Consider the following 50,173-nt stretch of genomic DNA (forward strand, 5'->3'; position numbering starts at 1 on the left):
TTGGCAAATGCTTCAAATTTACTTTTTATAAGCATCCCGATTCCCACGGGGATGATCACTATTACCAATAACTGTTTTACCATGGTTATGGCATCAACAGTGACGGCCATGCTTTTGTTGGAGAATTCTTCCAAGGCAAATTGCACAATTAAGGGAATGGTTAAAATGGACAAAATACTCGACACGGCAGTCAGGGAAACTGATAAGGCCAAATCTCCCTTGGCCAAATAAGACAGCATGTTGGATGTTGGTCCTCCTGGACAGGCTGCCAATAGCATAATGCCTATGGCTGTTGTTGGGGACAAGCTTAGGGAAATAGCAATAAAATAACCAATTAAAGGCAGTAACAACATCTGACAGAGGAGACCTATGATCATGGCCTTGGGATAGCTTACCACTCTCTTAAAATCGGATACGGTCAAGGATAGGCCCATTCCGAACATTATAATGATCAAGGAAACGGCAAGGATTATTCCAGAGGTAGAATTCATGATCAATAGGTTTTATTGAAAATCATTATCATTTATGCAAAATTGGGTTACACACAAATAAAACTTTTTAAAAGTTATTTTCCCTATTAAATTTTATTTGATTTACATTATATTTTAGCAAAAAAGTGATTATATGATTACATTTTTCTTAAAAGTGTTAGAATATTTGAAATTTGAAGCACCTTTTTAGCTTGTTGTCCTAAAAAGACAGGAAAGGATACACTGTTAGTTCCACCTTTGCATTAATATAGTGTAGTTATAGTGCCATAAATATTAATCCTGTAATGGTCTTGCTTTTATGTCATGGACTGGGGTAGAGGTAAAAGTCATGTGGCTAAGCCTTAATGCCTAGGTGTAGTTGGAGGTGTTCATATGGGTTATTTCTCTTTTACCCATTTATTGAGTTTTGCTTTCTAGACCTTACATATGCCACGGGTATATCCAAGTTAATTTATTATTAACCTATTAGTCCTATAGATTTTATTTTGTAGTTTTGCGCTTGGTTATTAGGGCCCCAAGAAAGGCTTGAAGTAGAATTTTAAACAACTATCAAAATGCATAAATTAACAAGTAACATTTGGAGCTTTTCTGGAATTTTAAGGAGACTCTTTCTAATATTTTTTTTACTGATATTCGGCTCAGAAACGCAGGCGCAGGTAGGCCATGTGCTCCAAGGGGTTGGAAGTGTTAATACCTCCATGGGTGGTGCTGCCACAGCTCAACCGTTGGATATTAGTGGTGCTTTATTGTGGAATCCCGCCTCACTCTCATCTTTTGACGGACAGATACTGTCAGTTAATGGAGGTTTGTTTTTTTCGGACCCTTCCATTTCATCTACCGTTCCAACAGAAAATGGGCCTTTCAGCGGTTCTACGGGCGATGACCGCGGTGTCTCTGTATTGCCTTCCCTAGCCTATGTATGGGGAAAGGCCGAAAGCAAACATACCTATGGAATCTCTGCTTTTGGTGTTTCCGGTTTTGGTGTTACTTTCCCAGAAAGTCAGAACAACCCTATAACCATGCCACAGAGCTCAGGCGGGTTTGGCCGTATAGAATCGGATTATGCTTTACTTCAGGTGAGTTTTGCCTATACTTATCAGCTAACAGACAAGATTTCTTTGGGGATACAACCCAATTTTAATTATGCTACTTTGGAAATTGGCCCAAACCCACTGGCTGCACCTAGTCAGTCCCTAGGTTATCCCAATAGTGATAAAGCCAACGCCATTGGCATAGGGGCACAGCTGGGCCTTTTTTACGATTCTGGAAGTGGATTGAAGTTGGGTGCTTCTTATAAATCCAAACAAGTTTTCAATGACTTTAGTTTTAGCAATACCTATTTGGACGGAACCGAGGCTCCTGGAGTAGATTTTAATATGGACTATCCGGCAATTTATTCCTTAGGACTGGGCTATTCTAAAGGGGATTTTGATTATGCCCTGGATTACAGGTTTATAGACTATGAAAATACGGATGGCTTTAGAAAGTCGGGTTGGCAATTGGCAGAAAGTGGGGATTTCGCAGGATTTCCTACAGGGGCTGTACAAGGGTTCGGATGGCAGAGTATCTCTGTCATCTCTACGGGTCTTCAATATAAGGGTATCCAAAGATTGCCATTGCGTATAGGGTATACCTATAGTGAAAACCCTATTCAGGAAGAATTTGTTTTCATGTCCTCACCCGCCACCGCGGTCATTAAAAATGCATTTCAGTTTGGCCTCAGCTACCAGATATCTGAGCGTTTGAGCCTAGACCTTGCTTATCACCATGGAACTAGTAGTGGCTCAACAACTGGCCCTTTGTTAAATCCAACGCCTGATAGCGCTGGAGGTCCATGGAACGCGGACACCAACCCTACCGGGGCTATCCCAGGAAGCGAAGTGGGATATGACATGACCACTGATCTTGTAATAGTAGGGTTTAATTATTCCTTTGGCCAGTAGAGATCGCATTCTTGGGAATTATTGCGAATTCTTGGTTGTCCACTATTGTGTGTAACGATAGTGGACTTGAACAGCCAGAGTATCTTTGAATGTTCGGGTTATGAGTATATAATTAGTGCTCGATTCAATTCATGGAATTGAATCGACTCATGATTTCTTTCCAATTGGTAAAAATAATTCCTTCCTCCTTGAAAAAATTGATTAATTCGGGGTCTGCAAAAATCTCCGTTTCCCAAACCCTTTGTTGCCATGATCCGGTAATACTTCTTAGGTTATCGGTATCAACGGAGGGGTGGAAAATGATTTCTGTAAGACCTGGTTTCAAGGATTTTATCAATTCTTTAAAGCTTTCCAGTTTTTCTTCATAAGTAGCTGCCTTTGGTGCACTCGTAAAATAATCCAGTTTGGGCAATGTGTATTCTGCAGACATTTTAACGACCGAATCATCCATTGGATAGCCTTTGGCCCTAAATTCGGCCAAAACAGACGGTACCGATATATCAATGATGTTTGCCGGGATACCGTATTCTTGAGCCACCTTAATGTAAGCTTTTACATAACTGGGATGGCCGAATAAGGTACCCATGTGGGTGTCTATGTGGTCTGGTCTATAACCCCATGCTATGGATTGCTCAATTTGGGCCCGTATTTCTTTTTCAACCTCCTCGGCAGTGGCGTGTTGTACTACTTCTGGTACACTCCGCCATAGTTTATCTTCTGGGTCCAATAATCCAGGGACTTCGGCGTCCGGGGTAATAGGGCCCCAACGATGCTTTTTCCATTCACTGGTCAGGGTAAGATGAAGGCCAATATCCATTGCTGGGTTTTCCTTTGCCCAATTGATAAATTCTTCGGCATTTGGACAAGGTATCATAACGGCAGCGGATTGTATTTGCCCCTTGCTTAATTGTTCCTTGGCGGCTATGTTTGCTTCTGGACACATCCCAATATCATCTGCGTGCAGCATGATTACCTTTTTTCCGGCCGGCCATCCCAATTTTTCGGCCCAAGTGTTGGCCACAGCCAATGTCTTTTGTTCCGTGGTTTCTGAATTAATGGCTGCATCTGCATTTTTTTTCTTTTCCCCACAATTAATTAACAAGAGAGCCATACATAGGCTCATGAATAGGGAGATTGGATATGACTTTTTCATTTTATTATTTTTTTTGATGTATGCGTTCATAAATATTTTTTAAACCAATTGAGCCCGTCCCCAAAAATTATATCCAACGGGGCATCCCTATGCTTGGCATCATACCATATAATTTCCTTGGGTTCATTGGCGGCATTAAAAAGTAAGGTACTCATTAATGGGGGTACTATTTCGTCATTTTTTGCATTTAGCATTAGGAAGGGACGGGGAGTAATTTCTTTCACAAAGTTTAAAGGCTCAATGATGCTGACAAAATCTTTCGCCTTTTTGGAAAGGGCCTCTTTTTCGTACAATAAATTCAATTGTCCACCGGCCAAAGCTACTATGGGAACTTTTATACGTTTGTCCACACCACAAAAAATGGTACCGGTAATTCCACCTAAACTTATGCCGTAATATCCAATTCTTTGGGCATCCAATCCTTCACGGGTTTCAATAAAATCTACAGCCCTTCTTAAATCGAATACGGTCTGACTGATAATGTCCCTACTCCAGTTTTTATAAGTCCCGGTCAGATTAAAATCATAAACGTCATTTTTTCGTTCCCCGTGCTGACTGAAATCGATCCTTAGCACCGTATAACCGTTTTTAAGGAAAAGATCGTTGCCATAGGCCACATAATCCACACTTTTGTTGTCTCCCAGGCCGTGCATTAAAATTATTACGGGTAGGGGAGAGGTGCCAATTTTGGGTACACTTAACAGACCGGTCACGTTTTTATCGTGCACACTATTATAGGAAACATGATAAAGGGTGTAATTTGTTGTATCCTTTAAAAGCGTAATGGTATCCTTCAGGGGTATCGCCCTATCATAATCGTAGTACTCACTCACGGGGAAATTTTCGCTGGTATCACTGGCGTAAATGATGGTAAAAGCCAGTAACAAAAGAATGGCGAAAATCCCTGAAAACCAATATATCCGTTTTTTGCTAAAGGATTTCATCGTCGTCCGCTACATACATTCTAGTGCTCTTGGTGTATTTTCCTCCATTGGGATCGGCATATTCCAGATCGATATAAAAAGCCTTGAAACCACCTTTAGGGAACTTTACCTGCTGTAGAATATGGTCATGGTCTTTGGAATCTATTTTTTCTGAGGTCCATTCCTCGTCCCTAAAGTCCCTATCTGAAGAATCTGCAGACCATATGTAGGCATTTTCAAGTTCATCTGAGGTAGTTTTGACCGTTAGGGTAGCCGATTTTTTGTCGGTTGTTAGCTCGTAGGCCAAGGTAGCCTGAGGAGTCTTGTTTAGCGATTTCCCCCAAAAGGCACTTAGAGCCCTCACGGCCTGTTCACCGCCACCTAGGTCATGACCGGCATTGGGTACGTAATGAATGTAGTTTTCACCAGGAATATCATTAATATAATTCTTTATAGCATCTACGGGCCAGTATTCATCGTTAGTGCCGATAAATATTAATTTTGGCATTGTTAAATTGGCTCTGTAAGAATAGGGGTCTACCATTTGCGTTAGGGCCTCACCGTCCTCTGATCTTACTGTTTGTGGGATTTCCAAATTAATGTAATCATTGATCTGTACGCTGTATTCGTTCCAAGCCGTAATTTGGTAATCCAAACTAACGGGCATATTTAAAACGTCTATTACCATTGGGGCTATGGTCTCTACCCTCTTATCGTTTGCCCCGGTCAACCAGGTGGTCCATCCCCTTTTGGAAGCTCCCGTTACCGTAAAGCGTGTAACCTCCTTTTGCAGCTTATTACTCGAGAATTCCTGTACGGCATCCATAGCCCTAGTGGCACTTTTTACCATTGGGAATAGTAAAGGCCATGTTAGGTCCTTATCATTTTTGTAATTGTGCAGGGTAAAGGAAATAAGTTCATCTTCCGTTAGGCCGTCATAAAGCGGTTGATTGGGAACCTGCCTTACAATAGCAACTATAGCCTTGTTCTTTGCCGCTACCTGGGCAAAACTAATCGATTTCTTGTCTTCTTCATTGGAAGACCAATTGGGTATGCCCTCTTTTGTACTTCCGCCTGTTATCATAAGAAGGGCGCCGTCATAGGCAACCTCCTTGGGTACCAAAATGGTCAGTTCATGGGTCCAGACATGTTCCCTCCATTTTTGGGAGGTCAATAATAGCTCATAGGCTGTTATATCCCCTATGGGATAATTCTCTTTTAGTTCCCATTTATAGGTCTGGTCATTATTGTTTAAGTAACTCTGTAATGCAGTTGTAGGAGTTACTTTCTCGACAGTTGGGGCAATGTTTTCCACCAACTTTTTTGAATTGTCCTTGCAGGAGGATATAAATAATAAGGACATTCCTAAGAAAAAAGAAAGCAATTTATTCATGAAGATATTTTGTTAAGTTAGCAATTATTTTACTTTTTAGGTTTTGGACTGTTTTTGATTAGGGTCAATAGGTTATCGATGAGGATTTCTCCTGTTTCTTCCCCTAGGCTTGTTCTACTTACATACTGGTACTTTTTAAAACTATTAAAATCTTCCTTTGTCAATATATAACCAAAGGCATCGTTGGTCAATCCAAAAAGGAAGGGATGTTCCGTGAGCATATTTCTTTTTAAATAGTAACCTATATTGGGTAGGGCTTCTCCAGGAATCGTAAGTATTTGGGCCGATCCAATATTCAAAAGGTTCAGGGTTGTACTCAGGGCACTGTCCGAGTCACCCATTTTTAAAGGGGAATTATTAATAATATAACGCATCATTTCCGAATCTATAGGGAATTCGGCCTGTTTGGAGGCACAATATAGTTCAGGATTCTCTTGGATGACAGCAGTGGAAATGATTCTTAGGGCTTCATCTGCCAAAAGGTTTCCAATGCGCTTACATTCTTCCCAATCATTGGCTTCAGCCTTGTTGTCCAACCTATTGTCCGCGGTAACCATTCCTCCTTGGGCACCATTCATAAAAAGTGCCATCCCGCCAGATTTGGTCTCAATTCGATCATATAATGGTCCAATAAGATCTGGACTTAAAATTCCTCGATCGCTGCCTATTACCTCTGGGTGTATTGCATAGTTTACCAATGTAACAATGGGCAGGTCCTTATTTTTTCCTTTGGTTCCCAAGGCTTGTATTACTCCGCATCTTGGATCGTACAATTCCGGGGCGTAATAATTGTAGGCTATTTTTCCTTTGGCTTCGCCCACCGCAATTTTTAGTTTTGCCGGTTCTAATTTTTTTGAAGCTTCATTCACCGCATCCGCAATTTGGTTTACACACCAATCCAGGTATTTTAAATCGGCTGCAAAATTTCCTTTTTCGTCAGGAAAGGCATAGGCATCTGGAGCACTGTGGGTGTGTGTTGCTCCTATTAATATATTGTTGAACGGAATGTCCTTGATTAGTTTTCTGGCTCTATTACCAAGCGCTGCCGGCCATCCGAGGTTATCTATGTTAACAATGGCTATTTTTTCTTCACCCTTTTTCAACACCATGGCCCTAACATATAGTTCTCCTTTTTTTTCCGTAGCGGTCTTTGGAGTCCCTACACCACCAGAAACCGAAATAAGAGGGTTGGGCGTAATTATTCGTTTGGCCGCACCAACCATTAGTTGTTGGGATTGGAGATTAAGGGAAAATAGAATGAAAAATGGAATGAGTAAAAAAACCCGACTGGCCTTACATACGTCGTAAGAATTATTTTTCATAAATCTTCACATTTAAATGTTAAAAATGCTCCTATTATGCATGCATAAAACTTGATAAGAATATTGACTTATTTCACAAAAATATATTTAATTTATCAAATCGAGGGTTAATATATAATGCATATTTAATAATATATCTGAATTGTATTGAATAATTTAAATATATTTTTGGTAATAGTGCAATCTAATGGTCGCAATATTAACAAATCGTTAACTAAGGGTTATCAAGTAGGAACAAGTAAGTGGTAATTCTTAATATTGGATCTTTGGGTACATATAAACTAACTTAAAACCATTATTTATGACTAAAAAAAATCTAATACTTCTGTATGGAGTTTTATTTTCAATGATGTTATCTCTGTCTTCGTGTAGCTCTGATGATAGTAGTAGTTCGGATATTCCTTTTACCGCTGATATTTTTCAGAGTACAGTCGGAAAGAAAGTAGCCTTCCAAGGGCTGACCAATAACGCAACATCTTGGACTTGGGATTTTGGTGATGGAGCTACCAGCAGTGAGAAAAACCCAGTACATGTTTATTCCGATGGTGGATACTACACTGCCAAGTTAACAGCAACCTCTGCAGATGGAAGTTCAATTACCAAGGAAGTGAATTTGGCCTTGGATATTACACCTTATGTATTGTTGACGGGAGGTGCCACTGCGGAAAGTGGTAAAACCTGGAGGATTTCTTCCGGAAGTTCAGCTAATGATTACTTTGCCTTTGCCAATGCTGAGCTCACTCCTTTTCCAGGTGCTCCAAACCCCTTGCCAGCCGGTATTTTTGGATCTGGGTTGGGTATGGGAGAGATTTATGAGGACGAGTTTACCTTTTATTTTGATGGCGGCTACGCACACGATGTAAAAGCGGATGGTGCGGCTTTTAGCGGGTATCTTTATCAATATGTAACTACAGGGGGTGCCGGTATCGTAAATGGTGGTGGGGTTGATTTTGGACTCTGTACGGGTGTTTTTGTACCCGAATCAGGTTCTACTTTCACATATGTAGAGAGTGATAATTTTGAAACTTCTTCAGCGATAGAGCCAAGTGGGAAAGTGTCCTTTAATGGAGTGAGTACGCTCAGTTTTTCTGGGTCCGAATTTATCGGCCTATTGGATTTTGAACGCAGAGTCATCATTCAGAATATCACCGATAAATCCATGCGGCTGATCATGTTTTTGGCGGCCTCACAGGATGCAATTGGTATAAATACCAATGCCGTTATATTGACCTTTGAAGCTGTTGAATAATTATTAATAGATTACAAATAGATAACCAATTATATATATTAAATATGGAGATACACTATTCTATAAAAGACCCTGTGAGGAAATTTATGTGTTCCTTACTTTATTTGACCTTGCTAATGGCTGGTCATGCCGTATCGGCCCAGAATACCTTTCTGAAGGTTTCGGGTACGGTAACCTCTTCAGAAGATGGTATACCCTTGCCAGGGGTAAGTATTATTTTAAAGGGAACCAATACAGGTAAGATAACCGATTTTGATGGTACTTACAGTTTGGATGTGCCCAATGGTACCGGTACTCTTGTTTTTTCCTATTTGGGATTCGAGACCAAGGAGATTGGTGTTAATGGCCAAGCAATAATCAATGTTGTCATGAATCCCAGCACACAAGAGCTTGATGAGGTGGTCGTTACTGCCTTGGGAATAAAGCGAGAGGATAAGTCGTTGGGGTATTCCGTGGAAAAGGTAGTTGGTCAAGAGTTGACCCGTGTTGCGAATCCTAACGTAGTGAATTCCTTGTCAGGTAAAGTGTCAGGGGTCACCATTAACAGTACAGGAGGCACAGGGTCTTCAGTAAGTATGGTAATTAGGGGTGCAATTTCCCTAAGTTCCGACAACCAGCCATTGTTTGTAATCGATGGTGTTCCTATAGAGAATTCCCTCAATAATATTGGAGGCTTTGGCGACAGAAACCCGGTTGATTACGGAAATGCCATTTCCGATCTTGACCCGGAGAGCGTAGCAAACGTTACTATATTAAAAGGAGCCAGTGCTGCGGCACTTTATGGTACTCGTGCGGGGAACGGTGTTGTGCTGATTACCACAAAAAGAGCCAAAGCAGGTGAAAAAATGAAGATTGAATTCACATCTAATACGGTTTTTGACATTCCTTACAAATTTATTGATACACAATCCCGTTTTGCAACTGGTTATTTGTCTTATTCACCTGAATCTGAAGGTGGGAGTATGATAATGCCCGATGCCATTCCTGCTGGTGGAAACGGTGGACCGGAATTGGATAAGGGTTATTTTGCGGTACAATGGAATTCTCCATTGGACGCCAATGGCGTTGCAATCCCTACGGAACTCAAATCTTATCCAAATAATATTCAGAATTTTGTCAACACAGGGATCACAACTACCAATAGTCTGGCAATTACTAATAGTTCCCAATGGTTAAACCTTAGGTTTGGGGTATCTACTATGGACAATACAGGGATTATTCCTAATTCCGATATGCAGCGGAATAGTTATAATTTATCCGCAACTTCCAATTTAAATAATAAACTTACGTTTAGTACCAATTTGAATTTTGTACACAGTTATGCTAAAAATAGACCAGCTTCCAATAGGGGCACCAATCCGCTAGAGAATGCTTATTATGTGCCGCCCAGTATTGATATTATGGCGATAAAGGACTACAAACTTCCAGGTAATGAAGTTTACAATTTTTCCGATGATTACCCTAATCCATGGTTTATGGCCAATGAGATTAACAATGGATATTCTAGGTACAGACTCTACGGAAATATGGCAATGGAATGGAACGTATCACCGGAATTTACCATTAAGAGTAGCTATAATATTAACAATTTCAATCAGACCCAGGATACAAAAATGGCTCCGGGTTATAGTAGGGAACCAAACAATGGAACCTATGGTATCGCCAAATCCGATGGTTTGGAGACGAACGTAGATTTGTTGGCAACCTATGCCAAAAAATTTGAAGGCTTTGATTTGTCTGTCTCGGGAGGAGGAAACCTAATGTATCAGAAACAAACTGGTATCAGTAATTCATCAGCTAACCAGGCGGGACTTATAGTGCCTAACTTATTCACTATAGATAACATTGCCCCAACATCTTTACGATATTCCAGCTATTCTCACGAGCGGGGTATAAACAGTATTTATGGATTGGCCAATTTTGGGTTTTGGGATATGTTGTATTTGGATATTACGGCTAGGAATGATTGGTCCAGTACGCTACCGGTAGAAAATAGATCTTATTTTTACCCCTCTGGATCCTTGAGTTTTTTGCTCAGCGAGTTGATAGATATTCCAAAAGTCGATCTTTTGAAATTTAGGGGCGGTTATGCCGAGGTTGGGAACGATACCGATCCTTATCAATTGGATACTTATTATAACAATGGCGGTTATTGGGGAGATGCTATAATGTACGGGGCAGGTTCCCTGAATACTCCGAACCTTGAGCCGGAAAGAGCCCGTTCCTGGGAATTGGGTATGGATATGGCTATGTTTAAAAATAGGGTGCGCTTTTCTGGTACCTATTACATTGTTGAAAATAAGAACCAGATCATTCGTGTTCCTATATCGCCTTCTTCCGGAAGTTCTAGTGTGGGCATCAATGCAGGTACCTTGGAAAGCAAGGGATATGAACTTTCCCTTGGCCTGACCCCTATAAGAACTGACGATTGGAATTTGGATCTCAACTTCAATTTCACTACTAATGAATCCAAAATTACTGCTTTAGCGGATGGAGTCGATTATATTCAATTTTGGGATGAGAATAAGAGTGTTTCCAGAGGGTATGTGGCCGACCCGGCAACCGGTGAGGATGGATTGGTCGGTAATATCTATTCCCCTATGATCAGAAGGGTGACCGATGTAAATTCTCCTTATTATAATTATCCAATTCTCGGAAGTGGGGAAGATGCTGAGTGGACGGCCTCAGAAGATAGGGTGAAAGTGGGCAACTACAACCCAGATTTTATCATGGGGTTGCAAACAACACTATCCTATAAGAATTTTACACTTAACATGACCTTCGATTGGCGTTCGGGAGGACAGTATATGTCACAAACCTCTAGGTATTTAGGAGATGATGGCTATATTAATAGGACTCTGAACAGTTTGGTGAATCCCGGGATTTCAGAACCTGGACCCGAACTAAAACAGTGGGTCCTAGATCATGCGGATGAATTAATTTTTGGTGAAAATTTTCTATCTGTAGGAGGAACTCCAGGGAATGGTGGATTCGCGGAAAATTTGAGTGGACGCACCGTTTATGATGGTATTTTTAGTCCTGGTGTTCAAGGGACTTACGATGCTCAAGGCAACTTTATATTGGAAAATGAAAACCTTGGGGATGTGGGCACCTCGTTTATACCATTCTCCGTTCAGAATCCATGGGATTTGGGGACACCAAATATGTTCGATGCGGATTATATAAAACTTCGTGAGGTTTCATTGAGCTACAATCTACCCAGGGAATTTGTAGATAGAATTGGGGTAAGTAACGTAATCTTTTCGTTGTACAGCAGAAATATAATGCTCTGGACCAAGGATTCTAATTTTGGGATAGACCCGGAAAGAGCATTTCAGGCAGAAACGGGTAAGGACAGTAGAGGTACTCAGTTTAAACAGGGTATAGAGCGTTACAACGTGGAGCCTTGGTTAGCTCCTATTGGAATCAAGATTGGAGTGACATTTTAATAAAAATTTAAACAGAAATTGAGATGTATCAAATAAAAAGCAAACTTACAATACTGATATTGGGTGTTATATTAACCGTATCATGCCATGGTCTGGAAGATTTGAATGTAAACCCGGACAAGATTGGCGGGGACAATGTGGATCCTAATCTTTTGGTTCCTACTGTAATTAATGGGGTAGGAAAGACTGTTGTTAATTTAGGATTTGGGGATTTGGCAGGAGTAATGCAGCACACCCAAAAGGATGGTTGGTCTAGTGGCCATAATGCTTATGATTGGAATAATCGTTCCCAGAGTTGGGCAGGATATTACCAGATTATGTATAATGGCAAAACACTGATCCAAAAGGCAGAGGACAGTGACTTGGACTTTCATCGTGCAGTGGGGCTAATAATGAAATCCTACATGTTCGGGCTTATTACCGACCTATGGGGAGATGCCCCATATACGGAAGCACTGCGTGGAGACGAAGGACCTGAGTACTTTGATTCTGAGTTTGATGATCAGCAAACAATTTATGAGGGTATTCAATCCGACTTAAAAACTGCAAACACCTTGTTATCTGGAAGTCAAGGTTCCTATGCCGGTATAGACGAAAGCCAGGATATACTGTTTGGTGGAAATGTTGCTAAATGGCGAAAATTTGCCAATTCCATCTCCCTGCGCTATTATATGCGTCTTTCGGCTAAAGATCCTTCCTGGGCTGAGCAAGGGGTCAAGGGAATAATTAACAATCCTCAGCAATTTCCATTGATATTGCAGGCCTCGGATGATGCCAATATGGCCTATATAGGTAATACCAGTGCTGATGCATGGCCATCGAACGTTAATTTTGATGCAAGTCCGCAAGGAAGCTATTTTAGGTTAAAAATGGGAAAGCCTTTAGTAGATAAACTGCAGGAGTTAAATGACCCAAGATTGGATGTTTGGGCAGCTGAAATTGCTGTTCCTATCGTATTGGTACCCGATGCCCCGAATGGAACCGACAATACCGTGGATGGAATAAGATATGTTTCTCAAGATATTGTGGATACATATGAGTCTCCCGAAGGGGTAGGTTATCCGGTAGATTATGACATGGAATACGTAGGTTACCCTCCAGGAATGACTTTTGGTATGGCTTATAATTTAAGTAAAAACACCAATCAAGGTGCTACCAACTTGCACGCTTCCCAATTAAACGAAATTTATAAGGAAGCAAGTGGCCCATTACTTCAGTCCAGATTGATTTCGGCTGCTGAAGTCAACCTTATCCTTGCTGAAGCCGCATTTAAAGGTTGGATAGGAGGAACAGCAATGCAGTATTACAATGAAGGTGTCAAACAATCCCTTGCTGCCTGGGGAGTGGAAGGTGATTATACTTCATATATTTCAGGTCCTGCTGCCTATACCGGTTATGCCGATATTATAGATCAAAAATGGATTGCCAGTTGGACTGCTGCCTCTGAGTCTTGGTTCGATTATAGAAGAACAGGTCTTCCCGACCTACAATCAGGGCCTGCATCCAAACGACAAGCTTTGCCGTTGCGTTTTTATTATAATATAGATGAGATAGATAACAATCCAAACGTTGAGACCGCTATAGATAAATTGGAACCCACGTCATTTAAGGGAGACGATGCCAGTAATAATAGTGCCTGGTCTAAAATGTGGTTGTTACAGGGCACTGGAAAACCGTATTAATTTGTTATTTGAATTAGTTTAGCAACTGTGTAAAAGGAGGCATTCCGTAAGGGCTGCCTCTTTTTATTCTAGGAGGGTAAATACCCCGAGACTTGTCTCGTTAGTAAATGGCTAAAGTTTGAAAACGTGTTCCTTTAAAATGCTCCGTGGGCTTTCCCCGGAGAAATTTATTCGACAGACCCGTATTTTAAAAAAGCCGAAGGTTAATTGCAATGTGAAAGTTAAACCAATACCGTCTTTTTTGGCTGGGTTTGCGCTAAACAACCTCTACCCTTTGGTAGGTTCCTTATAGGGACCAGGACTTGCTCTTGGGCTTAGCACCAGTTATTAATAATTTTTTTCTAATGTCGGATTATTTGTTCCGAACCATAAATTTTAAAATCATGCAAAAAGTGTTGTTCTTATTCCTCTTATTTATCAGTGTAATTAGTGTTGCACAAGAAAAGGATAAAATAGCCTTTGGGCCCTATATTCAGCAAATGGGTACCAAGGATGCCACCATATGCTGGTCAACTTTGGAGAGTGAGCCAACAATTACAGATAAGGATGGCAACGTTAAAACAATAGCGGAGTATAGACACCATAAAATACATTTGGGAGAATTGGAACCAAATACCGAATATCAATATGATGTGCTAAATGATGGGTCTGATGAAGGTAAGGGGACATTGACCACCTATCCCGATGAAATAATGCCCTTTAATTTTGCGGTTACCGGCGATTCCAGGAATAGGCACGATGTGCATGCAAAAATAGTGGCCAAAATTATGGAGACTAATCCAAGGTTTATCATCAATTCAGGAGATTTGGTGGCCAATGGGCGGTCTATTAGCGATTGGGAAGCCTTCTTTGGAGTTAACAAGGAGCTAATGAAAAATACACCTTACTATCCCGTTTTGGGCAACCACGAAAAGGATTCGCCCTACTATTACGATTTGTTCGATTTGCCCAACAATGAAAAATACTACTATTTCACGGTAGGCGATGCCCTATTTATTGTTTTGGATAGTGAGGGCAAGCAAATTTCCGAACCGGATTTTATCTCCGAAAAGAATAGTGACGCTTTCTGGCAAAGTGCCTTTTCAGAGTATTTTAATACCCATAAAGAATGGTTGGAAAACGTTTTAGAATTAAATAAGGAAGCGGGTTTTGTATTTATTTTCCAGCATAAGCCATTGTATAGCGCCATGAAAAACAGAAAGGCAGAAGCCGAACAGACCCGTAAGTTTTGGGGCGATATTTTTGAAAGACACAATGTTCAGGTGTTCTTGAACGGTCATGATCATCATTACCATCGTGCATTTAAGAATGGGGTGCATTATATTACTTCTGCCGGAGCCGGAGCTCCTTTGTACGACATAGATTTTGATCTTCCGGAAACAAAAAAATCCAGCAAAATAGAACATTTTGTGAATGTGCAGATCAATAAGAAAAACGCCTTTTTGTATGTGACGGACATAAACGGCGATGAAATTGAAACTGTGGAAATAAAAAGAAGAAAATAATCTTGGATAAAGTCATGGAAACAAAAAAAATAGGAATACCAATATTGATCGTTGCGATGGCACTCGCCACAGCCTGGGCTATACGTGGTCAGTTTGGACACGAACAAGGCGCTGCCTGGGCAGGGGCAATTGGTGGCCTTGCCTTAGTACTTGTTTCGGGGCGAAAGGATTGGTATAACAAAATGATGTTAATTGCTTTTGCATCGGCAGTGGGTTGGGGAGCAGGCGGTATGATCAGTTATGGAGTGGTAGTTGGTTATGGTTTTGCAGACAACTTTATTAACGCCTATTACGGACTTGGAATGCTCTTTGTTATTGGCGGACTTTTTGGGTTATTGGGAGGTGGGCTAGTAGGTTTAACTTTGGATTCCACAGAAGGTAAAAGGGTTAAGTGGGGGCAGTTGCTTTCCCTGATGATCGCTGGCGGACTTGTAGGTTATTATTTTTTGGTGGAGCAGATCGGCTTCAAAATGACACCTCCGCGATCAGAGGCTTGGGCCCTGTGTTTTGGCGCCGGGCTGGCCATGTTGTGGTATATGGCCAAGGAAAATAGAAATTCGGCCATTAGAGTGGCCTTATTCTCTATGTTGGGTGGAGGTATTGGTTTTAGCTTTGGTAATTTTTTACAGGTACTGGGAAATACATGGGAAATACCGTTTAATATGTGGAACGTTATGGAATACAGTATTGGATTTTTCGGTGGATCTGGAATGGCTTATGGCGTATTTAGTTCCAAATGGCCCAAAGAAATTCCTAGACCTAAAAAATGGGAAAATTGGTCGGCATTGTTGATTGTGGTACTCTTTATTCCATTAATCGTTTACAGGGAATCATTGACTTATGGCCATATTGCTAGACGTTTGGAGAGTTTGCCCAATATAGAGTCCATTGCTTCTACAAGTACCTTAATGGTGTTATTAGCGTTGCTTGCAATGTTGGTTATCATCTTTTGGAAATTCAAAAAAGAAGAATTCACGCAAAAGGATGTTTTGGTTACGTTTTTTACCATGCTTATTGCATATGCCTTTATGAGTTATGCCGTGACAGGAATTTTTGGGGGAGAAATGCACCTTAACCATCATCTTTATGTGATGAACATAATATTTATTTTCGCTTTGCTCAGATTCAGGAGTTTGCAATTTTCATTTGGAGAAATTGATAAGATAGACCTTAAAAAATGGCTTGTTTATTTGATCGTTGTACTTTTGGCAATCGCCATTTTGGCATTGATTGCTATAAATGTACATGGTGATCTGGGTGACAGGGATAGATTTCCCATGAATTAAATTGAGATTTGGTTTTTATGATTAAGAGTGAACAAAGAAAATACATAAAGATAATATGGACCATTTTTGGTATTTCCATGGGTTATGCGGTCTTAAGGTATAATGTGGTGGGTACGGTTGCATGGAAAGATTTACCAATATTTATATTGAACAAGGGAGTGTCATTGGCAGCAATCGTATTGCTTGCCTTTAGTTTTTCGATCAGGCCCCTAACCAATTTAGGAATGCCTTACTTAAATTTAGGATTGGAAAGCAGAAAGGTATTAGGTATTTCGGGCCTGCTTTTAACCATATTTCATGTTCTCCTTAGTTTTTTGATTTTCAATCCCCAATATTATCCAAAGTTTTTTGCAGGAGATGATAGTTTGTCCATAATAGGGAATTTTAGTTTGCTCTCCGGAATGGCCAGTTTTATGATATTGGGGATTTACCACTGGTGTTTTAATAACCGTTCCAGGGGCAAGGAGATGCTTATAGAGATTATCACCTCAAAAAAATTCTTATTAGGGTTACTATTTCTATTGGGGATACATCTTTTTTTTATGGGTTATTCCACTTGGTCTACACCTGCTAAATGGCAAGGAGGCTTGCCACCTATAAGTTTGATCTCCTTTGTGGTAGTTCTCTTCGGATTTGTTGTAAATGTATTGGGCAGGGCTTCTGTTAGGAAAGGAGTTAATTGATTATTTTGGCGAATCATTAATAAATGATAAAATAAATTTGTGCCCGCCATTGTATGGTTTGGCACGCATGGGAATAGATATAAACCCCTAATTAAACTTAAAGGAGTTCATTATTAAATTACCTAAATGTTTTTCTGTAATCCGACGGTGTTTTGCCCATAATATGCTTAAAGTAGTGGTTAAAATTAGCTAGATTGTTATACCCGCTTTCAAAGCAAATCTGTGTTATCTGCTTATCGGTTTCTGCCAGTAATTTTGCGGCAATACCCACCCTAACGCTTTTTACGTACTCCATAAAGGTGAGATTGGTTTTCTTCTTAAAATATCTGCAAAATGAACTGGGTGCCATATTTAGAACAGAAGCGGCCTCTTCCAGTTTTACACCTTCCTGAATATTTTGAAAGACATATTCGTAGACCTTATTTATTTTATCCAGATTTTTGGAGAAAACGGCTGAGCTATTATTTGGATTGGATAGATTTTCCCTTTCATCTATTTGCAGCAGAAAATTAAATATTTTAAGCATTTCAATATAGTATTCCAATCCTTGTAATTGGGTCATTTTCTCTAGGCTGTGTCTAATGTGGCTATCATTTTCCAGCTTAAAACGCAGTCCGGTACTCGATTGTTTTAACAAATCTACCACCTGTTCCAATTCTGGCATCCTAAAAAAATCGGAGTTTATAATGTCCTCGGAAAAATGTGTAACTATACAAAAAGGGTCATTGTCCCTTTCAAAATCCAAGGCTTCCCAGCAGTGGGGAAGATTAGGACCTAATAGAACCAGGTCACCTTTTTCAAATCCAGAGATGTTGTCGCCAACAATTCTTCTGCCCGATCCCGCGGTGATAAAATTTAATTCAAAATTTTTGTGGGAATGTATTTTCGCATTTGATGCCAAAGGTAATTTTCTTGATATAAATGAATGTTTGTTTGGTACAAATATTTTTTCAAAGATAAATTCCATAAGTTGGTATATTGACAATATTGGACTAATATAATTAAATTATTCAGAAATAAGGTTAAAATATAATGCAATTAAAACAATATTGTAGTGGCGGGGGATATTAAATTGGATTTAATTTGTTAGAACAACAATTCATGTCTCATAATATTGGAATCAGATGGTCCAGTGGTCAAACTATAGGATTAATTGCTTGCAAAATAGATTCATGAAAACCTAAAAAACCAACCACTATGAATACAGGAACTACGATAGTTTGTCAGTCGGATAGGTATTACCATTATTTAATCCATTAAATATAAAATGATGAAATTACCTGTAAAAGGAATAATACCTCCTATGATTACTCCCTTACTAGAGAATAAGGAACTGGATTTGTCCGGACTAAATAAATTGGTAAACCACCTTGTAGATGGTGGTGTTCACGGAATATTTATTTTGGGGACTACAGGGGAGGGGCCTAGTTTAAGTTATGAGGTTAGGAAACAACTTATATCGGAAACCTGTAGAATTGTCAATAAAAAGGTTCCAGTTTTGGTAGGGATTACGGATACGTCTTTTGATGGTACAATGGAAATCGCCAAGCACGCCAAAGAAGTAGGGGCAGATGCCTTGGTTGTAGCACCACCATACTATTTTCCAATTTCTCAAGAAGAAATGGGCGATTACCTTGAAAGTTTATTGCCTGAATTGCCATTGCCTTTTATGTTATATAACATGCCTAGCTGTACCAAGCTTCATTTATCCATTGAAGTTGTAAGAAGGGCAAAGGAGTTAGGGGCAATTGGTATTAAGGATAGTTCTGGAGATCTTACTTATTTGTATATGTTGATCGAAGAATTTAAAGCTGATCCACTATTTTCGGTAATTGCTGGAACCGAATTATTTTTACCGGAAACAATTATGAATGGTGGACATGGTGCGGTAGCCGGTGGAGCCAATTTTTTCCCGAAATTGTTTGTGGATTTGTACAATGCAGCGGAGGATAGAGATTTGGACAAAATAAGGTCTTTACGTGAACAAGTGCTAAAGATTCATAAAACAATATATGAGGTTGGGGAATATTCTTCCAGGCATATCAAAGGAACCAAGGCGGCTTTGTTGGCCATGAAAATTTGTCAAGATCATAGCGCTGAGCCACTCCAGAGATTTACAGAAGCACAACGAAGTCTAATCGAAGAATATATATCTCAATTCAATTATAAAAATGAATATAATTCTATTCATTGAAAGCGGTACTCGGGAATATTGACCATGCTTTCAGGAACAAGTTTTTGTTATGATATGGAAAAGTGGACTATATTGAAGCCTGTTGGTAATTGATATTAATAAAATGTTGAAAAAGTCGTTTGGCGCAGTTCCGTTATTCATTATTGCTGTTCTGGCACTTTTTTTTCATTTGGATATACTTATTATCGATGCGCTTACTTTGGAATCCTTACCAAGTTATGGTATCCACATTCAGATTTGGCGAATTCTTTTTGAACCTATTTTAGGATTATTACTATATTTCAATCGCTCCATTTACCCCTTACAGGAATTGCCTATAACTTTATTGTGGATAATGGTTTTTTATATAGGCCTGAGTCTAATTAAAGTTTTTAAAGTTCCTGTTGGTGCCATTAGGAGGCAAAGAGTGCTAAGATTTTTGGGAAACCTACCCTTGATTATCGGTGTTTGCTTTTCTGTTTTTATAGTTATTCTTTTCCTGCCGCTACCAAATAATACTATTGTCAATAATACTTCGGATGAGATATTGGTTACAACCCATGCCCATACGGAGTTTAGTCATGACGGATTAATTTCGCAGGACAAAATGTGGCAATGGCACAAAAGAAATGGGTTCGATGCCTTTTTTATAACCGATCATGCCAATCATAAAAAAACAATGGACTTCTCCTCCAGGCAAAAGGAAGGCCAATTTCCTTTGGAGCCATTGATAATGGTGGGTCAAGAACATTCGGGTTCCAATCATATGAGTTTATTGGGACTGAACGGGAAATTTGAAATCAAGGGGAAATCGGACTCCCTAATAGTGGATTTGGTGCATAAGTATGGAGGTGCTGTGATAATTAATCATTGGTTTGATGGGAAGGGGAATGACAAGGAGTTTTATAAGGACCTTGGGGCTGACGGCTTTGAAATTGAAAATGTCGGCAAGGAATTATATTATGATCGAACCAAATTTATGGATCTAAAAAAGTTCTGTGAAGAAAACAAGCTCCTTATGATTGGTGGACTGGATTTTCATGGTTACGGGAGGGCCTGTGGTTTATGGAATGCGTTTCAAATTCCCAATTGGCATCAAATGAATCCGGATGACAAGGAAAAATCTATTTTGGAAATATTAAGAAATAGGGATCAAAGTAGGGTAAAGGTACTCATGTACAAAGATCGACCTTTCTATAGTGAAGATAATTTGTTGTTCCAACCCTTTGTTACCTTGGTTAATTATTTTAGGACGCTTAATTTCTATCAGGTTTTATCCTGGGCCATTTGGTTGGTTTTGTTCCAATTGTTATGGAATTATAGAAGGCAACATTTTATTCCAATGCACAAAAGAATGGCCTTGACTGGATTGGTCAGTGCCTTGTTTTTAGTAGCCATGGGCTTATATTATATGTTTCGGGGCAATGCGGTTAAGGGCTATAGTAAAGTGTTTGCCGAATACAGTTCATTGCTGTTGACCATTGGCTCTGTCTTTATGATCTATTCACTTTTGACCATATATTTTAGATTCTTCAGAAAATTAAAAATTAAAACTTGAAAAGGAAAGTACTGAAAATAGGTGTTTTAGGATTTCTTCTTTTAGGTTTGGTCTCCTATTTTTATTGGGTTTTACCTGTGTGGGGAATACCTTTCAACGGGCAGCGTCATGGAAATCCACCTCTGACCCCAGCATGGGCTTTGGAATGTTGGCTTTGGGAAGACGATGTAAATACTTCAGATTATGTGGATGAGCTATTAAGGGGGTATAAGGAAAACGATATCCCAGTGAGAACCATTATTTTGGATAGTCCGTGGTCTGTGCGTTACAACGACTTTGAAATAGACACGATCCTTTATGAAAAACCCAATCAATGGTTTAAAAAGCTTCAGGACAATAATTATAGGGTGGTCTTATGGATGACCTCTATGGTAAATAGTTTTAGTAAAGACACCCAAATTAAAGATTCCAAGGATTGGTATGGCGGGGCTATGGATAATGGCTTCCTGGTCAAATCCAAGAACCCCAATAAATGGTGGAAGGGTGAAGGCGGTTTTATAGATTATACCAATGCAGATGCCATGCACTGGTGGCGGGGATTGCAACAGAATGTTTTTGATTTGGGTATTGATGGATGGAAGCTGGATGGCACTGCAACCTTATTCTGGAGCCAATTGGGTCCAATACCCATATTCTACAAGCGCACATCTAAAGGGTTTATGACCACTAGAACCTATATGGACCATTATTACAGGGATGAATACCGGCATGGGCTTACCCAAAACCCTGAGTTCGTTACCCTGACCAGATCTATAGACCGTGGGTTTCATCCTGAAGGATTTTCACCAATTGACGCCTCTCCCGTAAACTGGGTAGGTGATCAAAAGCACGAATGGGTAACGGATCAAATGATATTGGAAAGTGGGGACGAAAAAGTAGATATAGCGTTGGAAGGAATTCAGGGTTATGAGTCGGCCATAAAAAGCATACTTAAAAGCGCCGAGCTGGGATATAATATTGTGGGGTCCGATGTGGCCGGATTTTCTGGAAAAACAATTCCGCCAAGACTTTATATACGTTGGACGCAATTCTCCACCTTTTGTGGTCTGTTCATGAATGGTGGTCATGGCGAAAGGCGACTTTGGAAAAGAACGGAAGAGGAACTGCAGGTGATACGAAAGTTCTCTTGGTTGCATACGGAATTGGTGCCCTATATGTACCATTATGTTATTACTGCCCATGATGGGGGCAAAAGATTGCAGACACCCTTAAAACGGGGAAAATATCACTATATGTTCGGGGAAGATTTTTTGGTTGCTCCAATATATAAGGATTCGAAAAGAAGAAACATTAGGTTGCCTAAGGGCAAGTGGAGGTATTTTTTTAATGATAAAGATCTTCATGAAGGAGGGACGGATATTGAACGGGAATTTTCAATGGATGAATTTCCTGTTTATATAAAGGAGGGTGCCATAGTCCCTATGGATGTTAAGCGTGACTATACTGGTTTGGGTGACTTGGATTCAGAAGGGTTTACCACCATTTTGGTATATCCCAAAGGCGATAATAGTTTTGTATTTTATCATACGGATACTGTAGGGGAAACCAAGATTTCGTATTCAACTTTAGGTAAAAAATTGAAACTTTCACTGGATGGAACTAAAATATCCCATATCTTAAGAGTCCATTCCAATAGTGTTCCGGAATCCATCACTTTGGATGGACGTCCCATTGAAAAAGGCGTTTTCTGGAATTATGACGACTTAAACCATAAGCTTATTATCAAAAGTGGAGTGGAATATGGGAAAGGGGAATATGAAATCATTTTCTGATTATATCTTTCCCACGTCCAAATTGGTAATGCAGTAAGGGTTATCGGTGTAGGTTTCTCTTCCTAAGATAGTTCAGAAGTTCTTCGGGTAGATCGGTTTGAATTACGTTGACGTATTTTCGGGTCAATAGCGCATCAAAACCTGAATCTTTCATTTGTCGCTCCATCTCATCATACTTTCCCAAAGCATTGATCCATACCCTATATCCGGCTTTAATAGTCCGGCGCATGGTTCCTTTTTTGTAATAGCTTTCATCAATATGAATAATGGAAATATCCTCCAATTTCCTTATAGCCCTAATATCCTTTTTGGAATATGCCCTGGGCATTATTTTTATGTCTTTGTTCAATTTTTGGTATTGTGTAGTTTCGGGGTAATCATAAAGGAAAAATAATATCTGGTCTTCCATTCCGTATTTTTCTATCAACTCAAAAGTTTGTTTTACGGCGGCTTCTCCTTCCAGCTTAAAATCTACATCCAATAGCATCTTGCCCTTGGTTAATTGTAGTACCTCTTCAAAAGTAGGCATCTGCTCATTTGTAATGTCATTTCCCAACTTAAGTTTAAACTCCTTGAGTTCTGCAAGGGTAAAATCCTCCACTTTCCCTGTCCCATTGGTCGTTCTATCAATAGTTTTATCGTGCATTATTACCAATTCGCCGTCCTTACTTTTTCTAATATCAATTTCCACGATATCAACCCCTATACGAATACTTTCGGCTATGGCGGCCAAAGAGTTTTCCGGGTAGTTGGGATTGGTGGCTCTGTGGGCTGCTACCAGGACCTGTTCCGGGTTATTGTGATAATCGTAAAGAATACTACCTAGTTTGGTTTCTTGAGCCAGGGAGCTTAGGCTTAAGAAAAGTAGAAGAATAAAAATGGTTTTGGTCCACATAGTGTAAAAGCTGCTATTCATGTTTAATTATGGGTTAGGTTGAAATTCCCTTCATTATCATGCTGCAATATAATAAGACTTTTTGTTTACACGTTTAAGCTAATGTTAATCTCTGCTTTTGACCTTCTTTTTTTGATAAATTAATTTGTGGTTGCTGTTCTATTACTTGACCAGTCCATCTTAATTCCTTAAAACCCTTCAGGGAAAAGTGTTATTTGAAGCGTCCGTTTAAACAATAGCTAATTGGTAATGGAACGGGAATTTGCAGAGCCCACTCCAATAATGCTGTCGTACATATCACCAAAATTGCGATAATATACCAGGATCAGGTAGCTATTTTCGGTAAAATGAAAATTTCCAGAGATAGTGTTCATGTCAATAACACCTTTAGCGTTTTTCATTACATATTTGTAATTGTAAAACCCTTGTTTCATTTTAATAACCGCTTCCATATTGCCGGTATCCTCATTATATGTCATTTTGTTTTCCTCGTCCAATGCGTAATTGTTGTATTTTCCGAAAACAAACACGTCGTTCAGGCCAATTTTATCAGTATAGGGAAGGGTAAAGTGTATATAGCTGTATTCGGCTTCCCTAGAGCTGTCGTCTCCCTGAAGCGTTCTGATCACAAAATCCCCGTTTACGTCGGGGTAATAGGTGTAGGGACGGTCATACCTATAGTAATCGGTAAATAGATAATGGCTGTAGAGCTCTGCCAGCTCTATACGGGAGATAGAGGAACTGGGGGCCCTTAAGTCCTTTGTGTCAAAATTAAAATACTCATTGCCGCCAAAAAAACTGGTTTCCTTATCATATTTATATACCAATTCTGTGCCCATGTTGAATTGAGGGCTTAGATTGGTGATGGCCGTCGGCCATTGATAGTTTTGTATTATGGCTACTTTGACTTCCTTGTTGGGGTTTACCAATTTTATCTGGTTGGTGTTAATGGTAAATTGCACTACCTGTTTTTCATTGAGATATGTGAAATCCCTTGAACGTTTTACAACTCCTCCCACATTTACCAAATCTTCATATACAATAAATCTACGGGAAAATTGCAGCTCATTATATCTGTTGTAAATTTCCAGTAAGTAATTACCGCTAACTTTTAAGCGGGTATAATCATTAGGTATGGTAAGCTTGTAATTGGAATATGGCTGTAGCGTAGAGTAACTATTTTCATAATCCACAATGCGCTCGTTGTCCAATCCGTTTAGAAATTGGGATTTTAATAGGGAGGACGGTGTCCAATCGTAATCACAGTGTACTATTTTATAATAGTAATCCTGTTCATTGGCCAAAAGGTCATCAAATTCCAGATAAATGGGGTCGCCCAAGTTTACCACAGGAAATTGATCATCGGTAGAACCTTTAAATATGATAGATTTAATATTGGTAGGAGGGTTGATTTCCGACTGCACCTGGGCATATGCTAAATGGGCAGAAAGGAGTAGTAAAAGCGCATAAAGATTCAATCGCATTTGGTAAAATTTTCTCGTAAAGGTAAGCAAAAAGCAAGCCTAAATGGGTTAGCGCGGTTTAATCTCTAAATTTATAAGTAATAATTAAGTAATAATTATGAAAACTTTCTATTATGTGGTAAATTTGCTCGAAATTTTGATAACCTAAGGTCTACTAAATATGTCTAAAGACATCCGAATTAAAAAAGGCTTGAACATTAATCTTATTGGTGAGGCGGAAAAGACTACTTCCAAAGCTGTATTGAGTAATGTTTATGCGATTAATCTTCAGGATTTTCACGGAATTACCCCTAAATTATTAGTTAAGCAAGGCGCCGAAGTAAAGGCGGGAGAACCACTTTTTTATAATAAAAATGTGGAAGATATGCTTTTTGTTTCCCCGGTTAGTGGGGAATTGGTAGAGGTGGTAAGAGGTGCCAGAAGAAAAATTTTAACCTTGAAAATTTTGGCGGACAAAAGCCAAGAGTTTGTTTCACATACGCCTTTGTCTCCCAAAAGTGCCAAAGCCGAAGATGCTAAAGCCCTGCTTTTAAAATCTGGGTGTTGGCCTTTTATTAAGCGAAGACCTTATGACATAATTGCCAGCCCAAAGGTAACACCAAAGGCGATATTTGTCTCTGCCTATGTTACGAGCCCTATGGCAGCGGACCTGGATTATGCACTAAAGGGCAAGGAAAAAGAAATACAGGCTGCAATTACTGTGCTGGGGAAATTAACTCCCGGTAAGGTGCATGTTTCGGTTGGTAAAGGTGGACAGTCCATTTTTACTAAAATGGAAGATGTTGAAATCCATAATGTAAGTGGTCCCCATCCAGCTGGTCTGGTAGGAACACAGATCAATAAAATAGATCCAATTAATAAAGGTGAAGTGGTATGGACCATTACTCCGCAGGATTTAGTTATTATTGGAGAGTTGATACTAACGGGAAGATATAATCCTGAAAGGGTAGTAGCCTTGGTTGGGTCCAGTGTTAAGGCGCCAAAATATTATACTACGAAAATAGGATCTGAAGTATCTACATTTCTTTACGCCAGCGGCGTTAATACGGAGAATTTTAGGGTAATCAATGGAGATGTACTAACTGGTAGCAAAACAAAACCTGACGGATATTTGGGTTATTATAACAATACGGTGAGTGTTATCCCAGAAGGTGATGATTATGAGCTTTTCGGTTGGAACAAGCCAGTTTTCAATAAAGTTTCTACTACTAGGGCAATGACCTTTTCATGGTTGCAGCCTAAAAAGAAATACGATTTGGACACCAATACCAACGGTGAACACAGGGCATTTGTGGTTACTGGGTTGTATGAGGAGGTTTTTCCAATGGACATTTATCCTTTACAGTTGCTAAAAGCGTGTATGGTGAAGGACTTGGATGAAATGGAACAACTTGGTCTATACGAGGTGGCTCCGGAGGATTTTTCACTTACAGAATTTATTTGCATCTCTAAACAACCCCATCAGCAGATTATTAGGGAAGGGTTGGATTTATTATATAAAGAAATAGGATAAAAGATGAGCTTAAAAAGTAATTTACATAACCTAAAGGAGAGATATAAGGGCAAGAAGATGGCACCGGCATTCAATGCTATCCATACTTTCTTGTATGCTCCCAATGAAACTACACATTCTGGTTCCCATGTACGCGTTGTGGATGATCTAAAACGGACCATGAACACGGTAATCATGGCTTTGGTGCCAGTACTTCTTTTCGGAATATTCAATGCGGGATATCAACACAATGCTGCGGTAGATGCCGCTAATGGTGTTATTAGACAAGCTTCGATTTTTGGAAACTTCCTAACTTGGGAGAACTTCATTATGGGGGCATGGACTGTCTTGCCCTTGGTAATCGTTTCATACGCCGTAGGACTTGCAGTTGAATTTTTATTCGCTGTAATAAAAGGTCATGAGGTAGAGGAAGGGTATTTGGTAACAGGGATGTTGGTGCCTTTGATCGTACCTATTGATACACCTTTATGGATGTTGGCCGTAGCCGTAGTATTTGGAGTGGTCATAGGAAAGGAAGTTTTTGGTGGTACCGGGATGAATATTTTGAACCCGGCACTTACCATTAGGGCATTTTTATTCTTTGCTTATCCTACTTGGATGAGTGGGGATAAGGTTTGGGTGCACCAAGCGGTTGATTTGGCCGGTGGTCCGGATGCTATTTCGGGAGAAACCATTTTGGGTTATTTGGCCCAAGGAAAAGGTGCTGAAATGAGTTACTCCGTTGCCGATATGTTTTTTGGATTTATTCCTGGATCTGTTGGGGAAACTTCTACGATACTAATATTGTTAGGGGGTCTTTTCTTGATCTTTAGTAAAATAGCAAGTTGGAGAATCATGGTGAGTGCGGTTGCAGGAGCTTTGGTGATGGGGCTTATCTTTAATGGTGTGGTTGATGCCGGTTGGATAACAGAAACCAGTAAATTCTACGGATTAATGAGTTTTGCCTTCTGGCAACATTTAATAGTTGGTGGTTTGGCCTTTGGTATTGTGTATATGGCAACCGATCCGGTTACTGGTGCCCAAACCAATAGGGGTAAATGGGTCTATGGATTCTTTATAGGTTTTATTTCAGTATTGATAAGGGTGTTCAACCCTGCTTATCCAGAAGGCGTATTCTTGGCTATTTTGTTGATGAACGTTTTTGCTCCAACAATTGATCACTATGTGGTTAGGGGGAATATAAATAAAAGATTGAAGCGTGCTAAGAACGCTACTATTTTACCTAGGGACGTTGAAGGAAAAGCACAGGAATTAAAAGCAGAAACAGTATAATCATGGCAGTTAATACAGATAAAAATAGTTACACCGTTATTTTCGCCGCCGTTATGGTGGTTATAGTAGGGTCTCTTTTGGCATTTTTTGCGTCTTCACTCAGTGAAAAGATCCAGGAGAACGAAAGACTGGAAAAACAACAGAATATTCTTTATGCCATGGGCGTAAACGAAAATGAGGATGAGGGGAGTGTTAATTTCGTTTCTACCGATAAGGTTGCTGGTGAATTTGAAAAATATATCACGGAGCAATTGGTTATTGAAGGGGATAAGATTACAAAGGACGACAACGCCTACCTAATAGATCTTAAAAAACAGGAAACTGAGGCCAAAGCTGGTAAAACAAGAAAGTTGCCATTGTTCATTGGTGAAAAGGATGGGGCAAAATATTATATCATTCCTATGAGAGGTAAAGGTCTATGGGATGCTATTTGGGGCTTTGTTGCCTTGGATGATAATTTGGTTGTGCAAGGTGCGTATTTTGACCATAAGGGTGAGACACCTGGGTTGGGAGCAAATATCAAGCAGCGTTACTTTATGGATGATTTTACGGGAGAATCCATTTTAAAAGGTACGGAATATGCCGGTATTGCTGTTGCCAAGGGAAATAACGATCCTACCAACGAAATTAAAGATGACAATGAAGTTGATGCATTGGCAGGAGCCACTATTACTGGTGATGGTGTTTCTGCAATGATTCGTCAGAGCGTAAATCTATATAAAACCTATTTGGAAACCATAAGAGCTAAAAATTAAAACATGGCACTACTTTCAAAAAAAGATGCAAATCTAATATTAGATCCCTTGGCGGATAACAACCCTATTACCATTCAGGTTCTAGGTATATGCTCTGCCTTGGCAATTACAGCCGAATTAAAGGCATCCATAGTAATGGCTTTCTCAGTACTGTTCGTAATGGGAATGGGGAACGTTGTAATTTCCCTAATGCGTGACATTATACCTTCAAAGATTAGAATTATTGTTCAATTGGTCGTTGTAGCTGCCCTTGTAATTATGGTAGATCAGGTGTTAAAGGCCTTTGCCTATGAATTGAGCAAAACACTTTCTGTTTTCGTAGGGTTAATTATTACCAACTGTATCATCATGGGACGTTTTGAAGCTTTTGCTTTGGCCAATGGTCCTTGGAGGTCCTTCTTGGATGGTATAGGGAATGCGGCAGGATATGGTTTAATATTGGTAATAATTGGGTTCTTTAGAGAGCTACTGGGCTCAGGTACCTTGCTTGGATTTAAAGTTTTGGGAGATCCCATTGAAAAAACAGGATTATACTCAATAGGATATGAAAACAACGGTTTTATGCTGTTGTCCCCCATGGCGTTGATCGTAGTTGGACTCATTATCTGGGTACAGCGTTCGCGCAACAAAGCATTAATTGAAGAAAACTAGTAGTCATCATAAGAATAGAATGTTATGTTAGAGCATGTAGAATTATTTTTTAAATCCATATTTATAGACAATATGGTATTTGCCACGTTCTTAGGAATGTGTTCTTATCTTGCCGTTTCTAAAAAAGTGACTACTGCAGTTGGTCTTGGAGCAGCTGTTATATTTGTCTTGGCGGTAACCGTACCTTTAAACTGGTTATTGGATCAGTATCTTTTAAGGGATGGAGCCTTAGCTTGGTTAGGTCCGGAATATGCAGATTACAACCTAAGCTTTTTATCGTTTATTCTCTTTATAGCAACCATAGCTACAATGGTGCAATTGGTAGAGATTGTTGTGGAAAAATTTTCTCCGGCACTTTATAATTCATTGGGTATATTTTTACCATTAATAGCGGTTAACTGTGCCATATTGGGAGGCTCATTGTTTATGCAGTCCAGGGATATACAATCTTTGGGACTGGCCTTTAATTATGGACTTAGTTCCGGAATTGGTTGGTTCTTGGCTATTTTGGCCATTGCGGCAATACGAGAGAAAATTAGATATTCCAATGTTCCACCTCCACTTAGAGGTTTAGGCATAACCTTTATAATTACTGGGCTTATGGCTATTGGATTCATGAGTTTTGGCGGAATGTTGACCGGTGGTGACGAAGCTCCTAAAGAAGTGGAACAGAAAACGGCCCAGAAAGTAGAGGAAGAGAAGATAATAAAGGAAACCAAGGAAAATACGGTTTCTTATAACAACGCTATAATAAACGAGTAAAAATGATTTTAGCTACAAGTACAATTGGAACAATACTGATAACGGTAGTTGCTTTTTTAATACTATTGTTATTATTGGTGGCACTATTACTGTTTACCAAGGAAAAACTATCTCCATCAGGACCAGTTACCATAACCATTAACGGTGAAAAGAAAATTGAAGTAGGTTCCGGTGGGTCATTATTGTCCACTTTGGGAAATCAGAAAATATTTCTTCCTTCGGCATGTGGAGGTGGAGGTACCTGCATACAATGTGAATGTCATGTTCTTTCAGGGGGTGGGGAAGCCCTTCCAACAGAAACCCCACATTTCTCCAAGAAAGAATTGAATCATGGAGCCCGTTTGGCTTGCCAGGTGAAGGTAAAGCAGGATATGGAAATTACCATTCCTGAAGAAGTTTTTGGAATTAAAAAATGGCAGGGAACCGTTGTTCGTAATTATAACGTGGCGTCATTTATTAAGGAATTCGTAGTTGAAATTCCAGAGGATATGGGCTATAAGGCTGGTGGGTATATTCAGATAGAAATTCCTCCTTGCGAAGTTAAATTCTCTGAAATGGATATTACGGCGCATCCTGAAGAGCATGAAACTCCGGATAAGTTTCAGGCGGAATGGGATAAGTTCAACTTATGGCCGTTGGTGATGAAGAACCCTGAAACAGTGGAAAGAGCATACTCTATGGCTTCTTACCCTGCTGAAGGAAGAGAAATTATGTTGAACGTACGTATTGCAACTCCACCATGGGATAGAGCCAAGAATGGTTGGATGGAGGTTAATCCAGGAATTGCATCTTCTTACATATTCAATTTGAAAAAGGGTGACCCTGTAACAATCTCAGGACCTTACGGTGAGTTCTTTATCAATGAATCGGATTCAGAGATGTTGTATGTTGGCGGTGGAGCAGGAATGGCTCCAATGCGTTCACATTTATATCACCTTTTCAATACCCTTAAAACAAAGAGAAAGGTTACTTATTGGTACGGAGGAAGGTCCAAGCGCGAATTGTTTTATTTGGATCACTTTTATAGGCTTGAAAAGGAATTTCCTAACTTTAAGTTCTACTTGGCTCTCTCTGAACCCTTACCTGAGGATAACTGGAAAGTGAAAGAGAATATAGATGCTCCAGGAGATGGATTTGTTGGATTTATACACAATTGTGTTATAGAGAATTATTTGAACCATCATGATTCACCTGAAGATATAGAACTTTATTTCTGTGGACCACCGTTGATGAACAAAGCTGTTCAAAAAATGGGAGAGGATTTTGGTATCCCTGATGAGCATATTAGATTTGATGATTTTGGAGGTTAATTTATAGGCTTCAATATTCCCAAGACCTTGTAGGTCTAATTATAGACCTGTCAAGTTTAAGAAACCTGACAGGTCTTTTTTTTGAACAATGTTTTTTAAAAAAGTTGGGATTTAACTAGAGCATTGGTTATTAATTTGAATTTTGGAAAATGGGTAAGCCTTTGACGGAACAGGAATTGCATAATTTGGCCATGAATATTGTTGGAAAACATTTAGAAGCCGAAGGTTTCGAGTTTATGGGGGTGAACAGTAAACCTAAAAGGAACCCACAGTTTGTATGTCTTAAGGATAAAAAACTATTTTTTATTGTGGTTAGAAGTGTATTGCATCCTCAGGATCCCAAAGTCTACGATATCCCATTAATGGAGAAGATCAAGGAACATGCTTTGTCGCAAAATGGGGAGGCCTATTACGCCGGAGTTGGACTGTACAATGCCGTAGATAGAAATCTACCGGTTTATCTTAATGAAGATTATATATTGGAATATGAAGGTATTATTAAAGTATAGTTTCCTGTGTATAGGAATTCTAGCTTTGCTCCTGGTTTGTAATGGTTGCAAGACTAACGGGGATAAATGGGTCAAGAATCTCAATTCAGGAGCTGCACTGGGTACTTCCTACAATATTATTTATTTGGCGAAGGAAGAGTTGGATTTTGAGCGGGAAATTGATTCGGTTTTTCAAGATTTAAACGAGTCTATGTCCACCTATATTCCAACTTCGGATATCTCAAGAATAAATATGGGCGACTCTACCGTAGTTGTTGACCAAATGTTTAGGGAGGTTTTTGAGCTTTCGGGAAAGGTTTATGCGGCTACTGATGGCTATTTTGACCCCACTGTTGGCGTTTTGGTGAATGCATGGGGATTTGGTCCGGGTTCCGAATTGGAAATGGATAGCGTGCGGGTAGACAGCCTCTTGGATTATGTTGGCTTTGATAAAGTCAGTATCAGCCCGGAAAATAAAATTAAAATGGCCCATCCTGGTATGTATTTCGATTTTAACGCCATTGCCAAAGGATACGCAGTAGATCGTCTGGCAGTTTTGTTGCAAGAGAAAGGGATTTCGGATTATTTGATTGAAGTAGGAGGGGAGTTGGTTGCAAAAGGAGAAAATAGGGTAAAGGAAAAAAAGTGGGTAGTGGCTATTGATGATCCCATGATGGGGGAAAGTAGGACATCTAAAAGAACGGTGTATATGAAGGATGTGGCCATGGCTTCTTCCGGAAATTATAGAAAATTTAAAATTGACCAGGAGACAGGTGCCAAGTATGTTCACACTGTTGACCCAAAAAGCGGATTCACCAAGAACTCCAATATCCTGGCGGCTACCGTTATGGCAAAGGATTGCGCTACGGCCGACGCTTTTGCTACATCTTTCATGGCAATGGATCTGGAGAAATCAAAATCCATTTTGGCCCAACATAAAGAATTGCAAGCTTATATTGTTTATTTGGATCCGGAAGGAAATGTATTGGAATTTATGACGGACGGATTTAAAAACAATGTCCTGGAATAGCTATTTGGACACCACTGGTATTATTTCACCCAGTGCCAAGCGATAGTTATCCACTTCGGTATTGGAAAGCTTTTTAGTATAATCAACCTCTTCCACCTTAAATCCAATAGATCTTAGCTTATTAAAATAATCCCTACCGTAAATTCTGACATGATCGTATTGTCCAAATATTTTTGCCCTTTCCTTTTTATCGGTGATACTATTGTCCTCAAAAGTATCAGCTCTGCCAAGGTCTTGTGGAATTTGAAAAATACCCCATCCGCCGGGCTTTAAAATCCGGTACAATTCTTCCATGGCTTTGGTGTCATCTGGAATATGCTCCAATACATGGTTGCAAAAAATAACATCAAAGGAATTGTTGGTGAATGGAAGGTTGCAAATATCCGCCTTAACGTCTGCCAGGGGCGAATTTAGATCGGTTGTGGTATAGGTAATGTTGTTTAGATTTCTAAATATTTTGTAAAAGGCTTGTTCAGGTGCAAAATGCAGGACCTTAAGTTTGTCCGTAAAAAAATTGGTCTCATTTTTTAAGTAGAGCCACAAAAGTCGGTGTCTTTCAAGCGATAGGGTAGAGGGAGACAAGACATTTTCACGAGGATGTTCATAGCCGTAAGGGAGAAAGCTCTTGAATTTTTTTCCATCTATGGGATCGGTGTAGCGATTACCTCTCATGCTAAATGCCATAATGGGACGCACCAAATAACTTAATTTTATAAGGATCGGTCTAGGAATCGTATTTAGTATATATTTAAATAGTTTCTTCAAATTGTTATCCAAAGTAATCCAGTTTAATCGCAACGATATACTGAAGAGTGTTATAGGGTAATCTTATCCTACTTAAAAGGTAAACTGCATTGGAATGCATGCTGGCTTGGAAAGGGGGAGTAGTAAACAAAAACGATAAATACGAAGGCTACAGAAGAACTTTCTACTTTGCGTTATAGGACCAATGCTTTTTGCCGAAACTCCGCTTCCTCGTCACTTTCTATCCCCAATGCCTCATAAATATAGGCAAAGGTGGAAAGTATTTCTGGCTTGCCATCTATTATTGCCACGTCATGTTCAAAATGTGCACTAGGTTTACCATCTGCCGTAAGGATGGTCCAGCCGTCCTTTAATTGCTTTATTCTTCTGGTACCTAAATTAATCATGGGTTCTATGGCGACGACCATTCCCTCTACAAATTTCTTTCCTCTACCGCGTTTTCCGTAATTGGGCATTTCCGGATCTTCATGCATTTCCCTTCCCAATCCGTGACCCACCAATTCGCGTACAACACCATAACCATGACTTTCGGTAAATTGTTGAATGGCAAAACCTACATCACCAACCCGATTGCCGACTTTAAATTCTCGAATACCGACATATAGGGATTCCTTGGTTATGTCCAATAATTTTTTTGTTTCAGGGCTAACCTCCCCAACCTCAAATGTATAGGCATGATCACCATAAAATCCATTTTTAAGGACACCGCAGTCAATAGAGATAATATCGCCCTCAACCAAAGGAGTGTTATTGGGAATTCCATGTACAACTTGGGCATTGGGACTCATGCACAGGGAATTGGGGAAATCATATAATCCCAAAAAACCTGGAACACCTCCATGATCCCGGATAAATTCCTCTGCCATGGTGTCCAACTGCAAGGTGGTAACGCCAGGTTTAACCTCGCTGGCCAATATTCCCAAGGTCTTGCTAACAATCAATGCGCTTTCACGCATTAATTCTATCTCTTCTAAAGTTTTGATCTTTATCATAGAATGCAAATGTAAAACAATACTTTTAAAACTGCACGTCACTGAATAGTTGCCAATGTCCGGTGACGTGCATAATTATTATACTAATGGCTTTCTCGTCATTAGAGCCGGCTGTGGAACACCCATTAGTTTTAGAATGGTCGGAGCAATATCGCCCAAAACACCATCCTTAATATTTTTCAATTCATTATCCACCAAAATCAATGGAACCGGATTCGTGGTATGTGCCGTGTTTGGGCTTCCATCTGGATTGATCATAGTTTCGCAATTTCCATGATCAGCGATGACCAAAGTGGTATATCCATTTGCCAGGGCTGTCGTAATAACGGACTCCGCACAACTATCCACGGTTTCGCAGGCTTTTATGGCAGCTTGCATATCTCCGGTATGGCCAACCATATCTGGATTGGCAAAATTTAGACACACAAAATCGACCTCTCCCTTTTTTAATTCCGGGATTATAGCATCCCTTATCTCATAAGCGCTCATTTCTGGCTTTAGATCATAGGTAGCCACTTTGGGAGATGGACACAGAATTCGCTTTTCACCATCAAACGGAATTTCCCTACCACCGTTAAAGAAGAATGTTACATGTGGATATTTTTCGGTCTCGGCGATACGAATTTGTTTTTTATGGGCCTTGGCCAAAGTTTCTCCCAAGGTTTCGCTAATATTATCCTTGTCATAAACTACCTTCACTCCATTATAGGAATCATCGTAGTTGGTCATGGTTACGTAATAAAGATCTAGTTTGTGCATATTAAGTTCATGCATGTCTTCCTGACTTAGAACTTGGGTCAGCTCTCTACCACGGTCTGTTCTAAAATTAAAAAAGATTACTACATCACCATCTTTTATAACGGACAAAGGAGATCCCTGTTCATCCGATACCAATAGAGGTTTTAAAAATTCATCCGTTATGCCAGATTCGTAACTGGCCAATATGGATTCTTCAATATTAGATGTTTTTTGACCCTCACCGTTAACCAATAGGTCATAGGCCAGTTTTACCCGTTCCCATCTTTTATCCCTGTCCATGGCGTAATACCTGCCTATAACACTGGCCAGTTTGGCATTCTTATCGGCACAGTATTCGTTTAAAGCGCTTACATAACCTATTCCACTTTTAGGATCTACGTCCCTACCATCGGTAAAGGCATGTATATAAGTCTTTTTAAGCCCGTAACTTTCACTCGCATCTATAAGTCCTCTTAAGTGTGAAGTGTGACTATGGACGCCACCATCACTTAGCAATCCCAAAAAATGGACTGGCTTGTCATTGGTCTTGGCAAATAAGAGCGCATCTTTCAATACCTGCTCATCTTTTAAAGTGTCTTGGTCAATGGCAAGGTTAATTTTAGCCAAATCTTGGTAAACGATACGTCCAGCTCCTAAATTCATGTGGCCTACTTCACTATTGCCCATTTGTCCTTCAGGTAATCCTACATTCATTCCATCTGTCAAAAGATTGGAATTGGCGTATTTGGTATAAAGTGAATCTATAAAAGGGGTGTTTGCGTTTTCTATGGCGGAGACCTTGGGGTCCGGGGACTTGCCCCATCCATCCAAAATCATTAAAATAACTTTCTTGTTCATAATTTGTTTGTTGTAAACGTCAAAAATAAAACTATTGTATATGGATTGCTAGGATTTATGACACCTTTTTTTAAAATATTGAATTCCCCTGTGGGTTGCTCATAGGGAAATGCCGTACTAGGGTTTTTTTTGTTAAAGTTTTGTTATTTAACGGATAAAATTGAAACAAATTTAAGGTTTAAGGGTCTGTTATAGTAATCAAAATTCACTAATTAATCTTATTCATCATGAGAAAAACAATTTTAACAGTCACCATGGCATTATTGTTCATGGTTGCAGGCCTTCGTGCCGAGAGTAGTAGCAACACTTACACCCTAAGTGTATCAGCCTTAATGGTTAAACCCGGAGAATTAAGCTCCTTCTGCAAGGCTATTGTAAAGGGGGATTTGGAAACCGTTAAGAGACTAATTGAATTAGGAGAGGATGTTAATCAAAAATCCTTGGGAAAAACACCTGCAATTTTTGCCGCCCGTTACAATAAGGTTGAAATATTGGAGCTCCTTATCGCAAATGGTGCGGATTTAAAAATGAAATGCGACAACGGCTACAACGCAAAAAAACATGCGGAACTATCCAATGCCACTGAGGCCTTGGAAGTAATCAACGCTAGTCTACAGAAGAAGTAGTTGTTGCGAATGAATTTTTAATAAAAAAAACCTATCGACAGTTGCCGGTAGGTTTTTTTATTACTTCAATTTGCTTAAATAGTGTTCAAGTAAAAGAGCAAATTCAATTTTCTAGAATTCAAATCCGGTAAAGGCTCTAAATAAAAATGCATAAAGTGCCATGGATAACATTGCCACACAGAATACTGAGTAAACCTTTAAGAGTATTACTACAATTTCTGGTTTACAATTCTCGAATGCCGCTAAGTAAATGTTCTTAAAATGTAATAAAGTTCCCATATAGTCTCATTTAAATGATTGTAAATCAAAGCTATAAGGGTTAAATTTGTGTGGGTGATAAGATTTGGTTCTGGTGCAATATACTAATAATAGCTTTAAATCCTAATCTTGAAAAATAAAATTGGCTATTGTTGCCCTTTAAATCGCTCAATGGCTTCTTTTATCCGTTCAATTCTATTTTCGGGGTCTGGATGTGTACTCTGAAATTCTGGAGCTCTATTGGGACCGGCCGAGGCTTTTAAAATTTCCATCACCTTTATCATTTCATATGGGTCGTAGCCGGATTGTATCATTAAAAGTACCCCTAATTCATCGCTTTCCAATTCATCATCCCGGCCGTTGGTCAATAGAGTGTTTTGGCCAATGCTATTTACGATGCCGCCGGCATCGGCACCAACGGAAGCTCCCATGCTTACTGTCTGCCAAAAGTTACTATCCGCAATCCTTTCTGCGGAGTGCCTACCAATTACATGCCCTATCTCATGTCCCAATACTCCAGCAAGTTGTGCTTCGTTTAATTGGGAAAATAGGGCATACGTTACAAAAACGGGTCCACCGGGCAAAGCAAAGGCATTTATAGTTTGATCGTCCGCCAATAAATGAAAATCATATTCATAAGGGGTTTCCCTAGCGATGCTGTTATTTACCAATTTTACTCCAATCTGGTCTACGAAGGATTGTAGACGTTCATCAGGATATAGACCGCCATATTGTTGTGCTACCTCAGGAGCGCTCTGCAGGCCAATGGATATTTCCTGTTCAGTGCTCATGTTTATATTCTGAACCCTTCCCGTATATGGATTTTCCTCTTTGTTATTGCAACGTTGGACAAAGGCAAAAGCCACAATGGCCAAGCCGATGAATATTCTAATTTTCCAACTTCCTCTTCTCATGACACGGCGCTTTTAAGAGTCAATAATCTATAAGCATGTTATTATAAAAGTTCTGGGTTGATATCTAAAATATTGTTTTGAATATATCCTTTTAGAAAACCGGAGGTAAAGTTTTCTTTTCCTATAATATCCTCTTCGAGGAGTAATTTAAAAATATTTTTCCTTCTAAAGGTTTTTAACATAGGAATTGAAATAGGGGCATAGCTATAGTGCCAAGGTTCATACTTAAATCCTTTTCTTTTGGGGTTATCGGTATAGACCAGATAAAAGCCAAATTTGTTGGCATTATCATCCATCCATTTTTTCAAAAGTTCAAAAGGCCCGCCTTCCCCAAATTTTTCAGGAACCAAAACATCGCCGGTGGTTCTTGGATAGCCATCAATGATATCTATGTCGGTTCCCCAATGATGCCTACTGGTACCTGGAATGGTAGAATATTCTATAATCTTTTCAATAGCACCCAATTTGGTCATCCCTTTTTCTTCGGTGTATTGCAGATACTTTCTTTCCCAAATGGCTTCTTGACGATAAAAATTTCGGTAGCTCGATACAATTTTGAGATCCATTCCCTCACTATAGGCCGCCTTTTTCATTTCCAAAAAAGCGTCATGTGCCTCTTTTCTCAAATTGATGTCTTTGCCATATAGCTTAATTTCTTCCTTGCCCATTAATTCGGCTATGGAATATTCAGTTTCTTGGGAAAGGGTTAGGCCAGGCAATATTGACAAGGCCAAACCGGAATAACCACTTTTTTTTATAAAAGATCTTCTGTGCATAGGGTGATAACCATTTAATGAAATAAAATCAATCAAGGTATCTCAAAAATACTGCCACTTTGTAAATAGTGTTGATTCATTTAATTTTGAATGTAACCTGTTGAATTTATTTGAATCCATAAAGTTACTTATTTTAAACAAGATTGGGCACTGCTCGTATTAGGAATTGGGGCATTGGATAGGTCTGAAATGAATTTACTGGTCAATACCCTCTGGGCAGGCCCCGGAGCATTCAAATATCACTTAGTGAGTAAAATAACTATGGGCAGTGATCGGTAACGGTTTAAGGCTTTCTTAGGTATTATGAATTTAGACCCTTGTTAGGTTCCTAGGTAATCCATATCCAAGAAGCTTTTTGGAAATTTTTAATTTTTCACCGCCTGGGATAGGTAAAGGTATCCTTGATGTTTTATTTTTAGATCATTCAATATTATGATATAATAATAAACTCCCGAGGCCAAGCCTATTTGTCCCTTAACCAGCATATTTCGGTTGGATAAGCCAACAAATTCATCCCTGTAATTTTCTTTGTAATACACCATCACACCATATCTATTGAAGATTTGAAGTATGTTGTTGGGCGATTCACTAATTCCGTCAATTACGAGAAAATCATTGGTGCCATCCCCGTTTGGCGTCAAATAATAGTTTCCTAAATCTAATGTGGTAAGGGTTTCATTTAGGTCCACGGCACCACCGATGGTAATAATTTCATATTCATTTGGGATGAAGGTATCCGAAGTTATGGAGCCAAAGGAAAATTCTCCTTCTAGGGAGGAATTCCCTAGGTTGATCCATTTGTGTTGATTTTTGCTCCAGCCCACTACTATTAGATCGCTAATATATTCCCCAAGATTACCAATATTGCTCCGGTCATCCCAGCTTAAAGTAACTGTGCTAGGTGAATCCCCTTCCAAACGCCAAAATTCCTGGTTGCCTACGGCGGCTACATTAAAGTCCCTTGCGTCTAAATTGAAATTTTCATTGAAACTAGTTTGGTTATCTGGTGATACAAAAAAATAGGCACATTTGGCCAGAACATTAACGCTTTCCGAAGATATGGTCAATGGCCGCATACGGTCATCATCCCCTACGGGAAAGGTAAAGGTTTCCTTATTTGCAATTGCCGTGTAACCATCAATTTTGGTGTTGTTTCCCTCACCCACATAAAACGAATCATCTGCAAAGTTGAGGAAAACATTGGAGCGATTTCTGGGTGTAAATACATTGCCTTGAATGAAGTTGAAATTATTCAATATCCCTACACTCGTTTCCAGATAGAGTCCGTCATTTACAGCTACCTCGGTATCATAAAAAACGGGAGCAAAGGCCCCTGAAATGGTCAAGGGGTTGTTGTCGTTATAAAAGCCTACCAAACCTAAATTTTCATCAAAGGTACCATCGTTGATCACGTCCATATGGAAGCCCACCATGGCAGTTTCATGGATTTGAATATTACCATAATTATGCACTGCATCTTGGGCATGTGCCAAAGCAACAGCCCAAAAAATACAGTTTACAATTATGTGTTTGATAATATTCATGTTTCGAATTATGCTTTCTGTTCGAATTTTAATTTAGGTTGCCCAATAAATTTATCTACTTATAAATATTGATTTATTCTAGTCCTTGCTTATTTGATGCCAATCGGTGCCATCATACTGAAACCAATAGATATGTTTATCTTCAAGTTCATTTGTAGTATGCTTCCCTTCATGATCAATATAATTTATATTGGTTTTGTTATCATTAGCCTTTTCCATAACCTTTACAATATAAATCCTTCCTGTTTCAGGAGTTGTAGGAAATGAAATGGTATCGTCATCTCCTTTAACAATTAGGGTGTAATCATTTGCTGTTAAAGTGGTACTTGTATTGGTGCTTCTAATGGATCGGATAAATCCACCTCCGGATTCACTTTCTCCATCTTGTCCGTCAGCACCATCTTGTCCGGCTTCACCTTTTTCACCCTTTTCACCTTGAATTCCCTGTTCACCTTGGATCCCTTGTTCTCCAGTTTCTCCCTTAGCTCCGTCAACACCATCAACGCCATCGGCACCAGCAGCACCAGTTAAACCTTGTGGTCCAACCTCACCTTGAATACCTTGCGCACCAGTAGCACCAGTTACACCCTGAATTCCTTGTGCACCGGTATCCCCTTTGGCACCTGTAGCTCCATCATTTCCGTTAGCTCCCGTATCTCCTTTTGCACCATCTGCACCGTTATTTCCTGTTGCACCGGTTAAACCTATTGGTCCCTGTGGACCAGTTGCTCCGGTTACACCTTGTATTCCTTGGTCACCAGTTTCTCCTTGGATTCCCTGAATACCCTGTGCTCCAGTATCACCCTTGGCACCATCAATTCCGTCTTTTCCGTCTGCACCAGTTGCTCCGGTTACACCTTGTATTCCCTGAGCACCCGTTGCTCCAGTGTCACCTTTGGCTCCGGTCGCACCAGTAGCTCCGTCGGCTCCTGTAGCTCCAGTATCACCCTTGGCACCATCAATTCCGTCTATTCCTGCGGCACCAGTGGCTCCGGTTGCACCTGTGGCACCCTTGGCGCCATCTATTCCATCTTTACCGTCAGCTCCAGTATCACCTTTAGCGCCAGTAAGTCCAATTGGACCCTGAGCTCCGGTCGCACCATCTGCACCGTTATTACCAGTTAAACCAATCGGGCCTTGTGCACCGGTATCACCTTTGGCACCATCTATTCCGTCTATTCCTGCGGCACCTGTATCACCTTTAGCACCATCAGTTCCGTTTGTTCCTGCTATACCTTGTGGTCCAACCTCACCTTGGATTCCTTGTGCTCCGGTTTCTCCTTTAGCTCCGTCTGCTCCTGTCGCACCATCGGCACCGGCTGCTCCTGTTAATCCTGTTGGGCCTTGCGGGCCAGTTGCACCATCGGCACCTGTTGCTCCGGTTTCACCTTGTTCACCTTGAGCTCCAGTTGCACCGGTATCACCTTTGGCTCCGTCAACGCCATCAATTCCATCTTTTCCGTCAGCACCCGTTGCTCCAGTATCACCTTTGGCTCCGTCAACGCCGTTGGTTCCATCTATTCCGTCAGCACCAGCCGCACCAGTATCACCTTGGATCCCTTGCGCACCAGTTTCTCCTTGGATTCCTTGTTCTCCCTGTATTCCTTGCTCACCTTTTTCTCCTTGCGCTCCAGTTACACCTTGTATTCCTTGGGCACCAGTGTCACCTTTTTCTCCTGTTGCACCAGTTTCTCCTTGATTACCTTGAGCACCTGTGGCTCCTGTATCGCCTTTGACACCAGTAGCTCCGGTTGAACCTGTGGCTCCAGTATTACCTTTATCTCCTGTATCTCCTTTAGCTCCGTCAGCTCCGGTTACACCTTGAATACCTTGTGCTCCGGTTTCACCTGTATCACCGGTTGCTCCAGTTGCACCAGTATCTCCTTTTACACCTTGGATACCTTGAGCTCCAGTTTCACCTGTCGCACCAGTATCACCTTTGACGCCCTGTTCGCCTTTGGCTCCGGTCGCACCAGTAGCACCGTCAACACCATCAGTTCCCGCGGCTCCAGTTGCACCGGTTGCACCTGTGGCACCGTCATTTCCATCAATTCCGTTTATTCCTGCGGCACCTGTATCTCCTTTGGCTCCATCAGCCCCCGTTGCTCCGGTTTCACCTTGTTCACCTTGGGGTCCAGTTGCACCGGTATCACCTTTGGCACCGTCAACGCCATCAATTCCATCTATTCCGTCAGCACCAGCTGCACCAGTATCACCTTGGATCCCTTGCGCACCAGTTTCTCCTTGGATTCCTTGTTCTCCCTGTATTCCTTGCTCACCTTTTTCTCCTTGCGCTCCAGTTTCACCTTGGATTCCCTGTTCACCAGTATCACCTTTGACGCCCTGTTCGCCTTTGGCTCCGGTCGCACCAGTAGCACCATCAATTCCGTCAGTTCCTGCGGCTCCAGTTGCTCCGGTTGCACCGGTGGCACCGTCGGCACCAGTGGCTCCGTCATTTCCATCTGTTCCATTGGTACCTGCTGCTCCAGTATCACCTTTTTCACCTTGGATACCCTGAATACCTTGGATTCCTTGTGCACCAGTATCACCTTTGACGCCCTGGTCGCCTTTGGCTCCGGTCGCACCAGTAGCACCGTCAACACCATTAATTCCGTCAACACCGTCAATGCCATCGGCGCCGGTTGCTCCAGTGTCACCTTTGGCACCATCTATTCCATCTTTGCCATCCGCGCCAGTTGCTCCGGTATCACCTTTGACGCCCTGGTCGCCTTTGGCTCCGGTCGCACCAGTAGCACCGTCAACACCATTAATTCCGTCAACACCGTCAATGCCATCGGCACCGGCTGCTCCAGTTTCACCTTGAATTCCCTGTATTCCTTGCTCACCTTTTTCTCCTTTGGCTCCGGTCGCACCAGTAGCACCATCAATTCCGTCAGTTCCCGCGGCTCCAGTTGCTCCAGTTGCTCCGGTTGCACCAGTGGCACCGTCATTCCCATCAATTCCGTCTATTCCATTTGTACCTGCTGCTCCTGTGTTACCTGTATCACCTTTGGCACCGTCGGCTCCAGTCGCTCCTGTTGCACCTTTGGCACCGTCGTTTCCATCAATTCCATCTTTTCCGTCGGCACCCGTTGCTCCGGTATCACCTTTTTCACCTGTCGCTCCGGTTGCACCCGTTGCTCCAGTATCACCCTTGGCACCATCAATTCCGTTTATTCCTGCGGCACCTGTATCTCCTTTGACGCCATCAATTCCGTTTATTCCTGCGGCACCGGTATCTCCTTTTGCTCCGGTTTCACCTTGAATTCCTTGCTCACCAGTTGCTCCAGTTTCACCTTGAATTCCCTGAATCCCTTGCGCTCCGGTTTCACCTTTGGCTCCGTCAACGCCGTTGGTTCCATCTATTCCATCGGCACCCGTTGCTCCGGTATCTCCTTTGACGCCCTGTTCGCCTTTGGCTCCGGTCGCACCAGTAGCACCATCGGCACCTGTTGCTCCAGTTACACCTTGAATACCTTGAGCTCCAGTTTCACCTTGGATTCCTTGTTCACCAGTATCACCTTTGACGCCTTGGTCGCCTTTGGCTCCGGTCGCACCAGTAGCACCATCAATTCCGTCAGTTCCCGCGGCTCCAGTTGCTCCAGTTGTTCCAGTTGCACCGGTGGCTCCAGTTGCACCAGTAGCACCGTCAACACCATCAGTTCCAGCAGCACCAGTTGCTCCGGTAGCACCTGTGGCACCGTCGTTTCCATCAATTCCGTCCTTACCATCGGCACCCGCTGCTCCGGTATCTCCTTTGACGCCCTGTTCGCCTTTGGCCCCGGCCGCACCAGTAGCACCATCGGCACCTGTTGCTCCAGTATCACCTTTGGCTCCGTCAACGCCGTTGGTTCCATCTATTCCGTCAGCACCAGCTGCACCAGTATCACCTTGGATCCCTTGCGCACCAGTTTCTCCTTGGATTCCTTGTTCTCCCTGTATTCCTTGCTCACCTTTGGCACCGTCAACGCCATTGATTCCGTCTATTCCATCGGCACCCGTTGCTCCAGTCTCACCTTTGACGCCATCAATTCCGTCAGTTCCCGCGGCTCCAGTTGCACCGGTGGCTCCAGTAGCACCAGTAGCACCGTCAACACCATCAGTTCCAGCAGCACCTGTTGCTCCGGTATCTCCTTTCGCTCCATCGGCTCCAGTTACACCTTGTATTCCTTGGGCACCAGTGTCACCTTTTTCTCCTGTTGCACCACTTTCTCCTTGAATACCTTGAGCACCTGTGGCTCCTGTATCGCCTTTGACACCAGTAGCTCCGTCAACGCCATCAGTTCCTGCTATACCTTGTAGTCCAACCTCACCTTGTATTCCTTGCGCTCCAGTTTCACCCTGGATTCCTTGTTCTCCCTGTATTCCTTGTTCACCAGTATCTCCAGTATCTCCTTTTTCTCCCTGTTCTCCTTTGGCTCCGGTCGCACCAGTAGCACCATCAATTCCGTCAGTTCCCGTGGCTCCAGTTGCTCCAGTTGCACCAGTGGCACCGTCGGCACCAGTATCACCTTTGGCTCCGTCAGCACCTGTTGCTCCGGTTGCACCTGTGGCACCGTCGTTTCCATCAATTCCGTCTACTCCTGCGGCACCTGTGTCACCTTTGACGCCCTGGTCGCCTTTGGCTCCGGTCGCACCAGTAGCTCCGTCAACGCCATCAATACCATCTATTCCTGCAGCACCGGTTACACCTTGTATTCCCTGAGCACCCGTTGCTCCAATATCTCCTTTGACGCCATCAATTCCGTTTATTCCTGCGGCACCTGTATCTCCTTTGGCTCCGGTTTCACCTTGAATTCCCTGAATCCCTTGCGCTCCGGTTTCACCTTTGGCTCCGTCAACGCCGTTGGTTCCATCTATTCCGTCAGCACCAGCAGCACCAGTTAAACCTTGTGGACCAACCTCACCTTGAATTCCTTGGTCACCGGTTTCACCCTTAGCACCGTCAATACCATTGGTTCCATCCATTCCATCGGCACCGGTATCTCCTTTTTCTCCCTGTTCTCCTTGAGCTCCAGTTGCACCGGTATCACCTTTGGCACCATCAATTCCATCAATTCCGTCTTTACCATCGGCACCTGCTGCTCCAGTGTCACCTTTGGCACCGTCGGCTCCAGTGGCTCCGTCAGCACCCGTTACTCCAGTATCTCCTTTGACGCCATCAATTCCGTTTATTCCTGCGGCACCTGTTGCTCCGGTGTCTCCCTTTGCACCAGTAGCTCCGTCAGCACCTGTTGCTCCGGTTGCACCTGTGGCACCGTCGTTTCCATCAATTCCGTCTACTCCTGCGGCACCTGTATCTCCTTTTGCTCCGGTTTCACCTTGCTCACCTTGGGCTCCAGTTGCACCAGTATCACCCTTGGCACCATCTATTCCGTCTATACCTGCGGCTCCAGTTGCTCCAGTTGCACCAGTGGCTCCGGTTGTACCATCTGCACCGTTATTTCCAGTTAAACCAATCGGGCCTTGTGGTCCGGTATCACCTTTGACGCCCTGGTCGCCTTTGGCTCCGGTCGCACCAGTAGCTCCGTCAACGCCGTTGGTACCATCTATTCCGTCGGCACCAGCTGCTCCAGTATCACCCTTGGCACCATCAATTCCGTTTATTCCTGCGGCACCTGTTGCTCCGGTGTCTCCCTTTGCACCAGTAGCTCCGTCAGCACCTGTTGCTCCGGTTGCACCTGTGGCACCGTCGTTTCCATCAATTCCGTTTATTCCTGCGGCACCTGTATCTCCTTTGACGCCCTGTTCGCCTTTGGCTCCGGTCGCACCAGTTGCTCCTGTTGCTCCGGTTGCCCCAATAGCACCATCAATTCCGTCTATTCCGGCAGCCCCAGTTGCTCCCGTTGCTCCAGTATCACCCTTGGCTCCATCAATTCCGTCTATTCCGTCTTTGCCATCGGCACCAGTATCACCTTTAGCTCCATCAGCCCCCGTTGCTCCGGTTTCACCTTGCTCACCTTGAGCTCCAGTTGCTCCAGTTGCACCAGTATCACCTTTGGCACCGTCAACGCCATTGATTCCGTCTATTCCATCGGCACCTGTTGCTCCGGTTGCACCTGTGGCACCGTCAATTCCATCTTTTCCGTCAGCCCCAGTTGCCCCAGTTGCCCCAGTTGCTCCAGTTGCACCGGTTGCACCAGTATCACCTTTGGCTCCGTCAGCACCCGTTGCTCCAGTATCACCCTTGGCACCGTCAGCTCCGGTTGCTCCAGTATCACCCTTGGCACCATCAATTCCGTCTATTCCTGCGGCACCGGTATCTCCTTTTTCTCCCTGTTCTCCTTGAGCTCCAGTTGCACCGGTATCACCTTTGGCTCCGTCAGCTCCGGTTGCTCCAGTGTCACCTTTGGCACCATCAATTCCGTCTGTTCCGGCGGCACCTGTATCTCCTTTGGCTCCGGTTTCACCTTGAATTCCTTGCGCACCAGTTGCACCGGTTTCACCTTTGACGCCCTGTTCGCCTTTGGCTCCGGTCGCACCAGTAGCACCATCAATTCCGTCAGTTCCCGCGGCTCCAGTTGCTCCAGTTGCACCGTCGGCTCCAGTTGCTCCAGTTGCTCCGGTTGCACCAGTATCACCTTTGGCTCCGTCAGCACCCGTTGCTCCGGTATCACCCTTTGCACCATCTATTCCATCTTTACCGTCTGCTCCAGTATCACCCTTAGCACCAGTAGCTCCGTCATTTCCATCAATTCCATCTTTGCCGTCAGCACCAGTTGCTCCTGTTGCTCCGGTTGCCCCAATAGCACCATCAATTCCGTCTATTCCGGCAGCCCCAGTTGCTCCCGTTGCGCCTGTAGCCCCATCAATTCCATCTTTTCCGTCGGCACCCGTTGCTCCGGTATCACCTTTGACGCCCTGAATACCTTGTGCGCCAGTTGCTCCAGTATCACCCTTGGCACCATCTATTCCGTCTATACCTGCGGCGCCAGTATCTCCTTTTGCGCCATCAATACCGTCAATTCCATCTTTGCCGTCAGCACCAGTGGCTCCGGTTGCACCTGTGGCACCGTCGTTTCCATCTATTCCGTCTTTTCCATCAGCACCGGTTTCACCTTGGATTCCTTGTTCACCAGTATCACCTTTGACGCCCTGGTCGCCCTTGGCTCCGGTCGCACCAGTAGCACCATCAATTCCGTCAGTTCCCGCGGCTCCAGTTGCTCCAGTTGCACCGTCGGCTCCAGTTGCTCCGGTTGCACCAGTATCACCTTTGGCTCCGTCAGCACCCGTTGCTCCAGTATCTCCTTTGACGCCCTGTTCGCCTTTGGCTCCGGTCGCCCCAGGAGCACCATCAATTCCGTTTGTTCCGTCAGTACCCGTTGCACCGGTATCACCCTTTGCACCGTCATTTCCGTCAATTCCTGCGGCTCCTGTATCACCCTTGGCACCGTCAGCACCCGTTGCTCCGGTTTCACCTTGCTCACCTTGGGCTCCAGTTGCACCAGTATCACCCTTGGCACCATCTATTCCGTCTATTCCTGCGGCACCTGTATCTCCTTTGGCTCCGTCAGCACCTGTTGCTCCGGTTGCACCATTAATTCCGTCAATACCGTCAATGCCATCGGCACCTGCTGCTCCAGTGTCACCTTTGGCACCAGTGGCTCCGTCAGCTCCGGTTGCACCAGTATCACCTTTGGCTCCATCGGCACCAGCGGCTCCGGTTGCACCTGTGGCACCGTCGTTTCCATCTATTCCGTCTTTTCCATCAGCACCCGTTGCTCCGGTATCACCTTGAATTCCTTGAGCTCCAGTAGCCCCAGTATCTCCTTTGGCTCCATCGGCACCGGCTGCTCCAGTTTCACCTTGAATTCCCTGAATCCCTTGCGCTCCGGTTTCACCTTTGGCTCCGTCAACGCCGTTGGTTCCATCTATTCCGTCAGCACCAGCTGCACCAGTTTCACCTTGTATTCCCTGAGCACCAGTGGCTCCAGTGTCACCCGTTGCTCCGGTATCACCTTTTTCACCTGTCGCTCCGGTTGCACCCGTAGCGCCATCAATTCCATCTTTTCCGTCAGCACCGGTTGCTCCAGTATCACCCTTGGCACCATCAATTCCGTTTATTCCTGCGGTACCGGTATCACCTTTAGCTCCGTCAACACCGTCAACGCCAGCTGCACCAGTTTCACCTTGTATTCCCTGAGCACCAGTGGCTCCAGTGTCACCCGTTGCTCCGGTATCACCTTTTTCACCTGTCGCTCCGGTTGCACCCGTAGCGCCATCAATTCCATCTTTTCCGTCAGCACCCGTTGCTCCAGTATCTCCTTTGACGCCATCAATTCCGTCTACTCCTGCGGCACCTGTATCTCCTTTGGCTCCGGTCGCACCAGTATCACCTTTCGCACCATCAATTCCGTCTATTCCATCCGCGCCAGTGGCACCCGTTGCACCAGTTGCTCCGGTTGCACCTGTGGCACCGTCAACACCATTAATTCCGTCAATTCCGTCAGCGCCGGTTTCTCCGGTTTCTCCTTGCTCACCTTGAACTCCAGTTGCACCAGTATCACCCTTGGCACCAGCGGCTCCGGTTGCACCTGTGGCACCGTCATTTCCATCAATTCCATCTTTTCCATCAGCACCCGTTGCTCCGGTATCACCTTGAATTCCTTGAGCTCCAGTAGCCCCAGTATCTCCTTTGGCTCCGGTCGCACCAGTAGCTCCATCAACACCATTGATTCCATCTATTCCATCTGCACCGGTATCTCCTTTTTCTCCCTGTTCTCCTTGAGCTCCAGTTGCACCCGTAGCGCCATCAATTCCATCTTTTCCGTCAGCACCCGTTGCTCCAGTATCTCCTTTGACGCCATCAATTCCGTCTACTCCTGCGGCACCTGTATCTCCTTTGGCTCCGGTCGCACCAGTAGCTCCATCAACACCATTGATTCCGTCTATTCCTGCGGCACCGGTATCTCCTTTTTCTCCCTGTTCTCCTTGTGCTCCAGTTGCACCTGTGGCACCGGTATCACCTTGGATCCCTTGCGCACCAGTTTCTCCTTGTATTCCTTGTTCACCTGTTTCTCCTTTGACGCCCTGGTCGCCTTTGGCTCCGGTCGCACCAGTAGCTCCATCAACACCATCAGTTCCCGCGGCACCAGTGGCTCCGTCAGCTCCGGTTGCACCAGTATCACCTTTGGCTCCGTCAGCACCTGTTGCTCCGGTTGCACCTGTGGCACCGTCGTTTCCATCTATACCATCTTTTCCGTCAGCCCCAGTTGCTCCCGTTGCGCCTGTAGCCCCATCATTTCCATCTATTCCATCTTTTCCGTCAGCACCTGTTGTTCCGGTATCTCCTTTCGCGCCATCAATTCCGTCTGTTCCTGCGGCACCAGTTGCTCCGGTAGCACCTGTGGCACCGTCGTTTCCATCAATTCCGTCTATACCATCTTTACCGTCGGCGCCTGTCGCTCCAGTGTCTCCTTTGGCACCATCTATTCCGTCAGTTCCCGCGACTCCAGTATCCCCCTTGTCACCTTTGGCTCCGGTCGCACCAGTGTCTCCTTTTTCTCCATTAGCACCTGTAGGGCCTTGAGCACCGGTTATACTTAAACCTATTGGTCCTTGAGCTCCAGTTGCCCCAGTATCTCCTTTGACGCCCTGTTCGCCTTTGGCTCCGGTCGCACCAGTAGCACCGTCAGCACCTGTTGCTCCGGTATCTCCTTTCGCGCCATCAATTCCGTCAGTTCCCGCGACTCCAGTATCTCCCTTGTCACCTTTGGCTCCGGTTATACTTAGACCTATTGGTCCTTGAGCTCCAGTTGCCCCAGTATCTCCTTTGACGCCCTGTTCGCCTTTGGCTCCGGTCGCCCCAGGAGCACCATCTATTCCGTCAGTTCCCGCGACTCCAGTATCTCCCTTGTCACCTTTGGGTCCGGTTATACTTATACCTATTGGTCCTTGAGCCCCTGTGGCTCCAGTTGCCCCAGTATCTCCTTTGTCGCCTTTGTCTCCTTTATCACCTTT

General features: G+C 42.4%; 35 protein-coding genes (1 of these 35 running past the window's edge). 19 read left to right on the plus strand and 16 right to left on the minus strand.

All coding sequences use genetic code 11. The features are described from left to right. Positions 1-491, minus strand: partial view of a bile acid:sodium symporter family protein gene (locus tag MWU78_RS04040; protein ID WP_246995226.1) — the 5' portion only. Its footprint begins 400 nt before the window's first position; only the first 491 of its 891 coding nucleotides appear in the window; its start codon is at positions 489-491; the stop codon falls past the left edge of the window. A 554-nt stretch (positions 492-1,045) separates the two neighbouring features. Between MWU78_RS04040 and MWU78_RS04045 the strand changes: the two genes are divergently transcribed. Further along, a complete protein-coding gene (locus MWU78_RS04045) occupies positions 1,046-2,434 on the plus strand; it encodes an outer membrane protein transport protein (RefSeq protein ID WP_246995228.1) in 1,389 nt (462 codons plus the stop codon). A gap of 124 nt (positions 2,435-2,558) precedes the next feature. On the opposite strand, the gene MWU78_RS04050 is transcribed toward MWU78_RS04045, so the two are convergent. Genes MWU78_RS04050 through MWU78_RS04065 form a run of 4 tightly spaced genes read right to left on the minus strand, consistent with a single transcriptional unit; the run spans position 2,559 to position 7,225 of the window. Then, positions 2,559-3,587, minus strand: coding sequence for a polysaccharide deacetylase family protein (locus MWU78_RS04050; protein WP_246995230.1), 1,029 nt, complete (start codon positions 3,585-3,587; stop codon positions 2,559-2,561). 26 nt (positions 3,588-3,613) lie between these two features. Further along, complete coding sequence (locus tag MWU78_RS04055) at positions 3,614-4,531, minus strand: alpha/beta fold hydrolase (RefSeq protein ID WP_246995232.1); 918 nt, start codon at positions 4,529-4,531, stop codon at positions 3,614-3,616. Beyond that, positions 4,518-5,903, minus strand: coding sequence for a PhoPQ-activated protein PqaA family protein (locus tag MWU78_RS04060; RefSeq protein WP_246995234.1), 1,386 nt, complete (start codon positions 5,901-5,903; stop codon positions 4,518-4,520). Before MWU78_RS04060 ends, MWU78_RS04055 begins: the two co-directional genes overlap by 14 nt. Before the next feature lie 29 nt (positions 5,904-5,932). Continuing rightward, positions 5,933-7,225, minus strand: a complete 1,293-nt coding sequence (locus MWU78_RS04065) for a hypothetical protein (protein ID WP_246995236.1) — start codon at positions 7,223-7,225, stop codon at positions 5,933-5,935. Between the two features lie 301 nt (positions 7,226-7,526). Here MWU78_RS04065 and MWU78_RS04070 point away from each other — a divergent pair, with 301 nt between their 5' ends. The 6 genes from MWU78_RS04070 to MWU78_RS04095 all read left to right on the plus strand — a co-directional run bounded on the left by MWU78_RS04070 (position 7,527) and on the right by MWU78_RS04095 (position 17,079). Then, the gene (locus MWU78_RS04070) at positions 7,527-8,474 is read left to right on the plus strand and encodes a PKD domain-containing protein (RefSeq protein WP_246995239.1); all 948 of its coding nucleotides are present in this window, start codon (positions 7,527-7,529) and stop codon (positions 8,472-8,474) included. A 44-nt stretch (positions 8,475-8,518) separates the two neighbouring features. Beyond that, entirely contained in the window at positions 8,519-11,923 is a 3,405-nt protein-coding gene (locus MWU78_RS04075; protein WP_246995241.1) for a SusC/RagA family TonB-linked outer membrane protein, read from the plus strand. A 23-nt stretch (positions 11,924-11,946) separates the two neighbouring features. Then, entirely contained in the window at positions 11,947-13,605 is a 1,659-nt protein-coding gene (locus tag MWU78_RS04080; RefSeq protein ID WP_246995243.1) for a SusD/RagB family nutrient-binding outer membrane lipoprotein, read from the plus strand. A 383-nt stretch (positions 13,606-13,988) separates the two neighbouring features. After that, positions 13,989-15,110, plus strand: a complete 1,122-nt coding sequence (locus MWU78_RS04085) for a metallophosphoesterase (RefSeq protein WP_246995245.1) — start codon at positions 13,989-13,991, stop codon at positions 15,108-15,110. Positions 15,111-15,124: 14 nt separating this feature from the next. Then, positions 15,125-16,396 (plus strand): hypothetical protein, encoded by a 1,272-nt coding sequence (locus tag MWU78_RS04090; protein ID WP_246995247.1) that lies wholly within the window; start codon positions 15,125-15,127, stop codon positions 16,394-16,396. Positions 16,397-16,413: 17 nt separating this feature from the next. Continuing rightward, positions 16,414-17,079 (plus strand): hypothetical protein, encoded by a 666-nt coding sequence (locus MWU78_RS04095; RefSeq protein WP_246995250.1) that lies wholly within the window; start codon positions 16,414-16,416, stop codon positions 17,077-17,079. 118 nt (positions 17,080-17,197) lie between these two features. On the opposite strand, the gene MWU78_RS04100 is transcribed toward MWU78_RS04095, so the two are convergent. After that, the gene (locus MWU78_RS04100) at positions 17,198-18,046 is read right to left on the minus strand and encodes an AraC family transcriptional regulator (protein ID WP_187586779.1); all 849 of its coding nucleotides are present in this window, start codon (positions 18,044-18,046) and stop codon (positions 17,198-17,200) included. 300 nt (positions 18,047-18,346) lie between these two features. On the opposite strand from MWU78_RS04100, the gene MWU78_RS04105 reads away from it, so the two are divergent. The 3 genes from MWU78_RS04105 (at position 18,347) to MWU78_RS04115 (ending at position 22,582) form a co-directional block, all read left to right on the plus strand. Further along, the gene (locus tag MWU78_RS04105; RefSeq protein ID WP_246995252.1) at positions 18,347-19,273 is read left to right on the plus strand and encodes a dihydrodipicolinate synthase family protein; all 927 of its coding nucleotides are present in this window, start codon (positions 18,347-18,349) and stop codon (positions 19,271-19,273) included. Between the two features lie 103 nt (positions 19,274-19,376). Next, entirely contained in the window at positions 19,377-20,810 is a 1,434-nt protein-coding gene (locus MWU78_RS04110) for a PHP domain-containing protein (RefSeq protein ID WP_246995254.1), read from the plus strand. Beyond that, on the plus strand, positions 20,807-22,582 hold the full coding sequence (locus MWU78_RS04115) for a TIM-barrel domain-containing protein (RefSeq protein WP_246995256.1): 1,776 nt from the start codon (positions 20,807-20,809) through the stop codon (positions 22,580-22,582). Before MWU78_RS04110 ends, MWU78_RS04115 begins: the two co-directional genes overlap by 4 nt. A 40-nt stretch (positions 22,583-22,622) precedes the next feature. Here the strand turns inward: MWU78_RS04115 and MWU78_RS04120 are convergent, their stop codons facing one another. Both MWU78_RS04120 and MWU78_RS04125 read right to left on the minus strand, forming a co-directional pair. Further along, positions 22,623-23,498 carry a glycerophosphodiester phosphodiesterase family protein gene (locus MWU78_RS04120; RefSeq protein WP_246995258.1) on the minus strand — a complete coding sequence of 292 codons (876 nt, stop codon included), beginning with the start codon at positions 23,496-23,498 and terminating at the stop codon, positions 22,623-22,625. A 218-nt stretch (positions 23,499-23,716) separates the two neighbouring features. Beyond that, positions 23,717-24,961, minus strand: coding sequence for a DUF5103 domain-containing protein (locus MWU78_RS04125; protein ID WP_246995260.1), 1,245 nt, complete (start codon positions 24,959-24,961; stop codon positions 23,717-23,719). Between the two features lie 160 nt (positions 24,962-25,121). Here MWU78_RS04125 and MWU78_RS04130 point away from each other — a divergent pair, with 160 nt between their 5' ends. The 8 genes from MWU78_RS04130 (at position 25,122) to MWU78_RS04165 (ending at position 32,742) form a co-directional block, all read left to right on the plus strand. Beyond that, on the plus strand, positions 25,122-26,474 hold the full coding sequence (locus MWU78_RS04130; protein ID WP_246995262.1) for a Na(+)-translocating NADH-quinone reductase subunit A: 1,353 nt from the start codon (positions 25,122-25,124) through the stop codon (positions 26,472-26,474). Positions 26,475-26,477: 3 nt separating this feature from the next. Further along, positions 26,478-27,746, plus strand: coding sequence for an NADH:ubiquinone reductase (Na(+)-transporting) subunit B (locus MWU78_RS04135; RefSeq protein WP_246995264.1), 1,269 nt, complete (start codon positions 26,478-26,480; stop codon positions 27,744-27,746). Positions 27,747-27,748: 2 nt separating this feature from the next. Further along, positions 27,749-28,501, plus strand: coding sequence for a Na(+)-translocating NADH-quinone reductase subunit C (locus MWU78_RS04140; RefSeq protein WP_246995266.1), 753 nt, complete (start codon positions 27,749-27,751; stop codon positions 28,499-28,501). Between the two features lie 3 nt (positions 28,502-28,504). Continuing rightward, positions 28,505-29,152 carry an NADH:ubiquinone reductase (Na(+)-transporting) subunit D gene (locus MWU78_RS04145; protein ID WP_187586763.1) on the plus strand — a complete coding sequence of 216 codons (648 nt, stop codon included), beginning with the start codon at positions 28,505-28,507 and terminating at the stop codon, positions 29,150-29,152. Positions 29,153-29,176: 24 nt separating this feature from the next. Next, positions 29,177-29,914 carry an NADH:ubiquinone reductase (Na(+)-transporting) subunit E gene (gene nqrE, locus MWU78_RS04150; RefSeq protein WP_187586762.1) on the plus strand — a complete coding sequence of 246 codons (738 nt, stop codon included), beginning with the start codon at positions 29,177-29,179 and terminating at the stop codon, positions 29,912-29,914. Positions 29,915-29,916: 2 nt separating this feature from the next. Continuing rightward, positions 29,917-31,224, plus strand: a complete 1,308-nt coding sequence (gene nqrF, locus MWU78_RS04155; RefSeq protein ID WP_187586760.1) for an NADH:ubiquinone reductase (Na(+)-transporting) subunit F — start codon at positions 29,917-29,919, stop codon at positions 31,222-31,224. A 149-nt stretch (positions 31,225-31,373) separates the two neighbouring features. Further along, on the plus strand, positions 31,374-31,733 hold the full coding sequence (locus MWU78_RS04160; protein WP_246995268.1) for a Na(+)-translocating NADH-quinone reductase subunit F: 360 nt from the start codon (positions 31,374-31,376) through the stop codon (positions 31,731-31,733). Next, positions 31,711-32,742: an FAD:protein FMN transferase gene (locus MWU78_RS04165; RefSeq protein WP_246995270.1), complete on the plus strand. Its 1,032-nt coding sequence runs from the start codon at positions 31,711-31,713 to the stop codon at positions 32,740-32,742. Before MWU78_RS04160 ends, MWU78_RS04165 begins: the two co-directional genes overlap by 23 nt. Here the strand turns inward: MWU78_RS04165 and MWU78_RS04170 are convergent, their stop codons facing one another. The 3 genes from MWU78_RS04170 to gpmI form a co-directional block, all read right to left on the minus strand. Then, positions 32,743-33,507 carry a class I SAM-dependent methyltransferase gene (locus tag MWU78_RS04170; RefSeq protein ID WP_246995294.1) on the minus strand — a complete coding sequence of 255 codons (765 nt, stop codon included), beginning with the start codon at positions 33,505-33,507 and terminating at the stop codon, positions 32,743-32,745. It lies immediately after the preceding gene. A 173-nt stretch (positions 33,508-33,680) separates the two neighbouring features. Beyond that, the gene (gene map, locus MWU78_RS04175) at positions 33,681-34,499 is read right to left on the minus strand and encodes a type I methionyl aminopeptidase (protein ID WP_246995272.1); all 819 of its coding nucleotides are present in this window, start codon (positions 34,497-34,499) and stop codon (positions 33,681-33,683) included. Positions 34,500-34,577: 78 nt separating this feature from the next. Beyond that, positions 34,578-36,095: a 2,3-bisphosphoglycerate-independent phosphoglycerate mutase gene (gene gpmI, locus MWU78_RS04180; protein ID WP_246995274.1), complete on the minus strand. Its 1,518-nt coding sequence runs from the start codon at positions 36,093-36,095 to the stop codon at positions 34,578-34,580. A 227-nt stretch (positions 36,096-36,322) separates the two neighbouring features. On the opposite strand from gpmI, the gene MWU78_RS04185 reads away from it, so the two are divergent. After that, positions 36,323-36,721, plus strand: coding sequence for an ankyrin repeat domain-containing protein (locus tag MWU78_RS04185; RefSeq protein WP_246995276.1), 399 nt, complete (start codon positions 36,323-36,325; stop codon positions 36,719-36,721). Between the two features lie 111 nt (positions 36,722-36,832). Here MWU78_RS04185 and MWU78_RS22540 read toward each other — a convergent pair whose 3' ends face one another. From MWU78_RS22540 to MWU78_RS22370, 5 genes are all read right to left on the minus strand, one after another. Further along, positions 36,833-37,000, minus strand: coding sequence for a DUF6747 family protein (locus MWU78_RS22540; protein ID WP_348647051.1), 168 nt, complete (start codon positions 36,998-37,000; stop codon positions 36,833-36,835). A 125-nt stretch (positions 37,001-37,125) separates the two neighbouring features. Next, positions 37,126-37,893 carry a M48 family metalloprotease gene (locus MWU78_RS04190; RefSeq protein WP_246995278.1) on the minus strand — a complete coding sequence of 256 codons (768 nt, stop codon included), beginning with the start codon at positions 37,891-37,893 and terminating at the stop codon, positions 37,126-37,128. A 41-nt stretch (positions 37,894-37,934) separates the two neighbouring features. After that, on the minus strand, positions 37,935-38,669 hold the full coding sequence (locus tag MWU78_RS04195) for a M15 family metallopeptidase (RefSeq protein WP_246995280.1): 735 nt from the start codon (positions 38,667-38,669) through the stop codon (positions 37,935-37,937). 365 nt (positions 38,670-39,034) lie between these two features. After that, a complete protein-coding gene (locus MWU78_RS04200; RefSeq protein ID WP_246995282.1) occupies positions 39,035-40,213 on the minus strand; it encodes a gliding motility-associated C-terminal domain-containing protein in 1,179 nt (392 codons plus the stop codon). Positions 40,214-40,291: 78 nt separating this feature from the next. Then, positions 40,292-50,173 (minus strand): hypothetical protein (locus MWU78_RS22370; RefSeq protein WP_281503789.1); only part of this gene is annotated, 9,882 nt, incomplete at its 5' end.

It is taken from the genome of Arenibacter sp. F26102, assembly GCF_023015865.1.
Classification (GTDB): domain Bacteria; phylum Bacteroidota; class Bacteroidia; order Flavobacteriales; family Flavobacteriaceae; genus Arenibacter.

Coding starts and splice junctions, on each gene's coding strand:
- MWU78_RS04125 (WP_246995260.1), bottom strand. CDS start 24,961: ATGCGATTGAATCTTTATGCGCTTTTACTACTCCTTTCTGCCCATTTA.
- MWU78_RS04160 (WP_246995268.1), top strand. CDS start 31,374: ATGGGTAAGCCTTTGACGGAACAGGAATTGCATAATTTGGCCATGAAT.
- MWU78_RS04045 (WP_246995228.1), top strand. CDS start 1,046: ATGCATAAATTAACAAGTAACATTTGGAGCTTTTCTGGAATTTTAAGG.
- MWU78_RS04100 (WP_187586779.1), bottom strand. CDS start 18,046: ATGGAATTTATCTTTGAAAAAATATTTGTACCAAACAAACATTCATTT.
- MWU78_RS04135 (WP_246995264.1), top strand. CDS start 26,478: ATGAGCTTAAAAAGTAATTTACATAACCTAAAGGAGAGATATAAGGGC.
- MWU78_RS04165 (WP_246995270.1), top strand. CDS start 31,711: ATGAAGGTATTATTAAAGTATAGTTTCCTGTGTATAGGAATTCTAGCT.
- MWU78_RS04195 (WP_246995280.1), bottom strand. CDS start 38,669: ATGCACAGAAGATCTTTTATAAAAAAAAGTGGTTATTCCGGTTTGGCC.
- MWU78_RS04070 (WP_246995239.1), top strand. CDS start 7,527: ATGACTAAAAAAAATCTAATACTTCTGTATGGAGTTTTATTTTCAATG.
- map (WP_246995272.1), bottom strand. CDS start 34,499: ATGATAAAGATCAAAACTTTAGAAGAGATAGAATTAATGCGTGAAAGC.
- MWU78_RS04085 (WP_246995245.1), top strand. CDS start 13,989: ATGCAAAAAGTGTTGTTCTTATTCCTCTTATTTATCAGTGTAATTAGT.
- MWU78_RS04090 (WP_246995247.1), top strand. CDS start 15,125: ATGGAAACAAAAAAAATAGGAATACCAATATTGATCGTTGCGATGGCA.
- MWU78_RS04050 (WP_246995230.1), bottom strand. CDS start 3,587: ATGAAAAAGTCATATCCAATCTCCCTATTCATGAGCCTATGTATGGCT.
- nqrE (WP_187586762.1), top strand. CDS start 29,177: ATGTTAGAGCATGTAGAATTATTTTTTAAATCCATATTTATAGACAAT.
- MWU78_RS04140 (WP_246995266.1), top strand. CDS start 27,749: ATGGCAGTTAATACAGATAAAAATAGTTACACCGTTATTTTCGCCGCC.
- MWU78_RS04200 (WP_246995282.1), bottom strand. CDS start 40,213: ATGAATATTATCAAACACATAATTGTAAACTGTATTTTTTGGGCTGTT.
- MWU78_RS04130 (WP_246995262.1), top strand. CDS start 25,122: ATGTCTAAAGACATCCGAATTAAAAAAGGCTTGAACATTAATCTTATT.
- MWU78_RS22540 (WP_348647051.1), bottom strand. CDS start 37,000: ATGGGAACTTTATTACATTTTAAGAACATTTACTTAGCGGCATTCGAG.
- nqrF (WP_187586760.1), top strand. CDS start 29,917: ATGATTTTAGCTACAAGTACAATTGGAACAATACTGATAACGGTAGTT.
- MWU78_RS04145 (WP_187586763.1), top strand. CDS start 28,505: ATGGCACTACTTTCAAAAAAAGATGCAAATCTAATATTAGATCCCTTG.
- MWU78_RS04190 (WP_246995278.1), bottom strand. CDS start 37,893: ATGAGAAGAGGAAGTTGGAAAATTAGAATATTCATCGGCTTGGCCATT.
- MWU78_RS04075 (WP_246995241.1), top strand. CDS start 8,519: ATGGAGATACACTATTCTATAAAAGACCCTGTGAGGAAATTTATGTGT.
- MWU78_RS04185 (WP_246995276.1), top strand. CDS start 36,323: ATGAGAAAAACAATTTTAACAGTCACCATGGCATTATTGTTCATGGTT.
- MWU78_RS04105 (WP_246995252.1), top strand. CDS start 18,347: ATGATGAAATTACCTGTAAAAGGAATAATACCTCCTATGATTACTCCC.
- MWU78_RS04065 (WP_246995236.1), bottom strand. CDS start 7,225: ATGAAAAATAATTCTTACGACGTATGTAAGGCCAGTCGGGTTTTTTTA.
- MWU78_RS04060 (WP_246995234.1), bottom strand. CDS start 5,903: ATGAATAAATTGCTTTCTTTTTTCTTAGGAATGTCCTTATTATTTATA.
- MWU78_RS04080 (WP_246995243.1), top strand. CDS start 11,947: ATGTATCAAATAAAAAGCAAACTTACAATACTGATATTGGGTGTTATA.
- MWU78_RS04120 (WP_246995258.1), bottom strand. CDS start 23,498: ATGAATAGCAGCTTTTACACTATGTGGACCAAAACCATTTTTATTCTT.
- gpmI (WP_246995274.1), bottom strand. CDS start 36,095: ATGAACAAGAAAGTTATTTTAATGATTTTGGATGGATGGGGCAAGTCC.
- MWU78_RS04095 (WP_246995250.1), top strand. CDS start 16,414: ATGATTAAGAGTGAACAAAGAAAATACATAAAGATAATATGGACCATT.
- MWU78_RS04110 (WP_246995254.1), top strand. CDS start 19,377: ATGTTGAAAAAGTCGTTTGGCGCAGTTCCGTTATTCATTATTGCTGTT.
- MWU78_RS04055 (WP_246995232.1), bottom strand. CDS start 4,531: ATGAAATCCTTTAGCAAAAAACGGATATATTGGTTTTCAGGGATTTTC.